Source organism: Paraflavitalea speifideaquila (assembly GCF_032395985.1).
GTDB lineage: Bacteria > Bacteroidota > Bacteroidia > Chitinophagales > Chitinophagaceae > Paraflavitalea > Paraflavitalea speifideaquila.
This window is the reverse complement of the sequence record NZ_CP135920.1, coordinates 5,611,973-5,666,306: the sequence shown is the minus strand read 5'-3', so window position 1 is coordinate 5,666,306 and position 54,334 is coordinate 5,611,973. Positions and strand designations below refer to the sequence as shown.

Below are 54,334 nucleotides of genomic sequence, written 5' to 3'. Positions count from 1 at the left end.
GATGAAGTCGATCCCATTGTCGAGGGCCAGCCAGATATTCTGCCGTTCATCGGCGAATAACCTCAATACGTTATTGTTTTGCAGGCCTTCTTCCATGCTAAAATGCTGGATGATCTTGCCCGACGCTTTATTAATAATGTAACAACCATCGGCCGTAGTAGCTACAGCCATTTCAGTATCGTTCAGTTCAATGGCGCCATAGATGCGACTCAAGGCAAAAATGCTGTTGGCCTCTGTTGCCTTGGGTATCAGCTGTTTGTTGCTAACAGTAAACAAGCCATTTTTATGGGTGGCGATCAGCAGGGAGCCAGTAGGATCTTCCAGCACGCCAGTAACCAGCATGTCCCGGAGGGCTCCATTATTGCAAACGGCTATCCATTGCCCTGCTTCATATTTCATAAGCCCCTCTTGCATGTCCTGGGCATACAATCCTTTGCTGGTTTTGTAGAGTTTACGCCATTCGCGAGGGGCTGGATGCACTTTCATGCGCCCATTGCGGTACTCCAGGATCATATCATACACATGGTAAAAGACAGCTCCTTCATACAGTTCAATATTCCATACATCAGACACTTGCTTTTTGCCGGGTGGCAGCAGGCCTTTGAGTGAGTGATAACGCAGGATGCCGGCAGGATCGGGAAAATAGTAGCCCAGCTCATCCTGGGCCCCTGCATAGATATATCCGCGCTGGTCGACCTTTACCGAGCGAAGGCGTGTATGATTGGCAATGGGGTATAATTTCCAGAATTGACCATCAAAGGTGAGCAGTCCCTCGGTATTGGCAAAATACATACTTCCCCGGCTATCAATAGCCAGATCCCAATTTTGCCCACCTCCGCGGTATTGTTCTTTGGTGTAATTGATGATATCCGGAAAGCCAATGGTGTTCTGGGCGTACACCGGATAAAAGAATATGATCATCAGTAGCAAAAGCAGCAGCCTCATATACGCAATCGTTTGCTGTAAAAATAGGGGAAATATGTGTTGTAGTAGGACTGGCGTAAATAGCAACTATTGACAACCAATATATTAAATTTTTTTGTAGTAGTAATGACGTAGAGGAATATGCGGTTTAAAGGGAGGGCAGGAAGTAATTTGGTACTACCCTTTTAGGAGGGTCCAATCGCCATTTTACAATAACGGATCGTTAAACTGCTTGTGTATGAAAAATTAATTGCTTGCGCATTTCTATTTCTATGCCTGTTGCTATCGCCCATCGTCTGGGCCCAACAACAGGTCACCGGCAAGATCAATGACAAAGACGGCACTCCCATCGCCGGTGCCTCCATTTCAGTAAAAGGAACTTCCCGCGGAACATTAACAGATGCCAATGGCCAGTTCAGTATCAACGCCTCTAAAGGCGATGTGCTGGTATTCAGGCATATCGGTTATGCCGAACAGGAGTTTGCCGCTGATAAAGTACCCGCTACTATTCTTCTAACGCCCAGGGTGGCCGACCTGGATGATATCGTTGTAATTGGATATGGCACTCAAAAGAAGAGTGTTACTACTGGCGCCATTTCCCGTGTAAAAGCTACTGACCTGGAAAACATGCCCATTAACCGGGTGGAAGATGCCTTACAGGGTAGGGCATCGGGGGTTACGATTGCTGCAAACAGCGGTCAGCCAGGATCGGCGGCTACGGTGAGGGTACGGGGTATCACGACGCTGAATAATAATAACCCCCTTTGGGTTATTGATGGAACGGTGGTAGACAATGGTGGTATTGGTTTCCTTAATCAATCTGATATTGAATCCATTGAGGTGTTGAAAGATGCGGCTTCGCAGGCGATCTATGGAGCCCGTGCAGCTGCGGGTGTTATCCTTATTACTACCAAAAAGGAAAGATCGGCAAGCTTAGTGTTAATTACAATGGTTTTTATGGTGTATCGGCTCCAGCTAAAAAACTGGACCTGCTCGATGCTACTCAATATGCTACGCTTAGAAACGAAGCGGCTGTCAATGCCAATAAACCGGCGCCTTATGCCAACCCTTCTGCATTTGGTAAAGGCACGGATTGGCAGGAGCAGATCTTTAACAACAGTGCCAAAAGGCAAAACCATGAGTTAAGCCTTAGTGGTGGTAATGAGCGTTCTACTTTTTATTTCTCCTTCGGTTTCCTGGATCAGGAAGGTATTGTAGCTACTGATATATCGAAATACAAACGGATGAATATCCGGATCAACTCTACTCATAAGTTGTCCAAATGGCTCACATTTGAGAGAATATTGGCTATGCCCATGATAAATCCGTTGGTTTGGGTAATACCAATAGTGAATTTGGCGGCCCTTTATCGGCTGCTATTAACCTTGATCCCATTACGCCTGTAGTGGAAACCGACCCTGCCAAAATTGCTGCTGCACCTTATACCAATAAGGGAGTGCGGCTCGATCCACAGGGCCGTCCTTATGGTATATCCACCACCGTGGGTCAGGAAATGACGAACCCGCTGGCCTTCATTCAAACCCGCCTGGGCAACAATAGCTGGAGTGATAATGTGGTAGGTAATGTTTACCTCGAAGCATCGCCTATTAAAGGATTGAAGCTCAAAACGACGCTTGAGGAAAACTTTCTTTCTGGGGTGATGAGGCGTTTACCCCGATCTTCTGGTTGAACCCTACGAACGTAACTACGCAAACCAATTTCCGCAGGTCGAATAACAAGCGTTTTGATTACAATATTGAGAATACGATCTCTTATAGCCGCAATATTGGTGATCACAATGTTTCTTTAATGGCAGGTCAAGGTGCTTACCTGGAAAACAGGGCCACCATGACTACTGTTACTTTCTTTAATGTGCCGGCCGATAATTTCAAGACGCTTCGCTGAACTTTAAAGTACCTGCGGATCAACGCAATTCCGATGGCTCTGAAGGAACGGAACATACGGTTTCTTCGCTCTTTGGTCGCTTAACGTATGATTACCAGGAGAAGTACCTCATGCAGGCCCTGATCAGAAGGGATGGTTCATCCCGTTTTGGCGCCAACAATAAATATGGTGTATTCCCCTCCTTTTTATTGGGTTGGGTGGCTTCTAAAGAAAACTTCTTCCCCATTAACAGTCATATCAATTTCCTGAAGGTTAGGGGAGGTTATGGTGTAGTTGGTAATGACAATATTGGTGACTTTGCCTTTATCTCTACGGTAGGCAGTGGCCGTAACTATACGATTGGTACTTCCGGCAGTTATACGATTGGTTATAGCCCCAATGCACCTTCCAATCCCAACCTGAAATGGGAGCAAACCAGCAATATGAATATTGGTTTTGATGCGGTGATATTTGACAACTTCAATGTAACCTTTGAATGGTTCAATAAGAAGACCACTGACATCCTGCAAAACCCACGTATACCTGGTTATGTAGGTGCTATTTCCAATCCGGCAGCCAATATCGGCAGTATGAAAAATACCGGGGTGGAATTGGAATTGGGTTATCGCAAAAGACTGGGTGAATTGAATTTCTCTGTAGCAGGTAATATATCCTGGATGGAGAATGAAGTAACCTTCCTGGGTAATAATGTGCAATACCTTTCTGGTGGTACAGGATTCCAGTCTACTACTTATCCTATTACACGTACAGCAGTAGGTGAAGCGGTTAACTCATTCTATGGATTCAAGACCCTGGGCATTTTCCAGAACCAGGCCGAAGTAGATGCTTATGTTTCAAAGAATGGCACTAAAATACAACCGAATGCCAAACCCGGTGACTTTAAATGGATGGATAAAAATGAGAATGGTGTGATAGATGAAGCCGACCGGATGTTTATTGGCGATCCTACGCCCAACTGGACGTACGGTTTCACCATCAACCTGGATTATAAAGGATTTGATGCGGTGATCTTCGGGCAGGGCGCTGCTGGCAACCAGATCTTCCAGGGCTTGCGCCGTTTGGATATAGGGAATGCCAACTGGCAAACCAAAGCACTGGGCCGCTGGACAGGAGAAGGTTCTTCTTACACACATCCCCGTCTTAATATTGATGATCCCAATAAGAACTTTACAAACCCTTCCGACTTTTATCTGGAAGATGGTGGTTATTTCAGGTTGAAAACATTACAGATCGGTTATTCCTTACCCAATAGTCTTATTAAAAAGCAGGCTTGCAGAAGGCGCGTTTTTACATCATGAGCCAGAACCTGTTTACGCTTACCAAGTATACCGGTTATGACCCAGAGATCGGTGGTGGCGTTATGAGCATCGACAGGGGTATTTATCCTCAGGCGCGTTCTTTCATGTTAGGTGTTAACCTCGGCTTTTAGTCAACTTTAAAACCAAGCAAAATGACAACGAAACAATTATCATATAGTGTTCTTTTGGTGGCCGGTGTTTTTACCATGGGCGCCTGTAAAAAGAGTTTCCTGAATGTAGAACCGAAAGGGCAGTTCCTGGAATCCAATTATTACCGCAACGAAACAGAGGCCTATAATGGGCTGGTAGCTGTATATGACCTGGTAGGTTTTCAGGCAGGCGGTTATGTAACGAAGATAGGAACGATGGATGCGGGTTCGGATGACCACCTGGCTGGCGGAGGTGGCCCTAATGATGTTACTGCTTACCAGGTAATGTCTAATTATACGCTTACACCGGCTACCGGGCCGCAGGGGACCTTTGGGCCAAGGGTTTCTCCGGTGTGTTCAGGGCCAATATATTGCTGCAGAAATTGCCTAAAGTGCCGATGGATGAGAATACGAAGAAACGATTTGCTGCCGAGGCAAAATTCTTAAGGGCCTATTTTTACTTTGACCTGGTACGTTTCTTCAAAGCAGTTCCATTGCTCACTATACCTGTTGAAACAGATAAAATGTATGATGTATTGCAAGCGCCTGCTGCAGATGCATATACTCAGATTGAGAAGGATCTCAAAGAAGCATTTACTGATCTGCCGGCTACGCTTACTTTAACCACACAGGCCGGCCGGGCTACCAAAGCCGCTGCACAAGCCTTGTTGGGTAAAGTATACCTGCAACAAAAGAAATACGGACCTGCTGCCACTGAATTGGCAGCCGTGAATGGTACCCTGGCGGTACCAGCCAGTATGGAAACAAACTACTCACCAGCTTTGCTGAACTGTTCAGGGTCAATAACAAGTTTAATAGTGAGTCGATCTTTGAAATATCCTTTACCAATACGTCGGCCGGTGGCTGGGGTTGTGTAGCCTGTACGGAAGGGAATGTACTGAACATTATGACCGGCCCCCGTGGTTATAACCGGGTAGACCCTGCGGCACCGGATTATGTATCGGGATGGAGTTTTCTGGTTGTTACGGATGATCTGTACAACGCGATGAAAGATGATCCACGCTTAAATGCCACTATTGCCAATCTTAAACAGTTGGAAACGGATGGCAAGGTGACTTACCAAAAAGGATATATGAATACGGGATACTTCCTGGAAAACCGCAGGCCGTGAATCGTTTAAATGGACGGGTGCTGGTAATATGGAACTAAACTTCCCCAAGAATATGTATGATATGCGCCTGGCTGATACTTACCTGTTGGAAGCTGAAGCACTTGTAATGGGCAATGGTGATCTTACGAGGGCGGCCGCCTTGATCAATTCAGTGCGCGACCGCGCTTATGGTGATAACCTGCACCATGTAACAGCTACGATGGCCAATATTAAACTGGAAAGAAGGCTGGAACTGGCAGGAGAGGGGCATCGCTGGCTGGACCTGGTACGCTGGGGTGATGGGCCATCGGTATTGGGACCCAAAGGTTTTAAAGCGGACAAACACGAATACCTGCCCATTCCCTTGCTGGAAATGGAAAATACTAAAATTGAACAGTTAAAAGAGTGGGGTGGTACGAAGTAAATAATCCCCACATTGCTATTACCTTTTTGATACAGGCAGTTTGCGTTATTGATAGATAACGCTTTGCGTTTCGCAAGCAATCATTTAAAGGTGGAACGCATTTACCTTTCCAGGTTGAATGCTTCCACTTTTTTAACACCGTTCCATTTATTATTTATGCTTTCGCAACATTTGGAACTCTCCGCCCGGCATGCCCGCAGCATGTCTTCATGAATTGTTTTGTTCACCAAAAACCAAAATATCATGAGCTGTTATCTACGGAAAGTAGCCAGGCTGCTGTATTTAAGCAGTAGCCTTCTAACGATGCTTGTTGTATGCCATCCTGCCGCCGCGCAATTATCCAGGCTGCGGGCGGATGGACAACGTATTGTCAATGCCAGTAACCAGGAAGTGATCCTGAAAGGGGTTGGCCTGGGCGGCTGGCTTTTACAAGAAGGGTATATGATGAACCCCAATTCAGGTGGTACACAATGGTCTTTTAAACATACGCTTTACAATCAGGGGCAAACGGATGCGCAGGTAGAAAGTTTTTACCAAAGCTGGCGCGACAATTTCATTACGCAAAGCGATATCAATTGGATTGCGGACCAGGGATTTAACTGTGTGCGTATCCCTATGCATTATGAATTGTTCCTTACGGCTACGCAAAGAGCTGTACGGAATACGGTAGCACGTAATTCGGGCAACTATACGAATTATGTGAACTCGATGCAAGGCTGGTACAACAATAACCAATTGTTTACCGATCCCAATACGGAGGGTTTCAGGACGCTGGAGAACTGCCTGAACTGGTGTTCGGCAAGGGGTATATATGTAATTGTAGACCTGCATGCTGCACCAGGTGCACAAGGGTCGGATGCCAATATATCGGATGCGCTGGTGGGGAACGATCTTTGGAACAGAACTTTGTTTCAGGATGTAACGGTGCGCTTATGGCAGGCTATTGTAACGCGCTATATCAATAATAATACGGTAGCTTTTTGGGATTTGATCAATGAGCCCAATAATGTGCCTGGTGGTGGACCTGCCATCTTTAATCTCAGCAACCGCCTCGTAAATGCCATTCGAGGATTGGGTGATTCGCACCTGATCATGATCGAAGGGAATGGATTTGGCAATAATTATGATTACCTGGAACCCAACAATTTTACCAACCGCTCCAACCTTGTATACAATGCGCACCGCTATTGGATAGCAGAGGGAGATGACAATATACGGGATGGCAATCCCAATCAGATCAATCGCCTGATCAACCTTACTGAATTTCGTACCCGTTGGAATGTACCGGTTTGGGTAGGGGAAACAGGTGAGAATTCGGATGCCTGGTTGCGTCAAAATGTTGACAAACTCAATGGGGCGGGTATTGGCTGGTGCCATTGGACATATAAAGAACCAGCTCCAGCCCCAATGCGGCTTTACGCAGGATAATTGGACCTCCTTACCTTACGGATGGGGTATCGGCCATGAGTGGGGTATTGAACAATATACAATTTGCCAATACGGTGGTGAATGGCGGTCCCTTGGCTGCAGTTGATCCACGTAGGGGCAGCGGCTCAACGACCTGTACGGGTAATTACAATGGGGTTCCCGACACTTTGCAGGCCGAAGCCTGGTGTGCGATGAGTGGTGTTCAAACGGAAACCTGTACGGATGCGGGTGGCGGACTGGATGTAGGTTATATTGATGCAGGAGATTGGTTGGGCTACCGCATCAATGTGCCTGCTGCAGGTACGTATACGGTTCAATACCGCGTGGCCAGTCAGAATGGTGGTGGCAATATCAGGCTCGAACGCTTTGGAGGTAGTAGTGTATTTGGAACGATTGCTGTGCCTGCTACTGGTGGCTGGCAAACCTGGCAAACGATCTCTCATACGGTGACATTACCGGCAGGGCAGCAGGAAATTGGCCTGGCTGCTGTAGCCGGCGGATTTAATATCAACTGGATCAGCATTACCTCCAATGCTTCTTCGCCTGCTCCCATTGGACAGATCATTACGCTGCGTGGTATCAATAACCTCTATGTATCAGGTGAAAATGGCACGCAGGCCATGCGTTGTAACCGCGCTACAGCAGGCGACTGGGAGAAGTTCTCGGTATTGGATGGCGGCAATGGCACGATCACCTTGAGAAGCATGAGCAAATATGTTTCTTCCGAAAATGGGGTTGCTGCTATTACTTGCAGTCGTGCTACAGTAGGTGGCTGGGAGCGTTTTACCTGGATAGTAAATGCGGATGGTACGATTTCCTTACGTGGTAATAACAATATGTATGTAAGCTCTGAAAATGGCACTACCGCCATGACCTGCAGCCGTGCTACGATCAGTGGCTGGGAAGCTTTTAACTGGACATCGGTAGGAACGGTAACCAATGCAGGGGTTTTGGTGCAGGCAGGCGCCAATGCTCCTGACGGTGAAAACGGAGTTACTTCCCTGCAGGTATTTCCCAATCCTTCACGAGGTGCAGTGACGGTTAAAACAGCTACACCAGGTAAACTGGTGATCTTCGATGCAGGGGGCAGGCCGGTTTACCAGGCAACGATCAAAGGCACGCTACAGGTGAGTAACCTAAAGGCCGGTGTGTATACTGTCCGGGTAACAGGCGATGACCAGCAAACGGCTACTAAAAATTGATTGTGGGTGCACAATGATCGGTATTAATCCTGGGAAACACTAGTACTCAATAACGATAAGATTATGGTAACATGTTAAGGTTCTGATGCACGCCCGGTGGGTCGTTCTGTATTCTGCTATCAGGCGGATTCAGAACGGCTCACCTTTTATTTTCTACAAATAGGAAAATCGCTTATTGCGACACAAGAGGATGGGTATCCAGGGTTCATCGCCATATCTTATCTTTAACGATAAACAGTATTCCTTGAGTTATTCATTTTCCAGGCGAAGGTTTCTAAAGACGACGACTACCGATGGCATTGTATGGTTTGCTCACTAAAGATGAAGAAGTGTTGCAGGCTGTGACCCGGTCGTTGCAAACGCATATGGAATTGATGTTGCCTGATGGGGGATGGGACAATAGCTGGGGCACGCGCAATTACAAATGGACGTATTGGGGCAGCAGAACTTCTGATGGTTGTCAACCGGCCTATGTGTTATTGGCCGATCGTGATCCACGGTTTTACAAGGTTGCCTTAAAGAACACGGAACTATTACAGCAATATACGCATGAAGGGTTGTTGTATGGTGGTCCCCATTATCTTTCACACAAAGTACTGTCCAGTGTACACCATACTTTTTGTCATATTAAGGCATTGACCACCATTCTTGATCATACGCCTGTGGTGCCATCCGTACCTATTAAAAATTGGTATTGCCCAGGGAGGAGACGTATGGCAGTCGCTTTTTTGCTGATATTCAAACCCGGCTCATCAGCAAAGGCGGTTACCGGGCTAAGTACAATTTTATGTTTATTAAATCCTTGCTGAGCTTAGTATTACTGGTGGTAACAACGAGCGCCCATACATTAAATAGTCAATCAAAAACAACAATCGTGGACAACAAAACCTTCTCTGTAGAGATCATCCGGTACAATATCCCCGATGATAAAAGCGCAGCCTTCGAGAAAGCATACACCGAAGCCGGTAAGTACTTGCAGGCTTCGCCTTATTGTCTTGAGTACCGCGTACTGCATGGCAATGATGAGCCAAACAGCTATCTTGTGATCATCCATTGGACGAGTAAAGAAGAGCATTTACAAGGCTTCAGGAAAAGCCCTGAATTTATGCCTTTCTTTAACCTGGTAAAGTCTTTTATAATCATATTGAGGAAATGAAACATTACGACCAAACTGCCACGGTTTGGAAAAAATAAAGTAGCAGCTATGGAAAAAGAACCCCAACGCTCTATGAATGGGCCGGCGGCCGGGAGCAATTTGAGCAGTTAACAGACCGGTTTTATGCCAAAGTACAAACGGATGAGCAACTATCGGTTGTATTTAAGCATATGTCGCAGGAACATGCAAAGCATGTAGCGCATTTCATATCCGAAGTCTTTGGCGGGGACCGCTCTATACGCAGGAGGACCAGGGCAGTCATGCCAAGATGGTGCAACATCATATTGGAAAAATGCTGACGGACGACTTACGTAAACGTTGGCTGAATCTATTGCTTGAAACTGCCGATGAAATTGGGCTGGCCGATGACCCAGAATTCAGGTCGGCCCTGGTGGGCTACCTGGAGTGGGGTAGCCGGCTGGCGGTGATCAATTCCCAATTGCCCGAAAACCCGGTGGGTTCATCAGAGCCGATGCCCAAATGGGGCTGGGGCGAAACGGGCGGGCCGTATATACCGGGATAATTATTATCTTACGATCATGAAAATACTCCTTGCGATCATCGCTTTTATCAATGGCGGCTACATGTTGCTGGATGGGGGCTATGTTCTGCTGAAAGGTAAATTCATTGGTCCGGAAAAGCCGGGGCCCTGGGCTTCGCTTTTCACCAAATTGAGGTAAACGTATTTAAACTGGGGCCCTTGTTTATCATCTATGGTCTTGTATGGCTGGTATTCCTCTATGGTATATTGGCCAGTCAGTCCTGGGCTTATAAACTGGGGCTTTTCATTTCTATATTGTCGCTTTGGTATCTGCCAGTGGGCACGGTTTTATTGACCGCGGCATTTGTGGTGCTCATCATTGCCAAGGGAAAGCTGGGCTTATAAAGTAGCTATTGTTTCAACCTGCCTCCGTTTTTGAGGAAGTTCGTCGTATTCTTCGGCCCTTATAAAGTAGCTATTGTTTCAACCTGCCCGGTAAATACCCGAAATACTTCCTGAAAGCTTTTGAAAAATTATAGGGATCGTGATAGCCTAGCATGTAGGCTACTTCATACACGGTACAGGCGGATTCCAGGAGCATTTGCCTGCCATATTCCATTTTCAATTCATTGAGGTAACCAAAGACGGAAGTGCCAAAGAGGGCTTGCAACAGGAACAATTCAATGACCTTGGATTCCAGGAATAATTCTTTCATATGTCCATGGTAGGAACAGCGACGAATATCGGTAATCACCTGTTGTTGCCGGGACGTGATCACCATAGGTACGGGTGAAATATCCACAGCCTTATTACAAGTTAGGAGGTAATAAAGAAAGCCCGGACAATGCCGGGCTTTTTCTTCTTATAGGTTTACTTTTTAACTTTCTCTACCTCTTTTAGGGTAATGAGCTTCCCTTTATTGCCCCAGTTATTGAGGATGTAGGTACTAACATCGGCTACTTCTTCATCGCTAATATTGGGGGATGGCATGGGGGTGCTGTACTTTACGCCATTCACTTCAATTGGATCACTAAGCCCAAACTTAATAGCATAGATAACCTTCGCGGTATTCTTTAAATAGTCGGAGCCTGCCAGTGGTGGAATAGCGCCGGCCAATCCCTTTCCATCAGCCAGGTGGCAGGTGATGCACAACTCCTGGTATAGTTCTTTGCCCCGGGCTTTGCTTTCTTCCAACTTTTTATCCTGCAAAGGGGCCCAGGCGAGTCCTATCATAGCTGTCAGCAGGGAACCTGCAATGACTGTTTTTTTAGAGAACATAGTTGTAGGTTATGGTGCAGGTACAATTTTAATGATCTTACCGCCATCTAATGATACATAGATATATCCATCAGGGCTTTGTTCTACGTTGCGTACACGACCAATTCCAGGTAGTAATTTTTCCTGGTGGGTCACTTTGTTGTTGCTGATCTCCAGTCTTTCGAGGTATTGAAGCACCATACCACATACAAGTAGGTTGCCTTTCCATCCGGGGTATTTATCGCCTTTAATAAATACGAGATTGCTGGTAGCAATAGAGGGGCGCCAGAAAATTACAGGTTGTTCCATACCTGCTTTCACGGAGTCATCCGAAATACGTTTGCCATCATAGTCAATACCATAAGTAATGGCAGGCCAGCCATAGTTCTTTCCTTTGCCGATGATATTGAGTTCATCCCCACCCATGGGGCCGTGTTCAGTTTCCCATATATCGCCGGTTGTAGGGTTGAGTGCCAGTCCCTGGGGATTGCGGTGGCCCCAAGAGTAAACAGCCGGGCTTACTACATTGGGTGTATTTACGTAGGGGTTATCGGCAGGGATGCTGCCATCATCTTTAATGCGGTATATCTTACCATTGATGGTGGCCAATGATTGGGCTTTTTCTTTTTCGCCTCTTTCACCGATAGAGAAATAGAGGTAACCATCTTTACCAAATTCAAGGCGGCCGCCAAAATGGACGCCTGCGCGTGTAAAGGGGGTGCCTTTAAACAATATCTGTTGATCTGTGAGGGTGTTGTCTTTCAATTTGGCGCGCATTACGTAGGTGATGCCGCCTGTAGGTTTTTCTGCATTGTCGGGTGCTGCGTAGGAAATATACAGCCAGCCGTTCTTAGCATAATCGGGATGGAGCTCAATATCAAATAAGCCGCCCTGGCCGCGATTGAATACGGGAGGGACGCCTTGTATGGGATCGGGCAGCAGTTTGTTATCGCGGATCACCCTAATTTTTCCTGAAACATCGGATACCAGTATATCACCATTGGGCAGGAAGGCCATACCCCAGGGAACGCCAATACCTGTTTCAAGGGTTTCGGTGCGGAAGGTTATTTTTCCGATGGTACGGTCTTGTCCTGGCTATAGCAGCTGGTAATGCTGGTTACTGCCAGGAGGGCTGCCATTGTCCATTGTTGTGTGCTGCGAATGCTTGTCATATTGCTTAAAGGTATTTTCCGGTTTGCTGGTTCAGGCATTAAATATAAGTGCATCCTACGATTTCTTATAGCCGTTGCTGTAAATTATTGTTAAGGATACGTCCTTTCTAATAACGCTATTTTAGTGGCTTTCCTGCGGTACTATAAGGATTTTGCAAAAATAGATGATATTTACAACCATGCCCGAACTGCCTGATGACATACTGCTTGCCTGGCAACAACAGATTGCCCGGGGGATGAACGTGGCTTCGATAACCTGTTCCGCCATTTTTACAGCCATCTGGTAAGTTTTGCGGTCGACCTGGTCAAACTAAGACCAGCAGCAGAAGAGATCGTTTCGGATGTATTTGTGAAGATCTGGCAAAAGAAAGAAGATATCCTGCTGATCGATAAGCTGAAGGTATTTCTATTTGTAGCTGTAAAAAACCAATGTTATAATCACTTGCGCCGGCATTCGCTGTGGAGTGTTACGGTAAATCCTGATAATGTAGCTACGCTTACCAGCTCTCATAATCCCGAAGAAGATATGGCTTTCCGGGAATTGCTGCACCAACTTAATAAAGCGATTGAACAATTGCCTGATCAATGTAAGCAGGTATTCAAGCTTATTAAAGAAGATGGCCTCAAATACAAGGAGGTGGCTGATATCCTGGGCATTTCACCCCGTACGGTCGAAACGCAATTGTTCAGGGCAGTGAAAAAGATCCGTAAAGCATTGACTGAAACGCCTGATCCGCGACGGCCCCACCTGCCGGATGACCTGATACCCGTACTGTTGGTAAGTTGGTTCCTTTCGTAGAGGCCGGGGATAAGGAATAGGAGGGCATTGGAGGGCGGCGGAAAAGAACAGCAAAAAATATTTTGGGACTTTGTAAGTAATCTGTTTTACGGATGTGTCCTTATAGTACGGGCCAACGATTTTCCTGCCCAGCTGCTATATGATGGACAAAGATCATTTTCTGCTATTGGTTACTAAAGTATTGTCGGGCAATGCTTTGCCCGGTGATGAGGAGTTACTCGAACATACTCTCGCCAGTGAGCCCTATCTCCAGGCATTATATGAGCAATACAAAGGATTCTGGGAACATCAGCAAGCCAATCAGTCGGCTGCTGTAGAAAAAGCTTTGTTGTCGACCTGGCAAAAGATACAAGATAGTTCAACAATGGCCGATGCCGTCATAGAGGGGCCTGTAAGGCGGAGGTTTACCCTTGGTAGGGTAATGGCAGCCGCTGTATTGTTGGGGCTGGTATTGATGGCTGGCTGGTTTTGGTGGCCGGGCCGTCGGCAGGCTGGGGTAGAATGGGTGGAAACGTACAATCCTAAAGGCATCCGTTCATCTATATTATTACCTGATGGTAGTAAGGTATGGCTGGCGGCAGATAGCCGCCTCAAATACCCCGTCATTTTGCCGGGCATCAACGTGATCTCTTCCTGGAAGGGAGGCATTTTTAGAGGTAACACGCAATCCGCAGAAACCTTTTGTGGTGCAATTGGGTGCAGGTGCTGTACGGGTATTGGGTACGTCTTTCGATATCAAGGCATATAAAGTACAACAGGAGATCATTACTTCGGTGGCTACTGGCCGGGTAGCCTTTATCCCTGCAGCTTATCAGGGTAAGGATTCTGTGTTCCTGACGCCCAATAAAAAATCAGTGTACAATACCCGATCCGGGCAATTGACGGTGAAAGAAACGGATGCGCTGGCTGATAAGGCATGGATCGACGGCACGCTGTTGTTTGATGGGCTTACATTGGAAGAGATTGGCCTGGCGTTGGAACGCTACTATGGGAAAACGGTATTGTTTAAAGATAGACAGGTAAAAGGATATCGTTATACAGGGAAGTTTGCCAACAACTCACCGGCGGAAATATTGGGATACTTCAGTAAAACCAAAGCATTTACCTATACGGTTTCTGACTCTCTCATTGTGATTGGGAGATAGTTTAATGAACGATTGTATTTATTCATAATCAAATGTTTGCGTATGAAACTGCGACTGCTCCTCGCTGTTGTTGTAAGCTGCATGATGGCCATACCGGTTGTCTATGCGGGAACAGCAGGCTCTCCGCCTGCCTGGAAAGATCAAAAGCAAAAAGTAAATGTAGTTTGTAAAGAAAAGGATCTCAAGTGGATCATCAATGAACTGGAGAAGCAAACGGGTACCTTGTTTGTTTATTCCAATGATGAACTGAATCTTTCGCAGAAACTTTCGCTGCGTATCCGGGATACAGAATTGGACCAGGCGCTTCAAAAGATCTTTGGGCCCTTGCACATTGTGTTTGAAATGGCAGGCAAGCATGTATTGCTGAAGACGAAAAAGCGGGAGGTGTCGAATGCTGTAGGGGTAGTGGCTGATGCTGTAGTACGTGAGGTGACAATTACGGGTAAGGTATTGGATGAAAGGCAGCTACCGGTTGCAGGCGCTACGGTGCAATTAAAAGGCACGAACCTTGTTACTACCACCCGCGAAGATGGCAGTTATTCTTTATTGGTGCCTGAAGCAAAGGTACGCTGGTGGTGAGTTATGTAGGTTATCGGCGCGAAGAGGTGATCATAACAGGTACCAACCAGGCAATAACGCTTCAATTGATGGATGCCAGTCTTGGTGAGGTAGTAGTAATTGGTTATGGTACTCAACGCAAGGCAAGTGTAAGTGGGGCTGTAGATCAAATTCGGGCAGCGGCATTGGAAGGAAGCCCAGCGTTAACCTCACGCAATCCTTGCAAGGGGTATCGCCCAACCTGATCATTCAGCAACGCAATTCGGAACCGGGCGCTGATATTAATATCAATATCAGGGGGTGAGTACGCTCAATAACAATTCGCCCCTGATCGTGATTGATGGGATGGCCGGTGGGGACCTGAATCAGCTGAATCCTTCGGATATTGACAATATTTCGGTGTTGAAGGATGCAGGCAGTGCCGCGATCTATGGTTCGCGCAGTGCCAATGGGGTGATACTTATTACGACTAAGAAAGGCAAAAAGAATGCACGTGCTACGGTTACTTATAATGGCATGGTGGGGATACAGGAACCTAAAAACTTTTACAAGCCGGTAGAAGGTTATGAAAATGCGATGTTGCGTAATGAAGCGCTGGTCAATGCAGGATTGCAGCCCATGTATACGCCGCAGCAGATCCGGGCTTTCCAGGAGCAGGGTAGTGAGGAATGGTTCCTCGATGGTATCCAGCAGGATGCTTTGCAGCAGAACCACAACCTGGGTGTTTCGGGCGGTAATGAGAAAACGACTTACCTGCTGTCGGTAGGCTATGTAGACCAGCAAAGTAACCTGGTGGGGCCCAATTTTGGCCTCAAACGGTACAATGCGCGACTAAACCTGAGCACGGAAGTGGGCAGGTTGAAAGTAACGGGTACGATGGCCTATTCGCGCCGGGACATTAAAGAGCATTCTTCAAATACCTCGACCTTGATCGTAGACGCGGCCAGGACGCCGGTCTTGTACAAAATGATCGATGAGCAAGGGCGATACCTTACGAATGATGTATTGGCGGAATTCAATCCCTGGGTATTTTGGAGCAGGGTGGTTTTCGTACGCATAATGATGATCACCTGTTTGGAAATATTGCAGCGGAATTAGGGATCATAGATGGACTGAAGCTGAAAGGGGTTGCCGGCGGCAACCTATCTACGTTTCATACGTACGAGCGGGTAAGGCAGGTGAATTTCTTCCCCAAAGGGATCTATGGTGCCGACCGCAATACGAATGATCGCAATTCCAAGAATCTTTTTCTCAATACGCAGGTGATGCTGGAATACCAGCGGGCTTTTGGTGATCACCAGGTGAATGCCCTGGTAGGTTATTCCAATGAGTCGGTTACTAATAAGGAAACGGGATTGTATACCAAGTATAATGACAATGAGCTGGGTACACCGGTAACAGGCACGATCATTGATCCGGCTGGGTCTTTTAATTCCAATCGTGGCACGCAGGAAAGCAGCCTGAATTCGGTATTTGGTCGTGCAGGCTATACTTATAAGGATAAATATTTCCTTGAGTTCAATTTCAGGTATGATGGCTCTTCCAAATTTGCCAAGGACCTACGTTGGGGGTTCTTCCCTTCTGTATCGGCTGCCTGGCGGGTAACTGAGGAAGGCTTTATGGAGGGATATCGTGATCAATATGGTACGCTCAAATTGCGTGCTTCGTATGGGGTATTGGGCAATCAAAGTGTAGATAACTACCAGTTCCAGACGACCTACAATGTAACCTCGCGCAATGTGTACGGCTTCAATAATAAGCCGGTAGCGTTGGTAGATTTCATCTTCGCCAACCCCAACCTGCGTTGGGAAAAAGCGGCCACTTTCAATGCGGGGGTAGATGCCAGTTTCCTGAAAGAACGGTTGCAGGTATCTTTTGATTATTTTAATAAACTTACCAGTGATATTCTCATTCAGCCTTCCATTCCTGGATTGTTTGGTGGTTCGGTATCGGCATACAATGCGGGTAAAGTAAGGAACCTGGGTTGGGAGTTGAGTGTCAGTTACCGGATACCTGGCCGGCAATTTAGTCATACGATTGGATTCAATATAGGGGATTCACGCAATGAAGTGGTATACTTCCAGGGGAGTGAACGGATTACGGGTGCTGATGAAATGCAGGTTATACTGCGGGAAGGTTTACCCTTCAATTCCTATATTGGACTGAAGCGGGATGGTTATTTTCAGCATATTGACGATATTCAGAATGGCCCCACGCCAACGGGTATTACGGTGGTGCCCGGTGATATTCGTTATGTGGACCGTAACAAGGATAATGTAATTGACGACCAGGACAAATTTGTATTGGGCAATCCGTTTCCCCGTTATACTTATGGGTTCAATTATACGCTGAGCTGGAAACAACTGGACCTTTCTCTCTTTATCCAGGGTGTAGGCAAGCGGGATATGTTTCTCCGGGGAGCTGGTAGAGCCTTTCCACTTTAATTATGGGCAAACGATGTACCAGCACCAACTGGATTACTGGACGCCCATTAATCCCAATGCTAAATTTCCCCGGCTGGCTGCTGCCAATAGTCCCTCAATACGAATAATTTCCGCCGGGGGTCAGATCTGTATTTGTTTAATGCGGCCTACGCACGCCTCAAGAACCTGCAAATAGGTTATTCGCTACCTGCGCATTGGATACAAAAGGCAGGTATGCAAAAGGCCCGGTTTTACCTGGTAGGGCAAAACCTGTTGACGATTGCCGGGGTATCGTTTGTTGATCCGGAGATATCTGAATTCAACAGTAATCTTAGCAATAGCGGCGCCAACAGTGGCCGCAATTATCCTACTCCCATATTCTATGGAATTGGGTTGGACATCACTTTTAAATAATGCTGCTATATGATACGAAGATCAATTATCAAAAATAGTATTGCAGGGATGTTGTTGATGGCTGCGGTCTCCTGCAAGAAGCTGGACCTGGCGCCCACTGACCGGTTCACAGATGCTACTTATTGGACCACCTCCGAAAAAGCGGCCATTGTATTGAATACGGCTTATGCGCAAATGTTTGGGGCGGCTACTTTCTTTTACAATGAAGGGCTTTCTGATAATGCTTATAGTGGTCGGGGCGACCAGGAAGGGGTGACTTCTATCTCTTCGGGCCTGGCGGATGCTTCTTTACCGCGTTTCAAGAATGAATGGAATGACCGTTACAGGTGTATCAAAACCTGCAATATCATATTGGGGAATATAGACCGGGTTCCTGGTTTTCAGGAGGGCCTTAAGAATAGGATGAAGGCAGAGGCGCGGGTGATCCGTGCTTTTCAATATTTCCAGCTTTATACCTGGTATGGTGATGTGCCATTATTTGATCATGACCTGTCGGTTACGGAGTCGCAAACGATTGTTCGGGCTCCGCGGCAGCAGGTTGTTGATTTTGTTATGAAAGAGTTGGATGAATCGGCTGCTTTATTGCCGGTCAATACGCAATATGGGGCAGAAGACCGGGGACGTATTACCAAGGGAGCTGCGCTTGCTTTGAAGGCACGCGTGCTTTTGTATGAAGGCCGTTGGCAGGATGTGATCAATACTACGGAACCTTTCCTGACGGGTAATACGCTGGGTACGTATGGCCTCTTTAACAGCTATGAAGGTTTGTTCCTGCCGCAGAATGAGTACAATAGTGAAGTGATCTTCGACCTTCAGTTTGTACCGGAATCAAGGACTTATAATGTGTTCTTTGATCTGGCGCCTTTGGGTGTAGGGGCGCGATTGAATGCCATGGCTCCTACGCAGGAGCTGGTGGATGATTATATCATGCTTACTGGTAAAGGGATTAAAGAAGCTGGTTCGGGCTACAATGAAAATGATCCGTATATCAACCGTGATCCCCGGCTTACGAATACGGTGGTATACCATCAATACAAATGGAAGAAGCCGGACAATAGTATACAAACGATCTATATCAAACCGGGTAGTGATCCCAACAGTACAAAACTGGATGAATACATGGCTGGTAGTGTAAGTTCACCTACTGGTTATTATATCCGCAAATATTATGACCCTGCTTCGGTCAATAATTTTAATTCAGGGCTCAACCTGGTGCTCATTCGTTATGCGGACCTACTGCTGATGTATGCAGAAGCTAAAAGCGCGCTGGGGCAGTTTACGGAAGGGGTTTGGAATCAAACGATCCGTGCGTTGCGTGTGCGTGCGGGCTTTACGGAAGTAACTGCTTTGAACTTCAATGGTGGGTGGACTACTGACGAGCGTATGACGATTGTACGAAGAGAGCGTCGTGCGGAGCTGGCGTTTGAAGGCTTGCGCATTTTTGATATCCGGCGATGGAAAACTGCTGAAACGGTATTGAAGGGGTGGGTACACGGGGCTAAGTATGGTGAGCCTACAGTAGATAATGGTTATATCCGGGTGAACCAACGGAGCTTCGATGCTGGCAAGCATTATCTCTGGGCAATTCCCCGTGATGAACGGAACCTCAATAAAAACCTTAGCCAGAACAATTCCTGGTAAAACAATAACGAACACTTAAAAGCTTCAATATGAAACATTGCATGCTATACTTAACGCTGGGTCTTGCCTTATTAGGCAGCCTGGGGTGTAATAAAGATAAAAACATGGATCATACGGCTGTAACAGCTGTAAAACACATCTTTACCCCGGAAGATAACCGCTTTGTTAAACTGCAGCCGGCTACATCGGCCAGTGTGGTATTTGAATGGGAGCAAGCCAAGGCAGAAGATGGTGGCCTGGTCATGTACGAGATCGCATTTGATAAGGAGGGGGCGATTTTTCCAACCCAGTCTATAAAATGGTTACTGATAATGGCGGGGTATACAATAAAGCTACGGTAACGCATAAGACGTTGAACCTGGTAGCCAACCTGGCTGGAATCCCTTCGCTGGGTACTGGTAAATTGAAATGGACGATCTATTCCTCTAAAGGTATCAATGAGGTAAAGGCGGAAGCCAGCCGTATGATCCAGGTACAAAGGCCGGCGGGTTTTGCTACGGTACCTGCCGATGTGTTTATGACGGGTTTGGCTACAGAAGCGGGGGCGGATATCGTCAACGCTGCGCAGCTCAAACAAGTATCTAACGGGGTATTTGAGATCTATACTTCTTTGAAGGCTGGTACGTACCAGTTTGTTGACCGCAAGGTGGGTACGCCTGTTGTGTATTCGATTAGTGGCAGTGATTTGAAGGAGGACGGTACTACTGCGGTATCAGGGGCAACGAAAGTATATCGCATCAGTCTCGATTTCAACAATGCATCTGTTACCTTAACAGAGATCAAGGAAGTAGGTTTATGGTTTGCTCCTAACAATACGATTAACTTCAATCTCAACTATACTGCCAATGGGGTATGGAAGGCGGAAAACCAGGCCATTGTTTTTAAGCAGGAAGGCTGGGGCAGGGATGAGCGCTATAAATTCCGCTTTAAAGTGAGTGATGGGACTACAGATAGTTTTGAATGGATGGGCAGCAGCAATGCTGACAATCAGCGTCCGTCTCCTGGCACAGCTGCTTCCTATTGGTTCCTGATCAAGATTGCCAGCAATGACCAGTGGAACTATTGTTATAAGTTCCAAACGGAAGCTGATAATAAAAACTGTGATATACTAGTGAGTTTTCCAACTGGATCGGCGTATACGCACCAGGTGGTGATTAAGTAAACCATTAAATGAATAGCATGAAGCTTCCTATATTATTGGCTTGTGCAGGGTTGTGGCTGCTGCCGGGCTGTGTAAAAAAGTATGCGGATGTGGTGATCACGGGCGATCAGTCGGGTATCGATAAGTATGCGATCAACTGGCCTGCTGCTGCGGATAGTAGCAGTGGTTCGCTGTTGCTGAACTTCTGGAACCCTGCCGGTAAATATTTTAACAATACAAGTAATGGGGATACGAAGTTTGGGTATTGGCCTCAGGCGCATGCGCTGGATGTAGTGATCGATGCATATACGCGCACGAACGACAATAAATACCGCGCGCTCATGGACGACTGGATGGTGGGGGTAAAGCAGCAGAATGGTAATACGTTTCTCAATGAGTTTTATGATGATATGGAGTGGAATGGCCTGGCTATGTTGCGTGCTTATGCGGCCACGAATGATAGCAAATTCAAAACGGGTGCAGACCAGGTGTGGGCGGATATCAAGAGTGGCTGGAATGGTAATATGGGGGCGGTATTGCCTGGCGTAAAGGGATGCCTGCCTATAAGAATACACCTGCCAATGGGCCTGCTTGTATACTGGCGGCCCGTTTGTACCAGCAGTTCAAGGAACCCGGGGATCTTGCATTTGCGCATAAGATCTATAACTGGCTAAAAGATACGCTTTATGAGGCCGGAACGGGTTGGGTGTATGATGGTATCAATGGCAATGGTGACGGCTTGCGCAGTACCTGGAAGTTTACGTATAACCAGGGCACATTTATCGGGGCTGCGTTGGAGTTGTACAATATAACGAATGAGCCCTTATACCTGAATGATGCGATGAAGGCTGCCAATTTTACTTTATCGGACAATACGCTGACGAATGCTGCGGACCGGTTATTGCGGGATGAGGGAGGCGGTGATGGGGGCTTATTCAAAGGTGTTTTTGTACGGTATTTTACGGCCCTGATCATTCATCCTGATCTGCCGGATGCTTATCGTAAGCGCTATATTGCCTTTTGAAGAATAACTTTGAAACATTGTGGTATGGGGGCACCCGCAAGCCGGTTGTGCTTTATGGCCGTTATTGGAAGAATAAACCTGGTATGGAAACGGAAATGACGGTACAGGTAAGCGGGGCTATGCTAATAGAAGCGGCAGCGTTGCTGAAGAAGCACAATATGTTTTAGGTAATATACACTATGGGATTGGAGTTAAAGACCATGGATCAGTTTCGTTGAAACCGGTTCATGGTTTTCCAGTATTTATCCTTGTATATTTCATATGATATGGACAGCTTGTTTTTGTAACGTTCTATCAGGCCGGCTACTATTTTAGATACCTGCCTGTATTCCTGGCAGGCAAAATAGATGGTACGGGTATTGTTATAGGTCTGCCTGCCGAGGTTTAAATAGCCTTCCTGGTCAGGAAGCAGGGGCGTAAGATCATCTTCAAATTGGTTCAGGAGTTCGCTGGTATCGTTGCCTGGCATACCATTGTTGACGGATCTATAGTCTATATCAATGACGAGCATCCATGGGTGGGAAGCTTTGGCATCCCAGTTTAGCAGTTCACTGTTGATGATAGCGATCAGGAGTAATTTGTCGGCATCCTGGGCCTGCATCATGGCGTATTTGTCATTTTGAGTATCACGTCTGCTGCCTTTGTATTTTTCGATAAATTCCTTTTCGCGCCAAAGGAGGAATCCTTCCAATTTATCCAGGGGTATTAATTCGGTATCTGGCGGACAGGAACCTGTAACCTGGATGGAGTCGATGAGGGTGGCCACGTTTAATTCGCCCAATGCATTATCGAGGTAAATGAGTGTACCGTTGGTAATGACCTGTTCATCGGCATCTCTGAAATCAGCGTGTATCAGGGTAATATCTATTTCATCGGGATAGTTTTCCTCTATTGTGCTGAAGAATTGAATTTTATCGTGGTTAAAAGTATAGTTGTTCATTGTCATGCTCGATTGATTATTACCCATGGATGGTTTTAAGGCTGTAAACTTCCAGCCAGGCAGGGCAGGAGCAGTAGCCACCAATTCTTCTACGAACACAAAGGTTTTGATATCACCTTCGGCAGTGATGACCAGTTCTACTGTATTTTCGTCGTACATGCCGGTTAAACAATAGAATTGTTTGTTGATTTGCTGCAATTGAGGCATGAGCTTATTGAGGAAATGGGCGTCAATATTCTTTTTGTTTTTAACGATATCATGAAATGGCTGCTCTTGCAGCAGGAACCAGTCCCAAAATTCTTTGTAATCGGTGGTTATGATCTTGTCTTTTGAGCCGAGTAGTTTTTTTAGAAAGTTCATAGCAGTAGGGGTGGTTTTTGATTGTGCCCGGCAAAATACATTTTTTTGTTAAGTAGGGGTAGTTCAGTCAATCAATCGGTTGGAATAAATCCTGGGCAATAAAAACGGGAGTACCGTTTTGCGATACTCCCGTTAAAATAAACACCCAATGATAACTATGATTTATGCAAAGTGAAGGGTCTTTAGGCCGTATATATTAGTTATCAAATATTTACGGTTTTAATTGTTTGCTTACAACTGTATTTTTCTTGATAGTTTTTGTCCATCCACTACGTAGTATATTACGTAGGTACCTGGAATTTGACCAGTAATTTCAACTTGTTGAGCTACTACATTGCGTGTGAGTAATAGCTGGCCTTTCATATCATACAATTGTACATTGGTGGGTGCTTTTCCACTGAAGTACAGAGTGGTGTTATTACCACTGCGTATGATACGAATGCCTGCGACTGCATTGTTATTGCTAACAATTGCCATGCGGGTGTAGACTCGGTTTCCGTTATAATCAACACCAGCTACGCGGTAGTACCGGGAAGTAAAGTTCAAGTCATTGTGCTGGTAGCTAAAGTCCATGGTACCTGTAGCAGGCGTAACGGAAGAAGCAACTGTCCAGTTACGGGCGTCGGTGCTGTACTCAATTTCAAATTTGCTTAGTCCGTCAACATCGGCCATTTTCCAGTTTAGCAATACATATTGTTCTTTAAGGGAGGCTGTGAAGCCGGCGTAAACTATGGGTAGTGCTATGCCTGCAGAAGTAGCTGTTACTCTGTTGAAGGTAATATTGGTAGCCTGGTAGGCTACGTAATTGGTACTGACGGTACTGGTGGCTGTAGTGGTCCAGAGTCCTCCGTTACGGTAAGCTATTTGTAATAGAGCGGCTGTATTACCTGCCAGTTCGGAAGGGTCATACATGATGCCTATTTCGCCTGAATAGGTGATGGGTGTATTCCAGGTATATACCCGGTTGATACTGTTGGTAGAGGGCACTACACCTGAAATGGGTACGTAGTCGTGCGTAAGGGTATTGGCCGTGATGGTGGTATTGACGGTAGGAATAAGCACCAGGCTATCGGCTACGAAGGTAGTCCCGGCCGCTATGTAAAGGGTGCCTGCGCCCACCTGGCTTTTACCCGGCAGCCATATGAGCAAGCTGCATGCTAGGTATAATAAATATCGCATTGTGTGAATTTTTGGGTGAACTAATAGATGATTGTACATCTCATTGGGAATGGAGGTACAATGATTATTCAACCCTTTGGATGGTCAATGCGGCACCCTGGCTACCTGATAAGAGTACTACAGCGCCTGCTAAGCCGAACAATTCGAGGCTGACTGTAGAACCTGCTGTGAGTGTAACAATTGCTTCTGCTTCGAGCCGGCTAACAGCAGCGACGGGCATTACGGTGCCTACGGGGCTGACTGCTCCATTTATTCTCAGGCGTGAACTTACCAATAAAGCTAATGTCATGTTTACGCCATAAGAAATTTTGTACCTGCCTGCCTGTGTCGCCGTAAATATGGTGTTGGCTCCATTGACAGTAATGTTTGCTCCAAGACTTTGGTTACTGGGCAATGGTACAATGGTACCACCCAATATAACGGCAATAACAGCGCCTGTGGTATTGGAGGCAAAGGCTGTGGATGCGCCAAAAGAAATGGCGGTGAGATCGGAGGTGTTGGTAAGCCGTATCCATGCACCTGAAATAAACATCCATAAGCCAGAGATGGCATCAGTCTGGTAAACGATGAGTCCGTCTGCTGGTACTGGAATGGCTGTTCTTTGTGCTGCGGTCATACGGGGCAATAAAATACCTTTAGTTGTAGACTGCACATCAAGTGCTGCACTTGGGTTGGGTGTTGTAGTGCCAATACCTACCTGGGCTTGTACATAGATGGTTGAGGCCAGGAATAATGTTGCAAGGATGATTAGATTTCTTTTCATAGTTATTATAATGTAGTTAGAAAATAAGAATGGCAGTAGATTGCAAATGGATAACCTACCAGACAGGTGATCCCAGTTAGTAGCTACTATTGGGTTTAATCCGGACAAAAAGAATCAATTAATGGCAACAAATTACCATTACATACTAAAGATGTAATTAAGACTATGGTGTTACTGCATCAATCGCATATAGCCTTAATGGCCCGCGAAAGATTGCATGCATGGGACTGTTAATAATGGAACAAAGAAGCCTGGTTGGGACAAACGTAGTTAGTGATGCATGATCTTGTACAAAATGCTTAATAAAAATAGGCTAGGTGTTTGACTTGTTCCGGGGTAGCTATTCTATGAACGAATAATGAAACAAGTATTACTAATCAGAAGCAGGTGATAAGGTGTTGTAAAAGTACAGTATTTGTTTTAAATAACTAATTTTAAAGGATATTTTTAATACGTTCTTTTTTACAGTAGTTCTACGCAGTGGACCGAAGAAATAATGGGTTTTTAAGCTTTCTCTAAAATAGGTTGTAAGAACCAGGATATTTTTATCCAATTGCGGGATATCCTGGTGCTGTTATTCACTTAACTGGATATTTAAGCGGGTAATAGGCTACCGGGAGGTCTTTGTTTTTACCCGCTTCGAGTTGTTTTTCGGTCGAAGTGATTCCTGTACTTACATGGGAGCTGGAGTGTTTGACCTGAATCGGGTATAAATACACGAATGCCCTGCAGGATGTGCAGGGCATTGGGGATTTGTTTTGCGGCTGATCAATTGGGTGGATCTGCCGGGGTATTGGGATTGTTGTCGCGTTCTACAAATGGATAAGGCATATAATTGCGTTTGCGCTCGGCAGTTGGCCGGTTAAACCGGCGTTGATCCTGTATGCGCAATCCGGACATATACAATTCAATACTGCGATTACGATAGATCTGTTCCAGAATAGCGGCCTGTGTAACTACCCCTGCGTAAACAGGTTGATCGGCGCCTACACCAAAAGGATCGTCTACTGGTTTTTTGATGAGTATCTGATTGAGGAATGCTATAGCGGCAGGGATTTGATTTTGCCTGGCTGCTGCTTCTGCTTTGATGAGGGTCATTTCCCCGGGTAAATAAATGGGCCAGGCGGAGGCGGAGGTTCCTCCAAATCCGTTGATACGGAAACGTTGGGCGGATGTTGTGTTGACAGTAATATAGAAGGGCACACGTTTATCGGTCAGGCTGGGTGCGATGGCAGGAGGCAGGCCCATGGTGGAGTCGATGGGCTGGTACACGTTGTTGGTAGAGGTGGCTGTTTCCCAAATGGGATTCAATGTAATGGCGTCAAAATTAAAGGTTGATTTTTAGTCAGGTCTACGGAATTGGCTTCCGTAGCTGCCAGAACGTTATCGTTAATGTTTAAAGCATATCTCGCTTTTAAGGCGTGCAGGGTGTTTACGATATCAACGCCTGCCGGGATATTGGTGAGGAATTGGGCACTGATGGGATTGGCGGCAATGGTGGCCAGGGCATTGTCCAGTACGCTGATGGCTTTGGTAAAGGCGGCGGCGCTGGTTATAAATGTAACCCTGGCGCCAATGGTGTCGGGTACATTATCCCAGTACATGGCGAGGTTGCCCATGGCTAAGGCCTTAAAGATGCTGGCATAGGCAATCAGGCCGCTAGCGAAGCCTTTGTCGGCCAAGGCAGGTGCATTCCTTAGCACATTATTTGCATCGAATATGATCTTATTGCTGTTGGTCCACAAGCCAGCCAATATAGTATTGGTACCATCAACAGCACCAGCTCCCAGGAATAACTGGTATTCGGCGGTGTTACCCTGGTTGATGATATTCAGTTGGCGGGTTGCAAATCCATCGGTAGTTACGTAGTTATATAATGAACTGGCACGTTGGTAGGTGTAAACCCGTTGGAGGCCTACTGCTACGCCAGACAAACCACGGGAGGTAGTCAAAGCATCGTTTATGCGTACTTTGGATGGATCGGTAAAATTCTTTTTGCATGCGGTAAAGTGAATCAATACCAGCATCAGCAAAAAGCAGGATGATCGTTTTATATTGATAAATTTCATACTAATAGATTTTGAAGTTAGAATTTAGCAGCCAGGGAAAGGCTAAAGGTGCGGGGGATGGGTACAGCGCCAAAATCAACACCTCTTAATACGGTACTTTGCCCGCCTGCATTTACTTCGGGGTCATAGCCTTTATAATTATCCCAGGAGATGAGGTTGCGTCCGCTGGCGCTTACGGTAAGGTCTCTGAATATCTTTAGTTTGCCGAAGCGATAGCTAAGTGATATCTCGCGCAGTTTTACAAATGAACCATCATCTACGCGCCATTCTTCGATCTGGTATATGCTATTGATGTATCCGCGAGGTATTTCACCACGATGCTCCTGTTCAGCCACCTTGCCATTGCCTACACCTTGCCTGGTTCTAAAGTCGGCATTCCATACATCTACGCCTTGTACAGCATCCAACTGTACACGCAATGCCCATTTATTATAACTCACTTCGTTGACAAGGGAGGCGGTATAATCGGGATTGGGATTGCCCACTACTTTCCTTAGGGTGGCGCCTACAGGCAGGCCATTGGCATCTCTTTGGGGGTATAACCCAGGGGACCGTTTTGTATGCCTTTTTCCATTTGGGGAAAGCCTGCTGGATTTTTGATCTCATTGCCATTGGCATCCCTGGCAAAAAAGTTCCATAGAATACACCAATGGGTTCTCCTTCCAGTATGGCCACCGGGGCGCCTGCATTGGTGCTCAGGAGGGTCAGGGCTTGTCCTATTTTAAGTGCTTCATTGCGGTTGTGGTTGTAAATGCCGGTTATATCCCAGCGCCATTCTTTGTTTTTTACGGGAGAGCCGGTGAGTACGATCTCAAACCCTTTATTTCTTAGGGAACCTAAATTATTCAGGTAACTGGCATACCCTTCTGTTGGTGAAATCACCCGGCTGATGAGGAGGTCATTTACTTTTTTGATGTAGTAGTTGAACTGCAGTCCCAGTCTGTTGTCAAAGAAGGAGAGGTCGGTACCCAGCTCCAGTTCTTTTTGGCGTTCGGGTTTGATGTCGGCATTTACCAGTTGGTTGTTGCTGAACATGGCACTACGGCTCAAAAAAGGCAATGGCATTGTAGTCATTGAAGCGTGCATAGGGGGCGATGCCTGTGAGGTTGCCGGATTCGCCATAGGCGATCCTTAGCTTGGCCAGGTTCCACCATTTGGAAACTGATAGTTTTTCCCAGAAGTCTGTTTCTGACAATACGTAGCTACCGCTACCTTTTACATAGAGTTGGTTTCGCTGGTCTTCACCAAACACCGATGATCCGTCCATGCGTAATGCGCCTGTTACAAATACCTGGTTGCGGTATTTGAAATTCTGTTGGAGGTAAACGCCTGAAACTGATAATTCGGTCCGCTCATCGGCACCTGGCAGTAAGGTACTGGCACCATTGACGGTCTCCACAAAAGGTGCAAGCCCCCGGCCATGCAAGAGGGTATAGCCATTCTTTTCATATTGCATGGAGTAACCTGCCTGGGTAATGCTGGCGAGGTTGTCGTTGATATCGAATGTATAAGTACCATTCAGCTCATGGTTGATCTGGAAGAAATTATTATTGGCGGCACTGGCATAACCATTCTGTGCTACCAACAGATCGGGGCCGCCTCCAAAGAATGCGGTGCTTACATTGTAGGTATAGGGTGGCATGAGGGTAGTACCGCGCTGGGCATAATTGTCGATACCCAGGGTATAATCGAAGGTGAGGCCTTTCATGGGCCTTAATTTGATAGAAGTACTGGCTATTAAGCGGTTGGTTTCCTGCTTTTGTTTGAAGTCTTCTATGACTGAAACCGGGTTCACGCGGCCACGCTCACCCACGGCGAGTAAATTTCCAAATACATCACGTTGCCAGATATTGTGAAAGTTGCCCAGGATGGTAACGGCATTCATGGGAGAGAAAAAAGAGTTGCCATCTGGTTTTTCATTGCCAGCACTGTTGATATAATTGAGGCCCACGCTCATACTGGCCCATTTGGTAAGCTCCTGGTCGAGGTTGAGCCGGAAGCTGAAGCGGCGGAAATCGGTATTCTTTATGATACCCTGGTTAAAGAAATAAGAGGCAGAGGTATAGTACTTGGTTTTATCTTTTCCACCACTAACGGATACGTTGTTATCGGTGCCCAGGGCGGTGCGAAATATGTAATCCTGGTAGTCATACCGGGTTACGGGGGTGGTATTGGTGGGTAGGGCGGGTGGGTTGCCTACTGAGGTGATGATATCTTGTGTTAAGGCGCCAGGTCCATCGGTGGGGCCGCCAAACTTGGTAGGGGCCTGGTTCACGTCTAGTTTTTCCGTAAGGCGCTGACCATAATACCGGTGGAGAAGCTAATGATGGGAGCGCCGGTACTTCCTCTTTTGGTAAAGATCTGTACGACGCCGGCATTGGCCCTGGAGCCATAGATGGCGGCGGCCGCGGCGCCATTCAATACTTCCACGCGTTCAATATCTGCGGGGTTGATATCGGCCATCCGGCTTTGGCCTACGGTTCCCACAAACAGGTTGCTACCTGTATTATTGGTCGTTGTATTGGGCGCATCGTAGGTGTTTTGGGTATTGGTGACGCGGTTGGTAGCATTGTTGACGATCACACCATCCACAATATACAGGGGTTCGGAGGAGCTGTTGACGGAGCTGATACCTCTTAGGCGCACGGAAATACCACCGGCTGGATCACCGGAGTTTTGAATGATCTGGGCGCCGGCAGTTTTGCCCTGGAGGGCTGCCAATACATTGCTGGTAGCACCTTTGTTGATATCATCGGCTTTGAGGGTGCTGATGTAGCTACCTATTTGTTTGCGGGTAGTGCCCTGGGAGGTACCGGTGACGATCACCTCATCCAACCCCAGTGCATCTTCTACCATGGTTACATTGACGGTGTAACTGGCGGAACTGGCAATTTGAACGGTGCGTTCAACGGCTTTAAAGCCAACTCCTGAAAATTCAGGACTACATTACCGGGTTTGAGGGGGCAGTTAAGCTGAAATTACCTGTTGCATCGGTAGCTGTACCGTAGGTGGTTGTCTTGACGGTAACGGAGATGGCGGTTAATGGTTGGTCGGTGGACCCGGTTACTTTACCGCTGATGGTGACCTGGGCCATAGTCAGCACGGCTATGAGTTGGCTGACCAGGAGCAGGGCAATGCCCTTTAATGGACGGCAATTCTTGGATAGTGATGTCGTCATAAACCAGTTTTTGGTTAATAATTGTAATGCTGTAAATAGAAAGAAGGACAGGTTTGCGCTAGGGTCTGAAGAAGCTGAACCGGATCAATAGTGTTTTGTTTCGTACGGGGGATAGGGGAGAGTATTGTTGTTGCTAGCTCGCTTTAAATTTCGTGAATCTATTTGACATTCAGCTCAAAAACGGCAATTTCCGGCGATTGAGGCAAGTTCTTTGCATGATTCTGCGGCTTGTGGAGGTGGGGGAATGGGTTTTGGTGGCATGGGCCGCATGAATGCCGGACTGGTTGTGTACAGTTCTGAATAAATAGGCTTTGATGGAGGTGTGAATGGTAATGGTGTCATTATTAGGGATTGTACCTCACCTGCAAGGGAAAGGGCCTGCGCGGATCATGAGTGATTCGGGGATGGGGGTGGTGTGGGTGGGAGGTGGTGTCGGTGCATAAGTAAGAAGCCCCGTTTAGGAATAAGGGGGCATTGCAATCTTTGTTGGCTATGGCCCTGATCCAATGGGCGCTGTAACCCTGGGGAATACATGGGTGATGGTTTTGCCTGCGGCTAATTTGATCTGTTTGTATTCGTACCAGCCATGGTGGTCCACATCGATTTGCAGGGTAATGGTTACCTCCAGATCGGCGGTGAGGCTGATCTGTTTTTATCGTACCCGGTCATGAGATAAGGGAGGGAGGGTTGGCCAGCTTTTACGGGGGTATTTTTCCAAACACCGCCTTCGCCTACGGGTTTGCCCATTTTCCAAAGGTCGTCAATAGCGCCAAACCAAAGGCCGTTTTTATGGTTGTCGTCTGTATGATAGTGACTGTATTCAGGGGCTCCCTGGCGGGTGCGGCTGATGACGAGGAGGCCAAGCCAGGTGCAATAGTCGACGATCTTCTTTTTATGGGTAGTAATGGGGCGGATGGCTGCAAAGCCACTTTCACGGCCTACTTCAAAGAAGGTGCCATGGGCATTGAGCATGTACCGTTCGGATTCCAGTTCACGGGCTACCCTGGCCGTGAACCTATCATAGGCAGGGGATGCTTTGGGCAAGCGATAGGTGCCTGTTTTGTCGGTAACGATCACGGATGCTTCGTCGGTCTCATAATCTTTTTAAAGGTGAGTATCTTTTGCATTTGCGCGGTGCTGTCGGCGACAGGTTGTAGGAATATAAGGGCTGCATCCACTTCGCTGTATTGGGGTTTGTCTTTTGAGATATCGAGTACCTGTAAGTTTTTATTGTGTTGTGCGGGCCTGATGAGGTTGCTTTGTAATGGTATATTTTCCTCAATGCCTACAAGTGGGGTAAACATAGGGTCCTGGTTTTGGTGGGCCTGGGCAGTGAAATGGAAGTAGGCCGATGCCACGCAGGTTTGGTTGGCTTTGATCCTGATCCAACTGGCGTTGAAACCCTCCGGAAAGATAAAGTAACGATAGCCGTGGGCAGGAACGATCAATGATTTCCAGGGCTGCCAGTTGTTGTTACCGGTTTTGTCTATTTCAAGGGTGAAGGATACGGGTGTACTGGCCTGGTGGCTGAGGTGGAGTATTTTTGTTGGAAGCCATTGAAGAGGAATGGGTTGGAGGGGATGGCTGCTTTTATGGTATCTTTTATCCAGGGACCGCCCCAGGCGGTGGGCGTTCCCCATTGTTTCAATGCTTCGGGTGTACCGAACCAAAGATTGGATTGGGACCGGCCTGCATAAGGATTGTCGAGCATGGTGGTTTCATCTGTAGATAAAATGAGCTGACCATTCCAGTTGCAAAAATCGGGTATATAACGGAGATGGGTACTAATGGGCGCTAGTCCGCCACTGTGTTGCCTGCTGAATGTTATTGGGAAGTCGTAGAACATGCCGTGTATGTCCATCAGCATTTTATTGTGGCCGATCTCACGGATGCCCGGCCATTCGGTGTACCATCTTCCCCTATGATCGTAGGTGTGGGTTGATTTGGGCAGGCGATAGGTGAATCATTGGCCATTGTTGAGCAGTTTAGGGAGTACGGATCGTTTGTCCCATCCGATACTCCAGGCGGGTGCTGCATCGTTGGGGGCGCCATATATACCGCCGGGGCCTGTTATATCGGTGAATTGTTTTCTTGTGAAATAAAATTGGTTTGATTTACCCTGAAAAATTCGTTTTTAAAGATACTGCAATTCAAACCATGCGCACTCACTCAGCCATTCCGTTGATATATAGGCCTAGTGCGGGTTTCGACGGCGACAAAAATAAAATGCCCTCCAGAAATGGAGGGCATTCCAATGTGGTGATCCGGATTGGATTCGAACCAATGACCTACTGCTTAGCGTACCAGCTACAGGTTTCCCTGCTTCTTTGCGCCAGGCAAAGAGTTTGTGGTCTGGACTATATCTTCACCATTTCAGGTGTGCCACGTGTAGTCTCTACGGAACCTTTTTGAACATTGCGGCCTGGTTAATGCCTGGCAACTGATTGTTCAAAGATGTTTTTACCCTTAAACAAATTGACATGTTGAATTGCTTTGGGTCGAAATAATAACATTCATCGGTTTGTGGGCAATACACTGCATAAATGTCAATAATTGCCTTGTCAACTGATCTTGTCATTACGCCTTTAGAAGTACTATAACTACTTCTGAAAGGAATTTCCAAAGCACCTCGTTTGTTAAGATTTCTGAATTTTACCTGAACAGACCGGAAGTCTCTATCTTTAAAGACAACCAAATCGAATGGTGCGTGTTCTGTTTCAGGTACAAGAATCACAAATCCTTGCAAGAACAAATCAAGTTTAACCTTCAAAACACCCAAATCGCCTTTGTTTTTGTGTGGTGATATATCATGATAATTAATTACCGAATATATTCACGACAGGCGATTTAAAGTTTCCTCGGGTTACCATCTGCCTTTGGGCAGGAAGGGTTCACCGATATAGTGGCATCCACTTATAAGGTTAGTTTCCCTTATAAGGCTCCTATTTGAAGGCAGTTGCTCTATCCAACTGAGCTACCGGACCTTTTTCGAGCGGCAAATATAGAGAAATATTTTCACTTGGCAGGCATGAAAACCCTGAATTACAAGCCATTTTGCAGATTACTGCACGAACAGCGGGGTTCTTTCAGCAGGCAAATAAATACCTGTTCTACCCAATCAGGGGTAGTTTTATGGCAAAATAGTAGAAATTATATTATATTTAATTATGATTCGCTCCTCACTTCTCTCTTCTTAGTAGCTCATCCTTTCCTTTTTAACTGGTTGGTTATGCTTTTGTTGCCCGTTCTCAAAACGGCTTTTACAGCAATCATGGATGTTTGGAATCTTTATTTATAACTGTTAATCTCTTATTTATGAAAAAGATCAAGCTGTTATTCGTTTCGCTATCGGTTTTTACGGCTGTAAGTGGTGCCATCACCGTCAAACTCACAAACCCTTGTGAATACCTTCCGCAATACCTTTATGCGGGCGGGACGACTTACATCCCCGCAGGTCAACTAGGAGTAGATTACCTGTGCTGGTCGGATGTGGGTATCTGCACGTATGCCCGCAACAATATTTTCAGCGATTTCTATCCTTGCCAAACCGGGTACTATTTTAAATTGAATCCTTAACGAGGATTCTGTGGCATACCGTTTAATTCAATCACTTTAGGGGTATGGGTAAAGCATATCTTTTGTCATTAGGGGGTAGGTAAATGGTTTGCCTGTTTATCAAACGGGTCAATACTGTTCCCTTACCCTCTTTATTCAATCTACGGATATCGGTCCATCTCAATCCGCGTAATACCAACTCTTTCCACCGTTCATTGAGGATGGTGGCTAGCAGATCTGGTGTATTAGCACTGGTTAATGCTGTAAAACGACCGGTTTGCCACCTTTTCCGAAGTAGGGTATTGAGGTCCTGAAAAGCTGCTGTTGTTCTGCCTGCCCGGGCATGGCATTCACAACGTATGAGGTATAATTCATCCACTGCGAGGCCAGTGAAAAAGTGCGTTCACCAACATAGCTGTTTTTAGGAATGCTGCCGCCAATACCAGCTTTGAAAAAGATTGACCTTCTCAGGTCACCTGTTGAATAAGCAGCCAATAAACCGGAGTCAATAAAACAGCCGCGGGAGGCAAAGCCTACCAGTTGGCTATTGACCTTGGTATCTATCCTGGACAAGTACAAAATTTCCGGGTTAGTAGATACAAAAGGGGACTCCGATTGCTTGTCCAACTGGTTAAAATCTAGTAGTGAATCATATAAGCGGAGGCTACTATCGGCGGCTGCGCCTGCTTCTTCATAGAAACGCATGCTAAGGTAGGTACGGGCCAATAAGGCCCAGGCAGCAGGGGCAGAGGGGCGGTTTTTGTATATCATTACACCGGCTGGCAATAGAGCCGTAGCGGTTTTCAGGTCTTGAATGATCTGTTCATAACTCTGTTGTAAGGTAGCTCTTTTGGATCTTTCTTTTACATCCTCTGTCATTCGTAAAGGGATGCCCCATTCGTTCGGCATGGTGTTTTTCTCGTAAGGAAGGGCGAATACCTGCAACAGGTTGAAATAGGCAAAACTTCTGATAAACAGGGCAGTTCCCATTACTGTATTGTACAATTGTTGGTTTAAGGGAGTCACGGTAATATGCTGCAATTTGTTCAATACCTGGTTGGCATAATTAACCTGTTGGTAGGGGATATCCCAATCTGCCACAGTTTCCTGCTCTCCAAAAACCTGCTTCGACCAGGAATAGGCATATCTTTCACTGGTACGAAGGGAAGAAGCGAAAGTGTCGGTATAATAAAACTCATCGGCGGACAAGATATCCAGGTAGGTATGCTGATTGATGAGCTTTTCATTATCCAAGAGCTCTCTTAACTCTTCCAGGGTTTCGGGAACATAGAGAGTAGTATTGGGTTTTTGTTCCAGGAAATTCTTTGAACAGGAAATTAAGCCTATAATGGCTATCATGATACCTACGAGTCGAATGTTTTCGTTATATAGCATATACAATGGTTAGCGGTTAAAAATCTATTTTGAGGCTGACTGCCATGCTGATAGGCATTGGCAATTCGTTGATATAATCAGGGTCAATAGTTGTTTCGGTAGCTTTCCAAAGGATACCGAGGTTATAGGCACTGATAGACAAGTTGCAATTGGTGACGGGTATTTTGCCCAGCATTTTTGTTGGAATGGTAACACCTAATTGTACCTGATGTAGCCGAATATGATCGGCCTTTTCAGTATTTACAGCAGCATTGGCATAAAATTCATCACGCAGGAGGATGAGGGCATCCGGACTGGATGGAACAGTTGTGCTTGTTTCGTCGCCCGGTTTTTGCCAGCGGTTGGCGTATTCTTTATTCCCTTTTGTCCGGTAGTTGTAAAGATCATTATAGCTTAAAGCAGGTTTCCGGAAAACGTATTTGACCTTACCGGTGAACATGCAAGAAAAAGTGAAGGAGCCGGCTTGAATAGTATTTTGTACGGAACCAAAAACGGTGGAGTAGTTTGTCCTTCATAGATTAAAGTAGATACACGGGCTGTTGTAATATGAGCATATTGGGTACTTGGTTTTCCTTCCAGAAATCCTTGTGGATTGCCGTATTGGGGATCCAGGCCTGCCCATGCATAGCTATAGAGGCCGTCGAGCGGGTATTGAACACGGGGTACTATTTTAGACGGATTAACGTAGGTTGATGCTTCGGCAGGGGATTGCAGGTAGCGGGTGACTTTGTGGGTAGTAAAACTAAGCAGTAGTAGTGTAGTCCAGTTTATTTTGCCGATGATGTTGCGGGTTTCCAGGGTCAGTTCAGCGCCTTTGGCGACGAGGGCAGCTGTATTGGCCTGGTAAATAGTAAAGCCGGTGGTAGACTCCAATGGTGTATCGCCCACCAGGAACCGGCTCCAGCGCAGATAGTATTCAAAACTTCCCTGGATGCGTTTGTTTAATAAATGAAAATCGACCCCGGTATTTAAGGTATTGACCTTTTCCCAACGCAGGTAATCGTTAGGGGATTGAGGATGGAAGCGGACGGTAACGCATTACCTGCAGCAGGATTACGATAGGCCGTTAAATAAGCGGTAGCATTTCTGTTTACATTGCCATTACATCCAAAAGTGACCCGCCATTTGAGCAAGGAAAGCCAGGATATATGGTAAAACTTTTCTTTACTCAATATCCAATTAACGCCGGCAGACCAAAGAGGGATGCCTCTTTTATTAATTCCCATGCCAAATAGGTTGGATTGGTCGATGCGGCCACTGGCTGAAAAGGTATACCGTTTCAGGTAGGTGAGGGCTGCATTGGCATATAAAGAAGCATAGTGGTCGTAGAACGTACTGCTGTATTTGTTTTCAGGGATAGTAGCCTGGATCATTGGTTTATAAAACAGTGGGTAGGGCTTTTTAAAGTCCATTTGTTCATTTTTCCATTGGCCATTCCGGTATCCATACAGGGTGCTTATGGAGGTGTCTGTTTTTTCGGTCCTGGTTTCTATCCCTGCGATAGAGGATAGTTCAAAATTGTTATTGAAGGTGCTGTTGTAATTGAGCTGCAGCCTGGCATTCAATGCCTCATAGTTGTGTTTTAGTTGGTCTGCAATATTTCCCTGTGGGATATGGTAGATGGGCAAATTGCCTGATAGTTCGGTGAAAATATTGGAAAGGTTGCGTACAAAATAGGATTGAGCGTCCTGTTCGTTGGTGTTTTGTTCGTTCTCAAGTTGGTACTGACCTGCGATACCAAGGTCAAAACCTTTTCCAAACTTATAATTGGCAGCGAATTTGAAGCGAAGGTTGATGACATTCATTTTATGATTTAGTAGGTCCAGTTCTTCCAATGGCTGGTAATCCCAATTGTTGGTGATGCCCATCTGTTGTTTGTCTTTCCAGCTTTGCCGCCAGTCCATTGGTACGGTGAGGTAATTTCCGTTGGGATCTGCTAATGAGCTATAGGGATACAAGATGTGTGGCAGCGGCATATTGTTGCGGGTAATGGTTTTTATGCCGGTAATTGAAGTAGTGATCTCCAGGTGTTTTAACGGTTTTATTGTAACCCTGGAATTGATGGTAAGCCTGTTATAGCGGGATTTGACCTGGCTAAGTTTTTGGTGATCATAACCGGCTGAAAAGAAATAATGCGTGTGTGCTGTGCCGCCGCTAAGGCTCCAGGCATATTGTTGCAACAGTGCTGCCTGGTAAAACCATTTATTGTAATCGTTCCTTACATCCTGTTTTTTAAGCTCATCCAATGCTGCATTGGCTGCATTGGCTGTAAGTTGTTGCTTCCTTTGCTGGTCCAGGATATCTACTACAGGCGATATCAGGGCATATCCGGCATCCAATTGGCTATTATAAAATCCCTTGTTGAATAAGGTTCTTTCCAGATCAACATATTCATCCGATGATACCTGGGAGAAATACCAAGGGTTGGGCTTTAGGGTATACATGGTATTGGAGGATAAGGATATAACGGGCTTTTGCCGATACCTGCCTTTCTTAAGATTGATGACCATGACGCCATTACCTGCCGCGCCTCCCCAGATAGAGGTGGCGGCAGCATCTTTATTGATACTGATGTTTTCAATATCGTTTGGGTTAATATTGTTGACATCTGTACCATAAGGGAAATTGTCTACTATGATCAATGGAGTGGTATTGGAAAAGATAGTGGTGCGGCCTCGAATGGAAAAAAATGGCTGGTTGGCTGTTTTTGAACGGTTGCGGGTTATAAGTACACCAGTGGCCTGACCTTCTAAACGATCTAATATCCCTGTGGAAACGCGTTGATTGATCTGTGGATTGTCGATATTGAAAAAGGATCCGGTAGCTCTTTCTTTTGGTATTTCTTCCATGCCGGTTGATACAACCACGGTTACATTGGGTGATTCTGTAATCTTTCTTTTCATGGTTACTTTTAAACTGGTTTGGCCGGCAATAGGTACGGTATCGCATTGCATGTTTACGCTGGTAAGGACCAGGAAAGCCTGGGTTGCGCAACGGTATAGTGTGAATTCTCCGTTCTTGTTGGTAACAGTGCTCCTGGTAATATCTTCTGGTGTTACTGTAATTCCTTCCAATGGTTCATTGTTCATATTGGTTACTCTGCCTTTTACATCTTTTATCTCTATATAAATGGTGCCGTTGATGATGTGGAAGGAAAGGGGCTGGTCTTTGAAACACCACTCAAGTGCTTGCTCGTATTCGATACTGTCTGCGTTGATAGAAACAGGTTTGCAAAATCTAAAGTACTCGGGATCTGCTGTAAAGGCATGGCCAGTACTATCTGAAATATAGGTAAGCGCATTTCTGAGGGATATGTTTTTAGCCTTTAAACTTATTTTCTGCGCGCTGGTTTGAATGGCCGGTAATAACAGCGTAATGAGCAAGAGTAAAATAATTCTCATAAGCGGGGAGCTTTTTTTCAAGCCCCTTGTTTACATACCTGTATAATCACTGGCTTTCGGGCCTGGCCCGAAAAGTTGCCAAGGGATAATTGGGCTGCGCAAGGGGCCGCTGTGTTGGTAAAAATGGTTTTGTTAACTTAGTTGCCAGCTGCTGGTAACAACCCACGGGCTAAAAGCCCATGAGTTGTGCAGCAATGTTCGTTGTACAGCAGCGTGTAGCAACAGGGGACTTGGTTAATGGTTAAAGGAAATGATCGCAGGCGATGGTGGTGAACGGTTAATTACCTCATTTATGGGGATTGGGACTTACATAAATGGTTTTGTCTTTTACAAGAATCTCTACGTTATAATGCCTGATCATTTCTAAGATCTTTTCCAAGGGTTCAGTGCGAGCGGCATGGATAATGGGTTTACAATTGGGGATGGCCCCTTTAAATTGAACCTTTATACCATACCAGCGTTCCAGTTCGTGCAGGATGGTGGGGATGTCATCATCCTCAAACAGGAAGAGGCCATCTTTCCATCCGGTTGCGTTGTCGGTTGGGAGAATATTTTTTTAGAGAGGGCTCTTTTTTTGTTGATCACTGCTTGCTGTCCTGGTTGAAGGATCACGCTTTGGTCGCCGGCTGACACTTTTAATTTTCCCTTGGTGAGGGTGGTTTGAATAACATCATCATCATAGGCTTTGATATTAAAGTGGGTTCCCAATACTTCCACTTCGCCGCGGATGGATGTGCCAGTTCGGGAAGACCCGGATATGATGATGGCTTTAAATGGTTTTTGTACGTTCTTATTTACTTCAAAATAGGCTTCTCCACTGATCTCTACCACTCTTTCGGGTGCATTAAAAGCAGTAGGAAAGCGTATGTTGCTGGCTGCGTTGAGCCATATATGGCTGCCATCGGGTAATAGTACCTGGTATTTTTTTCTCTTGGTACAACTATCCTATTAAAGGAAACAGAGCTATCGCCAGGAGGGGCCGGTTTGTATTCCAGGCAATCCTGGGTTTTGTGTATTCGGGTCTTTCCGTCATATAGGGTTTTGCCATTGGTCAATGAGTCGAGGGAAATTCTTTGTCCATCAGACAGTTCCAGGTAATTTTCATTGATGGCAGGCAAGGTTGGTGTGGGCTGCTGTACATGAACTGCTACCCGTGAAACCAAAGTGGATTTTGTTAGCGGTAACAGATGCCAAGTAGCCAATCCGGCCAGGAAGATAATGGCAGCGGCTATGCAGCTGTTCCTGAGGCGAATGACCTTTTTCCTTTTTGCCAGGACTTGCTGTATCCTATGCCAGTGATAATCAAGGTCTACCTGGTTTCTACGATTAAGCCGGACTGATAGTTGGCCGGGATTGGTCAATTCTGCAAACAATTGTTTCTTATACGCTGAGCTGTTGATCTCCTGCTCAAGTGCCATTTTTTCATCCTCCGACAGGTTACCGGTCAGGTGCTTAATAATAAGCGCTGTCATTTTATTATAAAATGCGGGCATGAAAATCAATTGTAAGTGATTTTTTTCTGTTACTCTTATATATAACTCCAGGAACTAGCATTTCAACTACTGGGGCCTCATTTTTTTATGATTTTTGGCAACATTATTTTACTGCCTGAAAAATTGGATCAAGAACAGGAATAGCCAATAGGGTAAACGGATGAATGCTTTTTTGATCAGTTTAAGGGCTGTATTCTTGGTATTGAGCGCTGTTTGTTCGGTAATATTCAATTTCACAGCAATCTCGTTGGTATTATTGCCATTCAGGTAGAGACGGATCACTTCCCTTCTACGTGGATCTAATTGATCAATGAAAGTTTCCAGGTGATGGAAGAATTCTGCTTCGATCATAAAATCCAACTGGTTTTTATCTGTAGGGTTCAGGTAAATATTTTCATGTACGTAGGTGTTATGTTTTTGAACTTTGCGCCAATTGTCGTTGTATTCATTTAGCGCACATGTATAAAGATAGCGCATGGCCTCTGGTAGTGTTTCAAATGGTTTCTTTTTTACAAATAGTTTAATGAAGCTGTTGGAACTGATGTCTTCGGCCAATTGCGTATCGTGTGTCAATTTGAAAGCAAAGTCGAATACGCCTATGAAGCCTATTTCATACAGCTTGTACATTGCTTCCTGATCTCCATTTCTTAACTGTTCCAGAAACCTTATCTCGTCACTCCTGTTTGCGAAGTGCATAGTAAAATTGTTAATTGAAAAAAATCAGAGCACACTTTCCCTGTTTTTGAGGGATGGAAGCGTTGCCTTTGTTGAACGACTGCTACTAAGGATAAGGTTGGTGGAACGGCAGGGGGAGGTATCAAGGGGAATAATGATCCGTGTTGTGCGGACGCAAAGCAAAGGTAGCCAAGGTAAGCTGTTTACTTATTCAAAGTGGTCATGCGTATTATTACGTATGATGTGACGAGGCGGTATATAATAGGTAGTCAATGGCCATTGATAGGCCCCGTTGGTGATGATTGTTAGTAAGTTGGTAGTGAGGGCTAATAAACCCAGGGCTGACAATATTTTTGTGTGCGCGCCATAGCAGGGGTGGCATTATTGTAGCATGGGGAAAGGGGAAAGTTTTATACATGGTCTCAGTTTTTTATCAAAAAATGCGCAAACGATTGCGTTCACTCATTATATAACGCAATTTTTGAGCAGAATAACTACTGGCGGAAGAAATATTCTTTACAACTGACAAAAAAAAGATCCATTGGTTGTCGAATAGAGGATGATGGGTATGATCTGGAATGGATAGATGGGATTGGGATGAAGTTGCTTCATTGATGGCTGCAGCGGGTCCTTGCTGAATTACTTGCCGGCCTTTCAACTATTCCCTATTTTAGCAGCTAAAACGGTATAGTTTGCCTGGTTAGTTATATTTGCCGGGTATTAGACCACTCTACACTTGCAATTATGAAAAGAAGAATCTTCCTTCAGCAAACGGGCCTTGCAGGAGCAGGCTTGTTAATGGGGCCATTAAAAGGTTTCTCCACAGGCAACGCTGATCAACAATTTCCTGTAGTACGGATTCCCGTAGAAAAAGGCATTTTAGCAGTACTGCGGTAGAAAAAGCCATCCATGAATTTAAAGCAAATGTAAAACAGCCTGAACTGGCCTGGCTTTTTGAAAATTGTTTTCCCAATACCCTGGATACAACGGTTTATCATACTACCAAGGAAGACCGGCCGGATACGTATGTGATCACGGGTGATATTGATGCGATGTGGCTGCGGGACAGCAGTGCGCAGGTATGGCCTTACCTGCAATTTATGAAGCAAGACCGGCCCTTGCAATGGCTGGTAGCAGGGGTGATCAACCACCAAACTGCCTGTATTTTGAAAGATCCTTATGCCAATGCATTTTATAATGACCCTCAAAAGCAAGGAGAATGGACCAAGGACCTTACGGACATGAAGCCGGGGGTACATGAACGTAAATGGGAGATAGATTCGCTTTGTTATCCCATTCGCCTGGCCTGGCATTATTGGAAACTGACGGGGATACTGCACCATTTGACAAACAATGGCAGGAAGCTATCAAAACCATTTATGTCACTTTCCGCGATCAGCAGCGTAAAACAGGCAATGGGAATTACAAGTTCCAGCGCCACACGGCGGTGGCAACGGATACGCTGCCTATGAATGGGTATGGGTACCCGGTAAAGCCAGTGGGGCTGATCTGTTCTGCCTTCCGGCCCAGTGATGATGCTACGGTATTCTCTTTCCTGATCCCTTCCAATTTCTTTGCAGTGGTAAGCCTGAGGCAGGCTGCTGAAATGATGACAGGGATTGCAAAAGATACCAAAGCCGCAGGGGAACTCACTGCATTGGCTACGGAGGTTGAAAAGGCTTTGCAGCAGTATGGGGTGGTAGAACATAAGACCTTTGGTAAGGTATATGCCTATGAAGTCAATGGATTTGGCAGTTATAACCTGATGGATGATGCCAATGTGCCCAGTTTACTGGCTTTGCCTTACCTGGGGGCGGTGAAAGATACAGACTCTATATACCGTAATACGCGCAGGTTTGTGCTGAGTGCCGGGAATCCTTTCTTCTATAAGGGAACAGCAGGAGAGGGGATTGGCGGGCCGCATGTGGGGCAGGATATGATTTGGCCTATGAGTATTACGATGCGTGGCCTTACCAGTCATGATGATGGGGAGATCAAAGCTTGTATTAACCTGCTGCAAAAGACGCATGGGGATACTGGTTTCATGCATGAAGCCTATCATAAGGATGATCCGAAAAATTTTACCCGCAAATGGTTTGCCTGGGCCAATACCCTGTTTGGCGAGTTTTGTGGAAAACATATAAGGAGAAGCCGGCATTGCTTAAATAATGTTTGAAACGCGTGCTCCTGCGATGTTTCAGGCCCCGCGTTTGTATAACATTTTGAGCTACAGATGTTGGGCTTCGGATTTACAGCATTGATCTTCAGTCTGTTTTGATGTATCTTTGTGGCGTTTATGAGAACTTACGAAGATTCATACAGGCATAAAGGGCTGCGCATGCAGTTGATCAAGGTGCTGAAAGAAAAAGGCATTAGTGATGAACGTGTATTGGCGGCGATCCAAAACATTCCCCGGCATTATTTCATGGATTCGGCCTTTGACAAGATCGCTTATGAGGACCGCGCCTTCCCTATTGCAGAAGGACAAACTATTTCCCAGCCCTATACGGTAGCTTACCAAAGCCAGTTACTGGAACTAAGGCCTTATGAAAAAGTGCTGGAAATTGGCACTGGAAGCGGGTACCAAGCCATTGTGCTGGGAGAAATGCAGGCGCAGGTATTTACCATCGAACGGCAAAAGAAGCTATTTGATGAGCACCGGAAGTTTATCCTGCGCAATAAGTATCCCAATATTAAATACTTTTATGGCGATGGCTTTGAGGGCTTGCCCACATTTGGGCCTTTTGACAAAGTGATCATCACAGCTGCCGCGCCCTATATTCCCCCAAGCTGATACAGCAGCTTAAAACCGGCGGTAAGATGGTGATCCCTGTAGGTGAGGGGCATGTACAACGGATGTTGCGCCTTACTAAAAAGCGGATGGCAGTGCTACAGAAGAAGTATTCGAGAACTTTTCTTTTGTACCGATGGTAGAAGGCCGGAATAGTTAAAATAAATACCGCTCTGCGGCATTGGAAAAACGATGCTGCAGAGCGGCCTGATATGCTTCTATAGCCTATTGAAAGGCTTTATTTTTTTGTCATAAATGGCTTTCGCCTGCCAGGATTCACTTTGCGTTTCTTCTGATTTTTGTCGATATTCAGTTGTTTGCCATCTGGCGAAAGGCTCCACGCTTCTGTGCGCGTACAATCTATCCTGGTAGGATCTGCTGTTGTATAGAAAACGGTTGTAAGGGTAAGTCCTTTTTATCGTTGGTCCATTTCAGGTTTCTCACGTATTTTCTCTTGCTGGCGGTACTGATGGCGGTGTAGGGCGAACCATTCATGGGTACAGACATCCGGGTGCTTACATCGCCATCGGCGCCTACGGCGATGGTTTCAATGATCAGGGAATCTGCCTGCTGGTGCAGGGTGATTTGCTTGGGCAGGGCATTGGCAAACTCCGGGCCAGAAACCGTCTCCATGTTTTGTAGAGCCCAGGTACCTGAAATATGGGATTGTGCAACAGCCGTTCTATTTACTAATAGGCTGATAGTGAGGAGGCAAATTGCCAGGGTTGGCTTTTTAATACAGATCATTTGTCAAGCTATTTTAAATGAAACGTATGAGCAGGAGGGTTCAACTATTCATTGGTCGTTATACATGATAGGGAGATATTTCATTGAAAGCCTGCCATTTGCATGAAATGTACGGTTAATTGATACCTGCTTACCATCACTAGCCTTATAATGTTCCGGAATGCTTGGGGGATTCTAGTGGACTAGCCAGGATATTCACTAAACATTCACTAGACATTCACTCCGAATTGCACTGGCCCCCTCTGTAGACCCCTGTTTTAGGCGCTTCCAGTGCAATTCGGAGGCAAGTCCTGGTGGGGTAATGCAATGTGCTGGCAATTCCACTACCATGCCCCGGCCATCAAACTTCCAGCCCATACCAGTACCTTTTCGCGGGTAGAGAGATACCCGATTCCCGGTATATATTCCTCGCCAGGTAAACCCGGCAGTACCAGGCAAGGCTAAGTGCTATTGGGTAAAGGCTAAAAGCAAACAAAACCTCTTAAGTCACCCATTAACAAAAATACTGTAGTTTAGTCAATTCCAATCATTAACCAATTTATGCCATTAGAAAAGATCATCCCGGGCGCTCCGGCACATACCATTGACGAGGTGATCCATCAACTTGAACAGTTGATAGCAGAATGTATTGACAGTAAAGATCGCATCGGATATTTCGCAGCTCTTTATCACAAGGTTACCGTTCGCGTAAAAGAAGGCATCCTCAACAATGAATTTGACAACGGCGCACGTATGGAGCGACTGGATGTAATCTTTGCCAATCGTTTCCTAACAGCAGTAGAACAATTCAGAAACGGACAGCCCGCCACAGGTTCGTGGAAAGTTGCCTATGATGCCAGCCGAAAGCGAAAATACCTCGTACTGCAACACCTATTGCTTGGCATGAATGCACATATCAACCTCGACCTGGGCATTGCTGCCGTAGAAGCAGCCAACAGGAATGACCTGCAAAGCATCCGCAACGATTTCAATAGCATCAATACCATCCTGGGTTCCCTGACCTTTGAAGTGATGAATGAGCTCAACCGGGTTTCACCCTTGCTTTCCCTCTTTGGCTTCCACGCCACCAATCCTTCCATACTTATACAGTTTAGCCTTACCAATGCACGGGATGGTGCCTGGAGTTTTGCACAAGACCTCAGCGAAAAGATTGGAAAGCCCGCATGGGCCTGGACCAGCTGCATTGAAAGCCGCGATGCCACCATCACAAAACTGGGCCAGTCTCTGGTGAAACCCAAAGGATTTTTTATTCGTGTTACCATTTGGATCATCCACTTATTCGAATGGAAGAACCCAGCCAATGTGATCAAGGCATTTTATAAATACAAGAAGCAATACATTACAGTAAATAAAGAACCAGATAAAGTAGCCGCCAATCAACAGGCCGTCTAATCTTCCGCCGCACACAATACGGCAAAGAAATGCAATAAGATGGCTACAGGTAGTATATCCTTTTTCAGCAAAGCTGCCTTCAAGATAGCCACGGCTTTGGTCTTTTGATTTCGCACTGTTTGTTCGGAAATATTAAGCGCAGCAGCTATTTCCTGGGTAGTAAGCCGGTCAAAGAAATACAACTTGAATACTTCCGGCAACGGTCAGGTAATTCACGCAGCTGAACGTACAATTGTTGAATGTATTCCGCGTACATCATGTCATAGTCATCGCGGTTCATCTCATGCACGTAATCCGAAGTATAGAGAATTTCCTTGTGGATGCGCGTATGGATCTCCTGGCTACGTAGATGATCATAGCAGGTATTTCTTACCGTAACGTAAAGGAATGAGCGAATACTGGGGACATTATCAAAATTTTCGCGCAGCTTCCACAGCTTAACAAAGGTTCCAGAAACGATATCTTCAGAAAGGAGATTATTCCTGACCAACTGATCGGCAAAATAGACAAGCGCCTTGTAGTTATTTTTCAGAGTATATTAAGCGCTGCAGTATCCCCATCCTTAAAAGCCGCAGCCAACTGTACTTCGTTATTGATCTCAGAAGGAATCATAGTCCTCTCTCAAGCTATTAATCAAAACCATTAAAAATAAAATGAAACAGGTACTGAGCCACTGTACCCTATTTAAAGGATAATGTCCAGCTTTCCCTACCCGCCGGGCAAAAAAGGCTTTGCCTATCAACAGGCTTTTGCAATAGTGGGGGATCTTAAAATGCAGATAATAGGTTTAAAGGTTGTTTTAAGGGGGTAATGTTGACTGACCAGCAATGTTACTCGAAAAAACCTGGATTTGAAAAAATCCGGTTTAACTTTTTTACCCAACTCATTCAGGCTATTGTATATAACTGCCATAAAAATAAGGCCAACCCCTATACGCCAGGCGTTGGATCGCCAGGCAATATATGTGGAGAACTGCCTATCACACACTTATCCGAAATCGGGGGCGTTTTATGGAGGGTAAGGCCTGTTTGGTAGTTAGAGTTCACCTGGTTGGAGTAATTTCAGCTCATCATAAAAATGGGGAAATTGGGGCGTCAGTTGGTTTGCCGGTAACGGGTTGTGTCAATGTGTGAACCCGTTGATACAGACCTATGCTTAATAGCAATCGATTTTTCTGTAAGGCAATGCAAATCTTTGGTATACCCGGTGAGACCAGTTGCTTTTTGCGGTAAGCTAATGAGACCAGTTACCGTTTTGTTGAATGGTATAGACTTTTTATGCCTGTCTTTTTGTACAAAACCATCATTCTCACCCGCTCTTATCAAATCGTCTCATTACCTTCTCTTTTTGACAATAATGTCAATAGGAAAAAAATGGTGTGAACCGGGTGGTTGGTTGCGTTGGGTTATCCGTTAAAGTGTACAGTAGGGATTTAATAAAGATTTTACAGCAAATGACCGGGACATGAGGTGTAGGCTAGGTAAAGTAAGCGGTGGTTTAGTTCTTGTACAGCAAGTGTAATTCGTGTTAAGGGATACAAACCAGTTATGAGGGGCGCCTATCCGGCGCAGATGCAAAGAGATACTTAAATCCTTGTTCTCGTGCAATTGAATTGATTGAAGCAAAGTATCTTTATAATTCCAGACATCAACATTAATACTGTTTCTAGGTAAAGGAGGAGAAGGAGGGCGTTCTAAGATAATATTGATATATCGGCCGCTTTCATTAAAACCCACACTATTGCTTAGGATAAGCCCCGGGTCAATACCGGCCGACTGGTTATTGGCTTTTTCTTCTGCATGCTTTATATCCTGTTTGTAAAGCCATATTGCATTGTTGCCCTGGCCTTTGGTGGTATCCTGCAATACGAAAGCCAATTGCTTACCTGCGGGATCCAGGGCTATTGCGCCTGGTTGACTTTTATTGTATTTCTATCCCAAACCGTATAAGATTGGCGGGATGCCAGGTCAATCAATCTATATTATTGTTTGTATGTTGAAGCACCAACACGGTGCCCTGCTGATCGAATAAGTAATTGACTACTGCTGGGTATTTTTTTCTTGTTCACTGAGGAGGTTATACACTAACAAGTCCTGGCTGTTTTTCAATTTCCAGGCTGCCCATTCATAGTCATTGCCTTTTGATTCAAGCCATGATAATTGTTTATTGGCAACAGGCAGTTGGCTGCTGCTAATACCGCCAATGGACCTGAGTAAACGGCGAAACTTTAAATCATAAAAACAAAGACTGTCTTTAGCCTGGTAAATAAAAAAAAACGACTTTTCTTTGAAAACCCAATGGGCCTTACACTACCCAGGTTGTATTGCCACCCAGTTTCTATCGCTTGAAGGATTATTTTTCCTTGTGTATTTCGCCGGTTTACCCGGTACACAAAATATTGCCCATCATCGCTGGCCATTGGAATGGCGGTTGAGATCGATTCCCAGTTCTGCAAAGCATAATCGTCCAACACTGGGTTGGAAGCGGAGGGGCTACTTCCATTACCTGTTCCTTGACCATTCATCGTTACCTGGCTAATTCCTGCAGTACTAACGAAAAGTAAAAGGAAAAAAATACGCGCATAACCAAAAGATTTAATTGTAGGAGGTAGGCTACCCAATACCTGGCTTGACGCCAGTTTTAGAAAAGGGCCAATGGATAACGAATAAGCGGTTGGCATCAACCATCCGTACTCGTAAAAAAATGTCCCTTAAAATGCGGGGAAATATTGTTTTACGAGTATATTTGAGACCAATCCCTGCCTATTCCTATATGAAATCTACCGCAAAAAAAGGTATGCATCCGGGAGTATTTGTAGTGAAAGGAGTTTGTAAAGGCGTCCTCCCAATTGCATCCGCCAGCCGTCCATCCTCATCCTTTTTGCATCCGGATTAAATATTATTTTACTGCAACATGGTTGAATTAGCCGGGTGTTCGTTGTTATGTTACTCACTAACGTATTCATTATGGCCAAAAACTGCCTGCTCTATTGTCTGCTACTGACCGTTACCACTACCTACGCTCAAACGCCTGCCTATAAAAATCCCAATCTGCCCGTCAACAAACGGGTGGCTGACCTGCTTGGCCGGATGACGGTTGAGGAAAAAATTGCCCAGTTGCAAACGAATCATGCCAATATACGTACGCTGACAGAGGCAATCCTGGCCAATCCCGCTAAAATGGATTCAATCTATGGCAGGGGACTGGGCATGATCAACCCGGCATTTGATGCCAGTAAAGAACAGGTGATCAGTCGCCGCAATGGCCTGCAACAATACCTCAAAACGAAAACCAGACTGGGTATCCCGGTCATTTTTATAGATGAAGCGCACCACGGCCTGCTGGCCCGGGAAGCCACGGTATTTCCACATGGGATAGGCTTGTCCTGCTCCTGGGATACGGCTTTGCTGCGTAAGGTGTACAACTATATTGCCCATCAATCGGCCATCCGGGGCACCAACCTGGTGCTTACCCCGGTAGTAGATGTATGTCGTGATCCCCGCTGGGGCCGTACGGGCGAAACGCTGGGCGAAGATCCCTTCCTGACGGGCTCGCTGGGCAGCGCTATGGTACAGGGCTTCCAGGGTAGTAGGGATGGCTCCATTGCCCCGGGACATGTAGCCGCCACGCTCAAACATTTTGCCGGCTACGGACAAACAGAAGGCGGCGTGAACCAGGCCCCGGCCAACTATTCACTCCGTACCTTCCGGGAAGCGCACCTGGAATCTTTCCGCTTATGCATACAAAATGCCAAACCAGCGGCCATCATGGCCTCCTACAATGAAATAGACGGTATACCCGCCCACGCCAATAGCTGGCTGCTGCGGAATGTATTACGGGGAGAATGGGGCTTTAAAGGGGTAGTAGTGTCGGACTGGTACGGTGTTGACCAGCTCTGGAACAAGCATTTTATAGCCGCTAATGAGCCCGCTGCAGCGCTGAAAGCCTTCAAAGCAGGGGTAACGCTCGACCTGCCCAATGGCCGCAATTACAGCCATCTGGGGCAATGGATAAAGGACAAGCAACTCACCATGGCCGAACTGGACAGCGCAGTAGTTGCGGTACTGAGGTTGAAATTTGGGATGGGGTTGTTTGAGCAGGGACCCATCAGCGCTGATAAAGTAAGAGAATCGCTGGCCGATCCCGAAGGTGGCCACCTGGCGCTGCAGGCCGCAGAAGAATCGATGGTACTGCTCAAAAATGACAATAACCTGCTGCCACTGAAGAAAGACCAATACAAAAGATCGCGGTAATAGGCCCTGCGCGGCTGTGAATTACCTGGGTGATTATTCAGGCATCCCGCTGCACAATACCAGCTTGCTGGAGGGCATCCGGAATAAAGTAGGGACTTCGGTAGAAGTGCTCTATGCCAAAGGAGTAAACCTGAGTATGAACGGCGATACGATCAGTCAGAATAATTACCAATATATCGATAAGATCAGTTTACCTAATCCAGCCGATAACCAAAAGCTGATCAATGAGGCGGTACAAATAGCGCAGCAAAGTGATATCATCATTGCGGCCATTGGAGAAAACGAACAGTTTTCGCGTGAGTCCTGGCTGGCTGATCATTTTGGGGATATGGCCGATCTTAACCTGCAAAGCCAGCAGGAAGAGTTGGTGAAAGCACTGGCTGCTACCGGTAAACCGGTGATCGTATACCTGGTGCATGGCCGCCCTTTAAGCATCAACTGGATCAATGCGCATATACCCGCCATTGTAGATGGTTGGTTCATGGGTGAGCAGGCAGGTCATGCAGCTGCCAATATCCTCTTTGGCGAAACCTGCCCTTCGGGCAAACTTACCATTACCTATCCACGCGCTGCCGGTCAGGTACCCATGTATTATAACCACAAGCCGGGAGCCCAATTCTTTGAATACGTAACAGAAAAGAACACGCCGCTGTATGCCTTTGGGCATGGGCTTAGTTATACTACTTTCCAGTATTCAACACCGCGCTTGTCGGAGGCCGCCATAAAAAGAATGGCACTGTAACGGTATCGGTAGATGTTACGAATACAGGCAGCCGGAAAGGAGATGAAATTGTACAGCTCTATATTCACCAGAAGGTTGCTTCGGTAACCAGACCAGTGAAGGAACTAAAGGCTTTGCCCGGGTATCGCTGCAACCCGGGGAAAAGAAAACCGTACAGTTTACCCTGAATGCGGACAAACTGGCTTTTTGGAATGCCGATATGAAATACGGGATTGAGCCCGGTATCATTGAGGTAATGACCGGGAAAAATTCAACTGATCTGCAGGTGGTTCCATTGCGGGTAACCGAATAAAGACTGCGGGAAGGGCTATCCGTAAACAGTTGACACCAGCTTAAGAGGCCATTCGCCTGGTACGGATGGAATGGACCTTTTTCCAACCGGCAGGGGTCTCATTATATACTTTGCGGAATGCTTTGGTAAAATTGCTGTCATAGCAATAGCCGATTTGTTCCACGATCAACCGGGTAGGCATGCCAGTTTTCATCAATTCCTTGGCTTTTTCCATGCGTTTAAGCCGGAGGTAGGAGTAAACTCCCATACCATAAAATTGTTTGAATGCCTGCTTGAGGTTTTTCGGGCAACCCTACTTTTTTGCCAATTCTACAATTGTAAAATGGGTAGTTAGTGAGCTGCAAATGATGGTGGCCACTTTTTGGGCCAGCTTGAAATGTTCTTCTGACAAATTCAGGGAGGGCATAGGAAAGGTTTTATCCAAGTTACTACTTAAATGCCAACGTTGGTACAGTTGCACGTTAATTACTATTATATATTCAAGTTTGGCTCTTTACCAATGGCATGCCATATCTCACCAGCAGCCCTGCGGATCTTTTTCGGCAATGATGCCAATTACACCCAGGGCAATGTATACGCAGTTAAAAATGATGTGCTGCCCCAGGATAGTTGGGCCAGTACGCCACCGCAACTGCAAGGCAGGTCGGTAGAAATGCTCATGAGGACAATGATATAAACAGTAAAAGCGGTCATGAGGGCCGTTGATAAATACAAACCTTTTAATCTCCACCTGGGTACTATCAGCAGTACCACCAGCAAAAACTCCATAATGGGTAACCAGCGGGCTACAAAGTTTGCAGCGAAGCCAAGTATGGGCGATTCTTTTAATTGTTCTTTGAAAACGGTATACTCCATGATCTTGCTAATGCCTGTATAAAGGAACAGGACGACAAATAAGAAAACAACGGTTTCGACAATAGTAGTGCGTTTCATACCTGTAATTGTTTAAAAGACCCGGGGGGCTGAGGCGGGGCGCCTGAACAGTGTTGACTGTTGGTTTCCTTCACATTTACATGGCTGGCGAAAAAGTGTTGTAGCACCCGCTGCCTTCAACCAGCCACCCGGATCATGGGATCAGTTCATGCAAAACTTTTAATACTTGAAATGAGAGAACCATCAACGATAGGGAACGGGATAACGATTATATAAATGACAGGGGTTAAAGAACGCTGGTTCAGTCTCGCTGTTATATGTAAGTTATAACCCGGAAATAATGCGGGCAGGATAATATGTGATGCAGGTAGAATTCTTTACCGTCATCAACATCCTTAACCTGTCCCGCTATGTAAAGCCTTAGTATCGAGACTTCACACATGGCTGTTAGATCGCACTGCGCACCCCTTCAGGTATGCTTTTCCTGTAGTCGGAAGGCCGGATATTATAACGGCGGCGAAAGGCAGCACAAAAATTAGTAGGGTGGTTATAGCCACAACGATGGGCTATTTCTCCAATGGAATAATTGTTACTCTCCATGAGTTCCATGGCCATTTTCATACGATGTTCGGTTAAAAATCAAATACGGGTTGTCCATAGAGTGCTTTGAAACCTGTTTTGAGTTTGAATTCATTGATCCCGGCTGTTTGCGCCAGGCAAGGAATGGTGTAATGATAACGCAGGTTTTTTAGGATCGTTTCGCGCACTAGGGCCAGCCTTTGAACATCGGCATCGGTAAGTTGAACTTGCATAACATAAGGTTTAATTGATGAATGGATGACAAGGTGCCAGGGAATTAGGGTTTTACCAAACCAGGTCTGTTGATTACAGGCCGGACCTGGTATTCGTCAAACACTGTATGCTGTTGCAAACAGCGCCCAACTATGGGTTCAATGATGTCCATGAACACAGCTGATATAAACTTGTGCAGTACCCCTGTAGGCACCATTGCCAACCTGTGCCACGATCAGCAATGGCGGCTTTTGCAGGGATAGCTACAGCATGTTATGCAGCTTTGCCATTTAACCATTAAACCATTAAATTTCAATACAATTACTTCATGATACGTTTTTGCTGCTCCCAAAATAGGGTACAGGAATGCGTGAGGCGACATAGAGGGATATCGCCCATATAGCTACTACTAATAGCTACGTTAACAAAAATGGTGAGTTTGCACGTAAGTAAGTGAAGATCGCGGAGTCATCCTTGTCCAATCATGGTAAATCCCGGATCTGTATGCAATTTAAACTATATGATTTGTTGAATCAGCACAAAAAGTTATGCGAATAGCATTTTTTTGAAAGCGCATTGGGTATTTGAGCAGTGAGTTGTTAATTTATTGTCAATCAGTATTATAGTTCAAGGTTTACGACTAACGGGTGCCTAATTACAGAAATTCAATGACCTGCTTTGTTACCTTATTATCCCGGTAAATGGCGCGATGACCCAGGCCCTGGGTAATCATAAAAGATAGCAGCGGATGTTGATCATCACGCACTTTGAGGGCATCAGTAAGTGGAGTAAGCTCATCCTGTTCATCATGAAACCACAATACACTTGCATAGACCTGTTGCATTGCGCGGCGTATGGAAAAATGAGCAGGTTTCTTGCCTGACAGATCAACAATCAGTTGGTCAAAATCGGGGCGTATCTCTGGTCGCAGGTCCAGGAATTTGAAAAAAGGAATCGATGGCTGTGGTGGTTTCGGTGGCTGGAGCAATCAGGACTACCCGGGTATGGGCATCGTGGGGAATGGTTTCAATGAAATGCATGAGGGCCAATCCGCCCAATGAGTGGGCCATAAAACTTTGAATGGGGCCATATATGTGGAAGATCTCCTGTAGGGTGCGGATATATAAGGGGAGTGTGATCTGCTTACCATCAGATTGGCCATGGGCGGGTGCGTCAAAGGCAAGTACTTCGTATCCTTTTCGGATGAGCGGCGATATATAGCGGTCAAAATTTTTAGTGGTTGACTCAAAACCATGAACAATCAATACCTTCTTTGTTTGTGGATGGTTCCACCGGTGGCCACGGATGGTGATGCCATCCAGGGAAAAGGACAATTGTTCACCGCGCTCAAAGATAGCCGGTGTTTTCTTCTTCGATTTTCGCAAGGGGTACAAAATAATTCAAAAGCTTTGTTGGCTGCTCTTTTAGTAGAGACCAGGGAAAGCATGTTTAACCGTGCCCGGATATAGTTGACCACCAGTTTTTGCGCAAAAGTCATAGGAGTGTAAGAATTAGGAATACAGCATTCAGAATGGAATGCAAGTTAGTTGATAAGTTGATAGGTTGGAAAGTTGACTGGTTGATGGGGAGGTAGTTGATAGGTTGATAAGTTGGAACGCTGAAAGGAAGAAGTGGTTGATGGGTTGAAAAGTTGATTAGGTGACCAGGGAGGATGGTGTTACCCGTTTTTCATTAGCTTGCAGCATAAAGTAAATTATGCGCATTGTATTGATCGGTACGGGTAATGTGGCCACCATATTGGGTCGTAAAATAAATAGTGTGGGACATGAAA

Annotated in this window: 76 protein-coding genes and 4 pseudogenes (2 of these 80 cut by a window edge); 41 read left to right on the top strand and 39 right to left on the bottom strand. The window is 45.9% G+C overall.

Features of this window, described 5'->3' with window-relative positions; genetic code table 11:
• Positions 1–945: the 5' portion of a ligand-binding sensor domain-containing protein gene (locus RS881_RS38935; RefSeq protein ID WP_315815699.1), read on the bottom strand. The gene continues 348 nt to the left of window position 1, outside the view; the window shows 945 of its 1,293 coding nt (coding positions 1–945); its start codon is at positions 943–945; its stop codon lies beyond the left edge, outside the window.
• 213 nt (positions 946–1,158) lie between these two features.
• Between RS881_RS38935 and RS881_RS38930 the strand changes: the two genes are divergently transcribed.
• The gene (locus RS881_RS38930) at positions 1,159–2,070 is read left to right on the top strand and encodes a TonB-dependent receptor plug domain-containing protein (protein ID WP_315815698.1); all 912 of its coding nucleotides are present in this window, start codon (positions 1,159–1,161) and stop codon (positions 2,068–2,070) included.
• On the opposite strand, the gene RS881_RS38925 is transcribed toward RS881_RS38930, so the two are convergent.
• Positions 2,067–2,195 (bottom strand): hypothetical protein, encoded by a 129-nt coding sequence (locus RS881_RS38925; protein ID WP_315815697.1) that lies wholly within the window; start codon positions 2,193–2,195, stop codon positions 2,067–2,069. The two genes, RS881_RS38930 and RS881_RS38925, sit on opposite strands and share 4 nt — an antisense overlap.
• Positions 2,196–2,257: 62 nt before the next feature.
• Here RS881_RS38925 and RS881_RS38920 point away from each other — a divergent pair, with 62 nt between their 5' ends.
• The 16 genes and pseudogenes from RS881_RS38920 to RS881_RS38850 all read left to right on the top strand — a co-directional run bounded on the left by RS881_RS38920 (position 2,258) and on the right by RS881_RS38850 (position 10,483).
• Positions 2,258–2,614 (top strand): hypothetical protein, encoded by a 357-nt coding sequence (locus RS881_RS38920; protein ID WP_315815696.1) that lies wholly within the window; start codon positions 2,258–2,260, stop codon positions 2,612–2,614.
• Positions 2,611–2,829, top strand: a complete 219-nt coding sequence (locus tag RS881_RS38915) for a hypothetical protein (RefSeq protein ID WP_315815695.1) — start codon at positions 2,611–2,613, stop codon at positions 2,827–2,829. Before RS881_RS38920 ends, RS881_RS38915 begins: the two co-directional genes overlap by 4 nt.
• Positions 2,826–4,127, top strand: a complete 1,302-nt coding sequence (locus RS881_RS38910; protein ID WP_315824742.1) for a TonB-dependent receptor domain-containing protein — start codon at positions 2,826–2,828, stop codon at positions 4,125–4,127. Before RS881_RS38915 ends, RS881_RS38910 begins: the two co-directional genes overlap by 4 nt.
• A complete protein-coding gene (locus tag RS881_RS38905) occupies positions 4,124–4,258 on the top strand; it encodes a hypothetical protein (RefSeq protein WP_315815694.1) in 135 nt (44 codons plus the stop codon). The genes RS881_RS38910 and RS881_RS38905 overlap by 4 nt, the downstream gene beginning before the upstream one ends.
• Positions 4,259–4,279: 21 nt before the next feature.
• On the top strand, positions 4,280–4,723 hold the full coding sequence (locus tag RS881_RS38900; protein WP_315815693.1) for a hypothetical protein: 444 nt from the start codon (positions 4,280–4,282) through the stop codon (positions 4,721–4,723).
• Positions 4,630–5,154, top strand: coding sequence for a RagB/SusD family nutrient uptake outer membrane protein (locus RS881_RS38895; protein ID WP_315815692.1), 525 nt, complete (start codon positions 4,630–4,632; stop codon positions 5,152–5,154). The genes RS881_RS38900 and RS881_RS38895 overlap by 94 nt, the downstream gene beginning before the upstream one ends.
• A 29-nt stretch (positions 5,155–5,183) precedes the next feature.
• The gene (locus RS881_RS38890) at positions 5,184–5,408 is read left to right on the top strand and encodes a hypothetical protein (protein ID WP_315815691.1); all 225 of its coding nucleotides are present in this window, start codon (positions 5,184–5,186) and stop codon (positions 5,406–5,408) included.
• 28 nt (positions 5,409–5,436) lie between these two features.
• Positions 5,437–5,811 (top strand): RagB/SusD family nutrient uptake outer membrane protein, encoded by a 375-nt coding sequence (locus tag RS881_RS38885; protein ID WP_315815690.1) that lies wholly within the window; start codon positions 5,437–5,439, stop codon positions 5,809–5,811.
• A 243-nt stretch (positions 5,812–6,054) separates the two neighbouring features.
• Positions 6,055–7,239: a glycoside hydrolase family 5 protein gene (locus RS881_RS38880; RefSeq protein ID WP_315815689.1), complete on the top strand. Its 1,185-nt coding sequence runs from the start codon at positions 6,055–6,057 to the stop codon at positions 7,237–7,239.
• A 35-nt stretch (positions 7,240–7,274) separates the two neighbouring features.
• Positions 7,275–8,441, top strand: a complete 1,167-nt coding sequence (locus tag RS881_RS38875; RefSeq protein ID WP_315815688.1) for a carbohydrate-binding protein — start codon at positions 7,275–7,277, stop codon at positions 8,439–8,441.
• 293 nt (positions 8,442–8,734) lie between these two features.
• A complete protein-coding gene (locus tag RS881_RS38870; RefSeq protein ID WP_315815687.1) occupies positions 8,735–9,250 on the top strand; it encodes an ulvan lysase-like protein in 516 nt (171 codons plus the stop codon).
• A 65-nt stretch (positions 9,251–9,315) separates the two neighbouring features.
• The gene (locus RS881_RS38865; protein WP_315815686.1) at positions 9,316–9,597 is read left to right on the top strand and encodes an antibiotic biosynthesis monooxygenase family protein; all 282 of its coding nucleotides are present in this window, start codon (positions 9,316–9,318) and stop codon (positions 9,595–9,597) included.
• A gap of 125 nt (positions 9,598–9,722) precedes the next feature.
• Positions 9,723–9,896 (top strand): annotated as a pseudogene (locus RS881_RS60525) (hypothetical protein); the annotation flags it as partial.
• Positions 9,866–10,120 (top strand): globin family protein, encoded by a 255-nt coding sequence (locus RS881_RS38860; RefSeq protein WP_315815685.1) that lies wholly within the window; start codon positions 9,866–9,868, stop codon positions 10,118–10,120. The pseudogene RS881_RS60525 and the gene RS881_RS38860, both read left to right, overlap by 31 nt.
• Before the next feature lie 16 nt (positions 10,121–10,136).
• On the top strand, positions 10,137–10,277 hold the full coding sequence (locus RS881_RS38855; RefSeq protein ID WP_315815684.1) for a hypothetical protein: 141 nt from the start codon (positions 10,137–10,139) through the stop codon (positions 10,275–10,277).
• A 20-nt stretch (positions 10,278–10,297) separates the two neighbouring features.
• On the top strand, positions 10,298–10,483 hold the full coding sequence (locus RS881_RS38850) for a hypothetical protein (RefSeq protein WP_315815683.1): 186 nt from the start codon (positions 10,298–10,300) through the stop codon (positions 10,481–10,483).
• A gap of 70 nt (positions 10,484–10,553) precedes the next feature.
• Here RS881_RS38850 and RS881_RS38845 read toward each other — a convergent pair whose 3' ends face one another.
• From RS881_RS38845 to RS881_RS38835, 3 genes are all read right to left on the bottom strand, one after another.
• Entirely contained in the window at positions 10,554–10,880 is a 327-nt protein-coding gene (locus RS881_RS38845; RefSeq protein WP_315815682.1) for a helix-turn-helix transcriptional regulator, read from the bottom strand.
• A gap of 68 nt (positions 10,881–10,948) precedes the next feature.
• Entirely contained in the window at positions 10,949–11,356 is a 408-nt protein-coding gene (locus RS881_RS38840) for a c-type cytochrome (RefSeq protein ID WP_315815681.1), read from the bottom strand.
• 9 nt (positions 11,357–11,365) lie between these two features.
• A complete protein-coding gene (locus tag RS881_RS38835; RefSeq protein WP_315815680.1) occupies positions 11,366–12,352 on the bottom strand; it encodes a PQQ-dependent sugar dehydrogenase in 987 nt (328 codons plus the stop codon).
• 366 nt (positions 12,353–12,718) lie between these two features.
• Between RS881_RS38835 and RS881_RS38830 the strand changes: the two genes are divergently transcribed.
• The 14 genes and pseudogenes from RS881_RS38830 (at position 12,719) to RS881_RS38765 (ending at position 21,819) form a co-directional block, all read left to right on the top strand.
• Positions 12,719–13,306, top strand: a complete 588-nt coding sequence (locus RS881_RS38830) for an RNA polymerase sigma-70 factor (protein ID WP_315824741.1) — start codon at positions 12,719–12,721, stop codon at positions 13,304–13,306.
• A gap of 139 nt (positions 13,307–13,445) precedes the next feature.
• Positions 13,446–14,054 (top strand): FecR family protein, encoded by a 609-nt coding sequence (locus RS881_RS38825; RefSeq protein ID WP_315815679.1) that lies wholly within the window; start codon positions 13,446–13,448, stop codon positions 14,052–14,054.
• Positions 13,990–14,451: a FecR family protein gene (locus tag RS881_RS38820; RefSeq protein ID WP_315815678.1), complete on the top strand. Its 462-nt coding sequence runs from the start codon at positions 13,990–13,992 to the stop codon at positions 14,449–14,451. The genes RS881_RS38825 and RS881_RS38820 overlap by 65 nt, the downstream gene beginning before the upstream one ends.
• 42 nt (positions 14,452–14,493) lie before the next feature.
• Complete coding sequence (locus RS881_RS38815; RefSeq protein ID WP_315815677.1) at positions 14,494–15,030, top strand: STN and carboxypeptidase regulatory-like domain-containing protein; 537 nt, start codon at positions 14,494–14,496, stop codon at positions 15,028–15,030.
• Positions 15,024–15,254, top strand: coding sequence for a hypothetical protein (locus RS881_RS38810; protein WP_315815676.1), 231 nt, complete (start codon positions 15,024–15,026; stop codon positions 15,252–15,254). The genes RS881_RS38815 and RS881_RS38810 overlap by 7 nt, the downstream gene beginning before the upstream one ends.
• 55 nt (positions 15,255–15,309) lie before the next feature.
• Entirely contained in the window at positions 15,310–16,107 is a 798-nt protein-coding gene (locus tag RS881_RS38805; protein ID WP_315815675.1) for a TonB-dependent receptor plug domain-containing protein, read from the top strand.
• The gene (locus tag RS881_RS38800) at positions 16,041–17,453 is read left to right on the top strand and encodes a TonB-dependent receptor domain-containing protein (RefSeq protein ID WP_315815674.1); all 1,413 of its coding nucleotides are present in this window, start codon (positions 16,041–16,043) and stop codon (positions 17,451–17,453) included. The genes RS881_RS38805 and RS881_RS38800 overlap by 67 nt, the downstream gene beginning before the upstream one ends.
• Positions 17,454–17,585: 132 nt before the next feature.
• Entirely contained in the window at positions 17,586–17,846 is a 261-nt protein-coding gene (locus RS881_RS38795) for a hypothetical protein (protein WP_315815673.1), read from the top strand.
• A 9-nt stretch (positions 17,847–17,855) separates the two neighbouring features.
• Positions 17,856–19,487, top strand: a complete 1,632-nt coding sequence (locus tag RS881_RS38790) for a RagB/SusD family nutrient uptake outer membrane protein (RefSeq protein ID WP_315815672.1) — start codon at positions 17,856–17,858, stop codon at positions 19,485–19,487.
• A 29-nt stretch (positions 19,488–19,516) separates the two neighbouring features.
• Complete coding sequence (locus RS881_RS38785; protein ID WP_315815671.1) at positions 19,517–19,828, top strand: SusE domain-containing protein; 312 nt, start codon at positions 19,517–19,519, stop codon at positions 19,826–19,828.
• Complete coding sequence (locus RS881_RS38780) at positions 19,786–20,649, top strand: hypothetical protein (RefSeq protein WP_315815670.1); 864 nt, start codon at positions 19,786–19,788, stop codon at positions 20,647–20,649. Before RS881_RS38785 ends, RS881_RS38780 begins: the two co-directional genes overlap by 43 nt.
• 8 nt (positions 20,650–20,657) lie before the next feature.
• Positions 20,658–21,092 (top strand): annotated as a pseudogene (locus RS881_RS38775) (glycoside hydrolase family 76 protein); the annotation flags it as partial.
• An 89-nt stretch (positions 21,093–21,181) separates the two neighbouring features.
• On the top strand, positions 21,182–21,652 hold the full coding sequence (locus RS881_RS38770) for a glycoside hydrolase family 76 protein (RefSeq protein ID WP_315815669.1): 471 nt from the start codon (positions 21,182–21,184) through the stop codon (positions 21,650–21,652).
• Positions 21,649–21,819: a hypothetical protein gene (locus RS881_RS38765; RefSeq protein ID WP_315815668.1), complete on the top strand. Its 171-nt coding sequence runs from the start codon at positions 21,649–21,651 to the stop codon at positions 21,817–21,819. Before RS881_RS38770 ends, RS881_RS38765 begins: the two co-directional genes overlap by 4 nt.
• Positions 21,820–21,857: 38 nt before the next feature.
• On the opposite strand, the gene RS881_RS38760 is transcribed toward RS881_RS38765, so the two are convergent.
• The 14 genes from RS881_RS38760 to RS881_RS38695 form a co-directional block, all read right to left on the bottom strand.
• A complete protein-coding gene (locus tag RS881_RS38760) occupies positions 21,858–22,952 on the bottom strand; it encodes a DUF695 domain-containing protein (protein ID WP_315815667.1) in 1,095 nt (364 codons plus the stop codon).
• Positions 22,953–23,183: 231 nt separating this feature from the next.
• Entirely contained in the window at positions 23,184–24,101 is a 918-nt protein-coding gene (locus RS881_RS38755) for a hypothetical protein (protein WP_315815666.1), read from the bottom strand.
• A gap of 94 nt (positions 24,102–24,195) precedes the next feature.
• Positions 24,196–24,894 carry a BclA C-terminal domain-containing protein gene (locus tag RS881_RS38750; protein ID WP_315815665.1) on the bottom strand — a complete coding sequence of 233 codons (699 nt, stop codon included), beginning with the start codon at positions 24,892–24,894 and terminating at the stop codon, positions 24,196–24,198.
• A 768-nt stretch (positions 24,895–25,662) separates the two neighbouring features.
• Positions 25,663–26,205, bottom strand: coding sequence for a RagB/SusD family nutrient uptake outer membrane protein (locus RS881_RS38745; protein WP_315815664.1), 543 nt, complete (start codon positions 26,203–26,205; stop codon positions 25,663–25,665).
• A complete protein-coding gene (locus tag RS881_RS38740; protein ID WP_315815663.1) occupies positions 26,202–26,963 on the bottom strand; it encodes a RagB/SusD family nutrient uptake outer membrane protein in 762 nt (253 codons plus the stop codon). Before RS881_RS38740 ends, RS881_RS38745 begins: the two co-directional genes overlap by 4 nt.
• Positions 26,964–26,980: 17 nt before the next feature.
• A complete protein-coding gene (locus RS881_RS38735) occupies positions 26,981–27,448 on the bottom strand; it encodes a hypothetical protein (protein ID WP_315815662.1) in 468 nt (155 codons plus the stop codon).
• The gene (locus RS881_RS38730) at positions 27,393–28,013 is read right to left on the bottom strand and encodes a TonB-dependent receptor domain-containing protein (RefSeq protein ID WP_315815661.1); all 621 of its coding nucleotides are present in this window, start codon (positions 28,011–28,013) and stop codon (positions 27,393–27,395) included. The genes RS881_RS38735 and RS881_RS38730 overlap by 56 nt, the downstream gene beginning before the upstream one ends.
• The gene (locus tag RS881_RS38725) at positions 28,003–29,238 is read right to left on the bottom strand and encodes a TonB-dependent receptor (RefSeq protein ID WP_315815660.1); all 1,236 of its coding nucleotides are present in this window, start codon (positions 29,236–29,238) and stop codon (positions 28,003–28,005) included. Before RS881_RS38725 ends, RS881_RS38730 begins: the two co-directional genes overlap by 11 nt.
• Positions 29,239–29,240: 2 nt before the next feature.
• A complete protein-coding gene (locus tag RS881_RS38720; protein WP_315815659.1) occupies positions 29,241–29,819 on the bottom strand; it encodes a TonB-dependent receptor plug domain-containing protein in 579 nt (192 codons plus the stop codon).
• Between the two features lie 85 nt (positions 29,820–29,904).
• A complete protein-coding gene (locus RS881_RS38715; protein WP_315815658.1) occupies positions 29,905–30,141 on the bottom strand; it encodes a carboxypeptidase-like regulatory domain-containing protein in 237 nt (78 codons plus the stop codon).
• Between the two features lie 618 nt (positions 30,142–30,759).
• The gene (locus tag RS881_RS38710; RefSeq protein WP_315815657.1) at positions 30,760–31,218 is read right to left on the bottom strand and encodes a hypothetical protein; all 459 of its coding nucleotides are present in this window, start codon (positions 31,216–31,218) and stop codon (positions 30,760–30,762) included.
• Entirely contained in the window at positions 31,215–31,589 is a 375-nt protein-coding gene (locus RS881_RS38705) for a hypothetical protein (RefSeq protein ID WP_315815656.1), read from the bottom strand. Before RS881_RS38705 ends, RS881_RS38710 begins: the two co-directional genes overlap by 4 nt.
• A 38-nt stretch (positions 31,590–31,627) precedes the next feature.
• Positions 31,628–32,002, bottom strand: coding sequence for a hypothetical protein (locus tag RS881_RS38700; protein WP_315815655.1), 375 nt, complete (start codon positions 32,000–32,002; stop codon positions 31,628–31,630).
• A gap of 534 nt (positions 32,003–32,536) precedes the next feature.
• The gene (locus RS881_RS38695; protein ID WP_315815654.1) at positions 32,537–32,920 is read right to left on the bottom strand and encodes a group I intron-associated PD-(D/E)XK endonuclease; all 384 of its coding nucleotides are present in this window, start codon (positions 32,918–32,920) and stop codon (positions 32,537–32,539) included.
• A gap of 536 nt (positions 32,921–33,456) precedes the next feature.
• Here RS881_RS38695 and RS881_RS38690 point away from each other — a divergent pair.
• The gene (locus RS881_RS38690) at positions 33,457–33,717 is read left to right on the top strand and encodes a hypothetical protein (RefSeq protein ID WP_315815653.1); all 261 of its coding nucleotides are present in this window, start codon (positions 33,457–33,459) and stop codon (positions 33,715–33,717) included.
• Positions 33,718–33,748: 31 nt separating this feature from the next.
• Here RS881_RS38690 and RS881_RS60520 read toward each other — a convergent pair whose 3' ends face one another.
• From RS881_RS60520 to RS881_RS38650, 10 genes are all read right to left on the bottom strand, one after another.
• Entirely contained in the window at positions 33,749–34,057 is a 309-nt protein-coding gene (locus tag RS881_RS60520) for a RagB/SusD family nutrient uptake outer membrane protein (RefSeq protein WP_350340294.1), read from the bottom strand.
• Positions 33,952–35,091, bottom strand: coding sequence for a RagB/SusD family nutrient uptake outer membrane protein (locus tag RS881_RS38685; RefSeq protein ID WP_315815652.1), 1,140 nt, complete (start codon positions 35,089–35,091; stop codon positions 33,952–33,954). The genes RS881_RS60520 and RS881_RS38685 overlap by 106 nt, the downstream gene beginning before the upstream one ends.
• Positions 35,092–35,107: 16 nt before the next feature.
• Positions 35,108–35,530, bottom strand: a complete 423-nt coding sequence (locus RS881_RS38680) for a hypothetical protein (protein WP_315815651.1) — start codon at positions 35,528–35,530, stop codon at positions 35,108–35,110.
• Entirely contained in the window at positions 35,485–35,979 is a 495-nt protein-coding gene (locus tag RS881_RS38675; RefSeq protein WP_350339994.1) for a hypothetical protein, read from the bottom strand. The genes RS881_RS38680 and RS881_RS38675 overlap by 46 nt, the downstream gene beginning before the upstream one ends.
• Positions 35,980–36,059: 80 nt before the next feature.
• The gene (locus RS881_RS38670; RefSeq protein ID WP_315815650.1) at positions 36,060–38,492 is read right to left on the bottom strand and encodes a TonB-dependent receptor plug domain-containing protein; all 2,433 of its coding nucleotides are present in this window, start codon (positions 38,490–38,492) and stop codon (positions 36,060–36,062) included.
• 286 nt (positions 38,493–38,778) lie between these two features.
• On the bottom strand, positions 38,779–38,940 hold the full coding sequence (locus RS881_RS60515) for a hypothetical protein (RefSeq protein ID WP_350340293.1): 162 nt from the start codon (positions 38,938–38,940) through the stop codon (positions 38,779–38,781).
• Complete coding sequence (locus tag RS881_RS38665; RefSeq protein ID WP_350340292.1) at positions 38,937–39,383, bottom strand: FecR family protein; 447 nt, start codon at positions 39,381–39,383, stop codon at positions 38,937–38,939. Before RS881_RS38665 ends, RS881_RS60515 begins: the two co-directional genes overlap by 4 nt.
• The gene (locus RS881_RS38660) at positions 39,317–39,985 is read right to left on the bottom strand and encodes a hypothetical protein (RefSeq protein WP_315815649.1); all 669 of its coding nucleotides are present in this window, start codon (positions 39,983–39,985) and stop codon (positions 39,317–39,319) included. Before RS881_RS38660 ends, RS881_RS38665 begins: the two co-directional genes overlap by 67 nt.
• A 108-nt stretch (positions 39,986–40,093) precedes the next feature.
• Positions 40,094–40,681 (bottom strand): RNA polymerase sigma factor, encoded by a 588-nt coding sequence (locus RS881_RS38655; protein ID WP_315815648.1) that lies wholly within the window; start codon positions 40,679–40,681, stop codon positions 40,094–40,096.
• Between the two features lie 186 nt (positions 40,682–40,867).
• Positions 40,868–41,008 carry a hypothetical protein gene (locus tag RS881_RS38650; protein ID WP_315815647.1) on the bottom strand — a complete coding sequence of 47 codons (141 nt, stop codon included), beginning with the start codon at positions 41,006–41,008 and terminating at the stop codon, positions 40,868–40,870.
• A gap of 396 nt (positions 41,009–41,404) precedes the next feature.
• On the opposite strand from RS881_RS38650, the gene RS881_RS38645 reads away from it, so the two are divergent.
• The 4 genes and pseudogenes from RS881_RS38645 (at position 41,405) to RS881_RS38625 (ending at position 43,594) form a co-directional block, all read left to right on the top strand.
• Positions 41,405–41,557: a hypothetical protein gene (locus RS881_RS38645; protein ID WP_315815646.1), complete on the top strand. Its 153-nt coding sequence runs from the start codon at positions 41,405–41,407 to the stop codon at positions 41,555–41,557.
• Positions 41,503–42,836 (top strand): annotated as a pseudogene (locus RS881_RS60510) (glycoside hydrolase family 125 protein). Before RS881_RS38645 ends, RS881_RS60510 begins: the two are co-directional and overlap by 55 nt.
• A gap of 162 nt (positions 42,837–42,998) precedes the next feature.
• The gene (locus RS881_RS38630) at positions 42,999–43,454 is read left to right on the top strand and encodes a protein-L-isoaspartate O-methyltransferase family protein (RefSeq protein WP_315815645.1); all 456 of its coding nucleotides are present in this window, start codon (positions 42,999–43,001) and stop codon (positions 43,452–43,454) included.
• A gap of 26 nt (positions 43,455–43,480) precedes the next feature.
• Positions 43,481–43,594 carry a hypothetical protein gene (locus RS881_RS38625; protein WP_315815644.1) on the top strand — a complete coding sequence of 38 codons (114 nt, stop codon included), beginning with the start codon at positions 43,481–43,483 and terminating at the stop codon, positions 43,592–43,594.
• 217 nt (positions 43,595–43,811) lie between these two features.
• Here RS881_RS38625 and RS881_RS38620 read toward each other — a convergent pair whose 3' ends face one another.
• Entirely contained in the window at positions 43,812–44,084 is a 273-nt protein-coding gene (locus RS881_RS38620) for a hypothetical protein (protein WP_315815643.1), read from the bottom strand.
• A 654-nt stretch (positions 44,085–44,738) separates the two neighbouring features.
• Here RS881_RS38620 and RS881_RS38615 point away from each other — a divergent pair.
• Positions 44,739–45,590 (top strand): DUF5995 family protein, encoded by an 852-nt coding sequence (locus RS881_RS38615; RefSeq protein WP_315815642.1) that lies wholly within the window; start codon positions 44,739–44,741, stop codon positions 45,588–45,590.
• Here RS881_RS38615 and RS881_RS38610 read toward each other — a convergent pair.
• From RS881_RS38610 to RS881_RS38605, 3 genes are all read right to left on the bottom strand, one after another.
• Positions 45,587–45,790: an RNA polymerase sigma factor gene (locus RS881_RS38610; RefSeq protein WP_315815641.1), complete on the bottom strand. Its 204-nt coding sequence runs from the start codon at positions 45,788–45,790 to the stop codon at positions 45,587–45,589. The two genes, RS881_RS38615 and RS881_RS38610, sit on opposite strands and share 4 nt — an antisense overlap.
• Entirely contained in the window at positions 45,736–46,080 is a 345-nt protein-coding gene (locus tag RS881_RS60505) for a sigma factor (RefSeq protein ID WP_350339993.1), read from the bottom strand. Before RS881_RS60505 ends, RS881_RS38610 begins: the two co-directional genes overlap by 55 nt.
• A 1,737-nt stretch (positions 46,081–47,817) precedes the next feature.
• The gene (locus tag RS881_RS38605; protein ID WP_315815640.1) at positions 47,818–48,114 is read right to left on the bottom strand and encodes a hypothetical protein; all 297 of its coding nucleotides are present in this window, start codon (positions 48,112–48,114) and stop codon (positions 47,818–47,820) included.
• A 442-nt stretch (positions 48,115–48,556) separates the two neighbouring features.
• On the opposite strand from RS881_RS38605, the gene RS881_RS38600 reads away from it, so the two are divergent.
• The 3 genes and pseudogenes from RS881_RS38600 (at position 48,557) to RS881_RS60500 (ending at position 50,877) form a co-directional block, all read left to right on the top strand.
• Positions 48,557–49,843, top strand: a complete 1,287-nt coding sequence (locus RS881_RS38600; protein ID WP_315815639.1) for a glycoside hydrolase family 3 protein — start codon at positions 48,557–48,559, stop codon at positions 49,841–49,843.
• A gap of 16 nt (positions 49,844–49,859) precedes the next feature.
• A complete protein-coding gene (locus RS881_RS38595; RefSeq protein WP_315815638.1) occupies positions 49,860–50,585 on the top strand; it encodes a glycoside hydrolase family 3 C-terminal domain-containing protein in 726 nt (241 codons plus the stop codon).
• 95 nt (positions 50,586–50,680) lie between these two features.
• Positions 50,681–50,877: pseudogene (locus RS881_RS60500) on the top strand (fibronectin type III-like domain-contianing protein).
• Positions 50,878–50,917: 40 nt separating this feature from the next.
• Here the strand turns inward: RS881_RS60500 and RS881_RS38590 are convergent.
• The 6 genes from RS881_RS38590 to RS881_RS38565 all read right to left on the bottom strand — a co-directional run bounded on the left by RS881_RS38590 (position 50,918) and on the right by RS881_RS38565 (position 53,936).
• Complete coding sequence (locus tag RS881_RS38590) at positions 50,918–51,124, bottom strand: helix-turn-helix domain-containing protein (RefSeq protein ID WP_315815637.1); 207 nt, start codon at positions 51,122–51,124, stop codon at positions 50,918–50,920.
• 308 nt (positions 51,125–51,432) lie between these two features.
• Entirely contained in the window at positions 51,433–51,810 is a 378-nt protein-coding gene (locus RS881_RS38585; RefSeq protein WP_315815636.1) for a MauE/DoxX family redox-associated membrane protein, read from the bottom strand.
• Between the two features lie 387 nt (positions 51,811–52,197).
• Positions 52,198–52,371: a helix-turn-helix domain-containing protein gene (locus RS881_RS38580; RefSeq protein ID WP_315815635.1), complete on the bottom strand. Its 174-nt coding sequence runs from the start codon at positions 52,369–52,371 to the stop codon at positions 52,198–52,200.
• A gap of 11 nt (positions 52,372–52,382) precedes the next feature.
• Positions 52,383–52,562 (bottom strand): hypothetical protein, encoded by a 180-nt coding sequence (locus RS881_RS38575; RefSeq protein ID WP_315815634.1) that lies wholly within the window; start codon positions 52,560–52,562, stop codon positions 52,383–52,385.
• A gap of 635 nt (positions 52,563–53,197) precedes the next feature.
• Entirely contained in the window at positions 53,198–53,386 is a 189-nt protein-coding gene (locus tag RS881_RS38570) for a hypothetical protein (protein WP_315815633.1), read from the bottom strand.
• A 58-nt stretch (positions 53,387–53,444) separates the two neighbouring features.
• On the bottom strand, positions 53,445–53,936 hold the full coding sequence (locus tag RS881_RS38565; protein WP_315815632.1) for an alpha/beta hydrolase: 492 nt from the start codon (positions 53,934–53,936) through the stop codon (positions 53,445–53,447).
• A gap of 322 nt (positions 53,937–54,258) precedes the next feature.
• Between RS881_RS38565 and RS881_RS38560 the strand changes: the two genes are divergently transcribed.
• Positions 54,259–54,334 carry the 5' end (the start) of a Rossmann-like and DUF2520 domain-containing protein gene (locus tag RS881_RS38560; RefSeq protein WP_315815631.1) on the top strand. It continues 716 nt past the right edge of the window, so the window shows 76 of its 792 coding nt (coding positions 1–76); its start codon is at positions 54,259–54,261; the stop codon falls past the right edge of the window.

Bases quoted from the DNA above. Each gene is read 5' to 3' on its own strand.
- RS881_RS38925 (WP_315815697.1), bottom strand. From the start codon at position 2,195: ATGAGTAGAGTTGATCCGGATATTCATCCGTTTGTATTTCGATATATC.
- RS881_RS38905 (WP_315815694.1), top strand. From the start codon at position 4,124: ATGAGCCAGAACCTGTTTACGCTTACCAAGTATACCGGTTATGACCCA.
- RS881_RS38900 (WP_315815693.1), top strand. From the start codon at position 4,280: ATGACAACGAAACAATTATCATATAGTGTTCTTTTGGTGGCCGGTGTT.
- RS881_RS38890 (WP_315815691.1), top strand. From the start codon at position 5,184: ATGACCGGCCCCCGTGGTTATAACCGGGTAGACCCTGCGGCACCGGAT.
- RS881_RS38885 (WP_315815690.1), top strand. From the start codon at position 5,437: ATGGAACTAAACTTCCCCAAGAATATGTATGATATGCGCCTGGCTGAT.
- RS881_RS38880 (WP_315815689.1), top strand. From the start codon at position 6,055: ATGAGCTGTTATCTACGGAAAGTAGCCAGGCTGCTGTATTTAAGCAGT.
- RS881_RS38875 (WP_315815688.1), top strand. From the start codon at position 7,275: ATGAGTGGGGTATTGAACAATATACAATTTGCCAATACGGTGGTGAAT.
- RS881_RS38870 (WP_315815687.1), top strand. From the start codon at position 8,735: ATGGCATTGTATGGTTTGCTCACTAAAGATGAAGAAGTGTTGCAGGCT.
- RS881_RS38860 (WP_315815685.1), top strand. From the start codon at position 9,866: ATGGTGCAACATCATATTGGAAAAATGCTGACGGACGACTTACGTAAA.
- RS881_RS38855 (WP_315815684.1), top strand. From the start codon at position 10,137: ATGAAAATACTCCTTGCGATCATCGCTTTTATCAATGGCGGCTACATG.
- RS881_RS38840 (WP_315815681.1), bottom strand. From the start codon at position 11,356: ATGTTCTCTAAAAAAACAGTCATTGCAGGTTCCCTGCTGACAGCTATG.
- RS881_RS38835 (WP_315815680.1), bottom strand. From the start codon at position 12,352: ATGGCCTTCCTGCCCAATGGTGATATACTGGTATCCGATGTTTCAGGA.
- RS881_RS38825 (WP_315815679.1), top strand. From the start codon at position 13,446: ATGATGGACAAAGATCATTTTCTGCTATTGGTTACTAAAGTATTGTCG.
- RS881_RS38815 (WP_315815677.1), top strand. From the start codon at position 14,494: ATGAAACTGCGACTGCTCCTCGCTGTTGTTGTAAGCTGCATGATGGCC.
- RS881_RS38790 (WP_315815672.1), top strand. From the start codon at position 17,856: ATGATACGAAGATCAATTATCAAAAATAGTATTGCAGGGATGTTGTTG.
- RS881_RS38785 (WP_315815671.1), top strand. From the start codon at position 19,517: ATGAAACATTGCATGCTATACTTAACGCTGGGTCTTGCCTTATTAGGC.
- RS881_RS38780 (WP_315815670.1), top strand. From the start codon at position 19,786: ATGGTTACTGATAATGGCGGGGTATACAATAAAGCTACGGTAACGCAT.
- RS881_RS38770 (WP_315815669.1), top strand. From the start codon at position 21,182: ATGCCTGCCTATAAGAATACACCTGCCAATGGGCCTGCTTGTATACTG.
- RS881_RS38760 (WP_315815667.1), bottom strand. From the start codon at position 22,952: ATGAACTTTCTAAAAAAACTACTCGGCTCAAAAGACAAGATCATAACC.
- RS881_RS38750 (WP_315815665.1), bottom strand. From the start codon at position 24,894: ATGAAAAGAAATCTAATCATCCTTGCAACATTATTCCTGGCCTCAACC.
- RS881_RS38740 (WP_315815663.1), bottom strand. From the start codon at position 26,963: ATGAAATTTATCAATATAAAACGATCATCCTGCTTTTTGCTGATGCTG.
- RS881_RS38720 (WP_315815659.1), bottom strand. From the start codon at position 29,819: ATGGTAGAAGATGCACTGGGGTTGGATGAGGTGATCGTCACCGGTACC.
- RS881_RS38715 (WP_315815658.1), bottom strand. From the start codon at position 30,141: ATGACGACATCACTATCCAAGAATTGCCGTCCATTAAAGGGCATTGCC.
- RS881_RS38700 (WP_315815655.1), bottom strand. From the start codon at position 32,002: ATGGACATACACGGCATGTTCTACGACTTCCCAATAACATTCAGCAGG.
- RS881_RS38690 (WP_315815653.1), top strand. From the start codon at position 33,457: ATGAAAAAGATCAAGCTGTTATTCGTTTCGCTATCGGTTTTTACGGCT.
- RS881_RS38685 (WP_315815652.1), bottom strand. From the start codon at position 35,091: ATGCTATATAACGAAAACATTCGACTCGTAGGTATCATGATAGCCATT.
- RS881_RS38680 (WP_315815651.1), bottom strand. From the start codon at position 35,530: ATGTTCACCGGTAAGGTCAAATACGTTTTCCGGAAACCTGCTTTAAGC.
- RS881_RS38670 (WP_315815650.1), bottom strand. From the start codon at position 38,492: ATGAGAATTATTTTACTCTTGCTCATTACGCTGTTATTACCGGCCATT.
- RS881_RS38660 (WP_315815649.1), bottom strand. From the start codon at position 39,985: ATGCCCGCATTTTATAATAAAATGACAGCGCTTATTATTAAGCACCTG.
- RS881_RS38655 (WP_315815648.1), bottom strand. From the start codon at position 40,681: ATGCACTTCGCAAACAGGAGTGACGAGATAAGGTTTCTGGAACAGTTA.
- RS881_RS38645 (WP_315815646.1), top strand. From the start codon at position 41,405: ATGAAAAGAAGAATCTTCCTTCAGCAAACGGGCCTTGCAGGAGCAGGC.
- RS881_RS38630 (WP_315815645.1), top strand. From the start codon at position 42,999: ATGCAGTTGATCAAGGTGCTGAAAGAAAAAGGCATTAGTGATGAACGT.
- RS881_RS38625 (WP_315815644.1), top strand. From the start codon at position 43,481: ATGGTGATCCCTGTAGGTGAGGGGCATGTACAACGGATGTTGCGCCTT.
- RS881_RS38620 (WP_315815643.1), bottom strand. From the start codon at position 44,084: ATGGAGACGGTTTCTGGCCCGGAGTTTGCCAATGCCCTGCCCAAGCAA.
- RS881_RS38615 (WP_315815642.1), top strand. From the start codon at position 44,739: ATGCCATTAGAAAAGATCATCCCGGGCGCTCCGGCACATACCATTGAC.
- RS881_RS38605 (WP_315815640.1), bottom strand. From the start codon at position 48,114: ATGAATGGTCAAGGAACAGGTAATGGAAGTAGCCCCTCCGCTTCCAAC.
- RS881_RS38600 (WP_315815639.1), top strand. From the start codon at position 48,557: ATGGCCAAAAACTGCCTGCTCTATTGTCTGCTACTGACCGTTACCACT.
- RS881_RS38590 (WP_315815637.1), bottom strand. From the start codon at position 51,124: ATGGGAGTTTACTCCTACCTCCGGCTTAAACGCATGGAAAAAGCCAAG.
- RS881_RS38585 (WP_315815636.1), bottom strand. From the start codon at position 51,810: ATGAAACGCACTACTATTGTCGAAACCGTTGTTTTCTTATTTGTCGTC.
- RS881_RS38580 (WP_315815635.1), bottom strand. From the start codon at position 52,371: ATGAAAATGGCCATGGAACTCATGGAGAGTAACAATTATTCCATTGGA.
- RS881_RS38575 (WP_315815634.1), bottom strand. From the start codon at position 52,562: ATGCAAGTTCAACTTACCGATGCCGATGTTCAAAGGCTGGCCCTAGTG.
- RS881_RS38570 (WP_315815633.1), bottom strand. From the start codon at position 53,386: ATGCAACAGGTCTATGCAAGTGTATTGTGGTTTCATGATGAACAGGAT.